The organism is Rhodovulum steppense, assembly GCF_004339675.1.
In the GTDB taxonomy this organism is placed as follows: domain Bacteria; phylum Pseudomonadota; class Alphaproteobacteria; order Rhodobacterales; family Rhodobacteraceae; genus Rhodovulum; species Rhodovulum steppense.
In genome coordinates this window covers 56,256-111,704 of sequence record NZ_SLVM01000008.1, presented here as the reverse complement: position 1 = coordinate 111,704, position 55,449 = coordinate 56,256, and the positions used below count along the sequence as shown (strand labels likewise).

Below are 55,449 nucleotides of genomic sequence, written 5' to 3'. Positions count from 1 at the left end.
CCCAGCCCTGTTCCACCGCGGCCTCGACACCGACGCGGGGCGCGCTGCCCAGCACGGCGGCCTTGTAGCCCGCGTCCTGCCCCGCGAAAAGCTCGAAACACGGCGCCGAGACGACGGCGGCCTTGATGCCCTCCTCGGCCAGCAGGTCGGCGGCCTTCATCGCGATCTCGACCTCGGAGCCGGTGGCGATCAGCGTCACGTCGCGCGCCCCGTCCGCCTCGCGCAGGACATAGGCGCCCTTCGCCACAAGGTTCTCGGCGGTATGCGCGGTGCGCAGGCAGGGCAGGTTCTGCCGCGACAGCGCCATCAGGCTGGGCGTCGTGCTGGCGGTCGCCGCGATTTCCCAGCATTCGGCGGTTTCCACCACATCGGCGGGCCGGAACACGTTGAGGTTGGGCATGGCGCGCAAGGACGCCAGATGCTCGACCGGCTGGTGCGTCGGGCCGTCCTCGCCCAGACCGATGGAATCATGCGTCATGACATAGGTCACCGGCAGCCCCATCAGCGCCGACAGCCGGATCGCGGGCCGCGCGTAATCGGCAAAGACAAGGAACGTGCCGCCATAGGCGACAAAGCCCTTGTGCAGCGCGATCCCGTTCATCACCGCCGACATGCCGAATTCGCGGATGCCGTAATGGATGTAGCTGCCGCCGTAATTGTCCTTCGACATCGGCTGCATGCCCGCGGTGACGGTCAGGTTCGACCCGGTCAGGTCGGCCGAGCCGCCCGCCGTGTTGGGCAGCGTCGCGTTCACGACTTCCAGCGCCATCTCGCTGGCCTTGCGGGTCGCGACCTTGGGCGCCTCGGCCGACAGCTTGGCCTTGTAGGCGTCGATGGCCGCGGCCAGCGCCGCCTTGTCCGGCGCCGCGATGGACCGCTCGAACGCCCCGGCCTGCTCGGACACCGACAGCCGCGCCTCCCAGCCCTCGCGGGCGGCACGGCCGCGGGCGGCCACCGCGCCCCAGGCGTCATAGACCGCCTTGGGCAGGGTGAAGGCTTCGTGCGGCCAGTCCAGCGCCGCGCGCGTCGCGGCGATTTCCTCGGCGCCCAGCGGCGCGCCATGGACCTTGTGGCTGCCCGCCTTGTTCGGCGCGCCCTGGCCGATCACCGTCCGGCACGCGATCAGCGAAGGGCGGGGATCATTGCGCGCGGCCTCGATGGCGGCGGCCACCGCCTCGCGGTCATGGCCGTCGACCGATTGCACATGCCATTGCGCGGCGGCAAAGCGCGCCAGTTGATCGACCGAGGTCGACAGCTCGGTCGAGCCGTCGATGGTGATCTTGTTGTCGTCCCACAGCACGATCATCCGGCCCAGACCCCAATGGCCCGCCATGTCGATCGCCTCGTGGGAAATGCCCTCCATCAGGCAGCCGTCGCCTGCGATGACATAGGTGTAATGGTCCACCAGATCGTCGCCGAAACGGGCATTGTGCATCCGCTCGGCCAGCGCCATGCCGACCGCGGTGGTGATGCCCTGGCCCAGCGGGCCGGTGGTGGTCTCGATCCCGTCGGCATGGCCGTATTCGGGGTGACCGGCGGTGCGATAGCCCCATTGGCGGAAGTTCTTCACCTGGTCCATGTCCATGTCGGCATAGCCCAGCATGTGGTTGATCGCGTAGATCAGCATGGACCCGTGTCCCGCCGACAGCACGAAGCGGTCGCGATCCTGCCAGGTCGGGCAGGAGGGGTCCACGTTCAGGAAGCGGTTGTAAAGCACGGCGGCCACATCGGCCATGCCCATCGGCATGCCCGGATGGCCGGAATTGGCGGCCTGCACCGCATCCATCGCCAGCACCCGGATGGCGGTGGCCATCAGCGCCTCGGCGCCGGTGTCGATCTTCGTGGGGGCGTTCATGTCGCTTGCCTCCTCAGGCGCGTTTCGATTCGGACACCAGACGCTCGATCATCGGCGTCAGGATCAGTTGCATCGCAAGGTCCAGCTTGCTGCCCGGCACGACGATCGAGTTCGCCCGGCTCATCCACGAGCCCTGGATCATCGAGACCAGGTAGGAAAAGTCGATGCCGCGCGGGTTCTTGAAGCGGATCACCACAAGGCTTTCGTCGGGCGTCGGGATCCAGCGCGCCACCAGCGGGTTGGAGGTGTCCACCACCGGCACGCGCTGGAAGTTGATGTCGGTCTGGGTGAATTGCGGGATGATGCAATGCACATAGGCATGCATCCGGCGCAGGATGACATCGGTCACGGCCTCGGTGGTGTAGCCGCGCTTTTCCTTGTCGCGGTGAATCTTCTGGATCCATTCAAGGTTGATGACCGGCACCACGCCGATCTTCAGATCCGCATGCTGGGGCAGGTTCACCTCGTCATTGACCACCGCGCCATGCAGCCCCTCGTAGAACAGCAGGTCCGAGCCCTCCTCGAAGGGTGCCCAGTCGGTGAACTCGCCCGGCGGCACGCCGTAAAGCTCGGCCTCGTCATTGTCGTGGACATAATGGCGCGTGCGCCCCGTGCCGGTCTCGCCATATTCACGGAACACGCGCTCCAGCTCCTTCAGCTCGTTGGCCTCATAGCTGAAATGGCTGAAGGTCGAATCACCCTCGGCATAGCGCCGGTCGAGTTCCGCCTTCATGTCCTTGCGGTTGAACTTGTGAAAGGCGTCGCCCTCGATCGACACGGCCTTCACGCCCTCGCGGCGAAAGATCTGGTCGAAGGTGTGCTTGACCGTCGAGGTGCCGGCGCCAGACGAACCGGTGACCGAGATGATCGGATGTTTCTTGCTCATGTCTATCCTCCCAGGGCTTCAGACGCGGAACAGGCCGCGATTGCCGAACAGTGCGTTGACCTCCTGTTCGGGAAGGTCGTGATAGGCGGCGACGCGGCTGACCTTGTCGGTCGAGCCGAAGACGAAGGGCGTGCGGGCATGCAGTTCGGGCGCGCTCTTGTCGAGGATGCGGTCCTGCGCATCCGTCGCCGACCCGCCCGCCTGCTCGATGACAAAGGCGATGGGCGCGCATTCATAGACCATGCGCAGTCGGCCCTTCTCATAGCCCTTGCGCGAGTCGCCGGGATACAGGAACACGCCGCCCCGGCTGATGATCCGATGTGTCTCGGCCACCAGCGAGGCCACCCAGCGCATGTTGAAATTCTGCGCGCGCGGCCCCTCGTCGCCCGCGATGCAATCGTCGATATAGGCGCGGATCGGCTTGGCCCAATGCCGGTAGTTCGAGGCGTTGATCGCGAATTCGCGCGCCGTCGTGGGCACCCTGACTGCCTCCTGCACCAGCACGAACTGCTTGCTGTCGGGGTCCAGCAGGTATTCCTGCGTGCCCTTGCCGAAGGTGACGACCAGCATGGTCTGCGGCCCGAAGATGATATAGCCGCCGCCGATCTGCTCATGCGCCGGGCGCAGGAAGCTGGCATCGCCGTCCTCCCTGGCCTCGAAGATCGAGAAGATCGTGCCGATCGACACGTTGACCTCGATATTCGAGGATCCGTCCAGCGGGTCGATCGCCAGCGCGAAACGGCCCTTGGGGTCAAGCTCGACCACGCTGTCCTGTTCCTCCGAGGCGTACCAGCGCACATCCGCCGTGGCCAGGCGCCGGGCAAAGGCCTCGTCGGCCAGCACGTCCAGCGCCTTCTGCGTGTCGCCGCCGGTATTCTCGCCGACCTCCGCGCCCAGCGCACCGCCCAGCGGCCCGCGCTGGATCGTGTTGGAAAGGTCGGCGCCGACCTCGCAAAGCGCGTTCATCAGCGGCTGAAGCGCGGCGGGGATATGCTGCAAATCCCGGATCGGATTCTTCGTCTGCATAGTTTTCTCCCGAATCTGGCGGCGGGATGCCGATGCCGGTTGCTAGATGAGAACGCGCCCTATACAGAATTTAAAAACTTCGAAGCTGCGTTAGAAAAAATTTAATGCCGAAACCCGAAGCCGTCACCCTCAAGCAACTCAGGGCCTTGCAGGCCGTGGCCGAGCATGGATCGCTGACCGCGGCGGCTGAGGCAATTCGCCTCACCCCGCCCGCGGTCCACAGCCAGCTGCGCCAGCTCGAAACCAGCTTCAACGCCCGCCTCCTGGAACGCGGGCCGCAGGGCGGCGCGCGGCTGACCCGCCAGGGCGAGGCGGTCCTGGTCGGCGCCCGTGCCATCGAGACCGCGCTGGAGGCCTGCGCCGACCATGTCCGCGCGATCAACGAGGGCATGGAGGGGATGGTCACCCTCGGTGTGGTCGCCACCGCCCGCTATTTCGCGCCCCGCCTCGTCGCCGAGTTGCAGCGCGCCTTCTCCACCGTCGATGTCATCCTGCGCGTGGGCAGCCGCGACGAGATCGTGAACGCCCTGGCCAGCGCCAGCGTGGATCTCGCGATCATGGGCCGCCCGCCGCGCCATCCCGAGGTGCAGGCCACCGTGCTCGGCCCGCATCCCTATATCCTGATCGCCCGGCCCGGCCATCCGCTGGCCGCGCAGGGGCGGGTGGCGCCCGAGGCGATCATGGCCCAGCCCGTCGTCACCCGCGAGGAGGGCTCCGGCACCCGCATCCTGCTGGAACGCTATCTCGAACGGCTGGGCCGCGGTCGCCCCGCCCGGGTGATCGAGGTCGATGGCGACGAGACGATGAAACAGGCGGTCATGGCGGGGCTGGGCATCGCGCTGATCTCGCGCCATACGGTGATCGAGGAATTGCGCGCGGGCCGCCTGGTCGAGCTTGAGGCCGAGGCGCTGCCGCTGGTGCGCCAATGGTTCCTCGTGCATCGCGCCGATACCGCCCTCAGCGCGGCGGGGCGGCGCGTGCATGGCCATATCGTCGGGCGGCAGGGCGGCTTCCTGCCGAAATGACGCCCGTTCCCCGCGACCGGCCCTTGACCTTCCTGTAACTGGAACCCCTATCTCGGGTGCATCCGGACCCGGGAGATCAGGATGGACGCGACCGTTTCCACCACGACCACCACGCGGCTGCGGCTCGAGGGGCTGCATTGCGCCGGCTGCGTGCGCCGGGTCGAACGCGCGCTGGCCGACCAGCCCGGCGTCGCAGCCGCCCGCGTCAACCTCGCCACCGCCACCGCCGAGGTGGATCATGGCGGCCCCGTCGCGCCGCTGGTCGCCGCCGTCGAATCCATCGGCTTCGGAATCGCCCGCACCGAGATCGCGCTGGCCGTCGAGGGCGCGACCTGCGCCTCCTGCGTCGCCCGGATCGAACGCGCGCTTCTCGCATTGCCGGGTGTCACCGCGGCCCGCATGAACCTCGCCACCGGCGAGGCCCGCGCGCAGGTGATCGCGGGGATGGCCGATGCCGCAACGCTCGCCCGCGCGCTGGCCGAGGCCGGTTATCCCGCCACCCCGCTGGCGGGCACCACCCGCGACCCCGGCGCCGCCCAGGCGGCCGAGGCCCGCGCGCTGGCCCGCCGCACGCTGCTGGCCGCGGCCCTTGCCCTGCCGGTCTTCGCCATCGAGATGGGCGGCCATGTCATCCCCGGCTTCCACGCCGCGCTGGCCGGGATCGCGGGCGACCAGCCGCTGCGCGTGCTCTCCTTCCTGCTGACCAGCGCGATCCTGGCCGGGCCGGGGCGCGTCTTCTTCGCCCGCGGCCTGCCGCTCCTGCTCAGGGGGGCGCCGGACATGAACGCGCTGGTGGCGCTGGGCACCGGCGCCGCCTGGGGGTTTTCCACCATCGCGACCTTCGCCCCCGGCCTGCTGCCTCCCGGCACCGCCCATGTCTATTTCGAGGCCGCGGCGGTGATCGTCACGCTGGTCCTGCTGGGCCGCATGCTGGAGGCCCGCGCCAAGGGCCGCACCGGGGCCGCGATCCGGCGGCTGATGGCCCTGCGCCCCGCCACCGCCCGCGTGGTCACCGCCGCGGGCATCGAGGACCGCCCGGTCGAGGCGCTGGTGCCCGGCGACCTGATCGAGGTGCTGCCCGGTGAACGCTTCGCCACCGATGGCGAACTGGTCGCGGGGCAGGGGCCGGTCGACGAATCCATGCTGACGGGCGAGCCGATGCCGGTGGACAAGTCCCCCGGCGATCCGGTCACCGGCGGCACCGTGAACGGCCCTGCTGCGCTGCGTTTCCGCGCGACGGCGGTGGGGGCGGACACCGCGCTTGCCCGGATCGTGGCCCTGGTCGAGACCGCGCAGGGCGCCAAGCTGCCGGTGCAGGCGCTGGCCGACCGGGTGACCGGCATCTTCGTGCCCGTCGTTCTGGCCGTCGCCGCCGTCACCGTCGCGCTGTGGCTGGCCCTTGGTCCTGCCCCCGCGCTGGGGCTGGCGCTGGTCGCGGGCGTGTCGGTCCTCATCATCGCCTGCCCCTGCGCGATGGGGCTGGCCACGCCCACCTCGGTCATGGTCGGCACGGGCCGCGCGGCCGAAATGGGCGTGCTGTTCCGCAAGGGTGCGGCGCTTCAGGCGCTGGCGGGCGTGACGACCGTGGCCTTCGACAAGACCGGCACGCTGACCGAGGGACATCCGGCGGTGACCGAGGTGGCACTTGCCCCCGGCGTCACGCGGGACGAGGCGCTGCGCCTTGCCGCCGCGCTGGAGTCCCGCTCCGAACACCCCATCGCCCGCGCGATCCTGAACGCCGCCCCCGTCCCTGCGCCCGAGGCCGAAGGGGTCGAGGCGCTGCCGGGCTTCGGTCTCAGGGGCCGGGTCGAGGGCGCCGAGATCCTTGTCGGCGCCGCCCGTCTGATGGACCAGCACGCCATCGCGCCCGGCGATCTGGCAGGCCCCGCCGCCCGCATCGCGGCCAGCGGCGCAACGCCGGTCCATGTCGCCCGCGACGGCCGCGCGATTGCGGTTCTCGCGCTGGCCGATCCGGTCCGGCCCACCGCCCGGGCCGCCATCGCCACGCTGCACGAAATGGGCGTCCGGACCGCGCTCATCACCGGCGATACCGAGGCGACCGCGCGCGCCGTCGCCGCCGAGCTGGGCATCGACCGGGTGACCGCGGGCGTGCTGCCCGGCGGCAAGGTGGCCGCGCTGGACGAGTTGCGCGCCGATGGCCCGCTGGCCTTTGTCGGCGACGGGCTGAACGATGCCCCCGCCCTGGCCGCCGCCGATATCGGCATCGCCATCGGCACCGGCACTGATGTCGCGATCGAGGCGGCCGACGTGGTGCTGATGGCGGGCGATCCGCAGGGCGTGGCCGAGGCGCTGAACCTCAGCCGCCGGACGATGCGCAACATCCGCCAGAACCTGTTCTGGGCCTTCGCCTACAACACCGCGCTGATCCCGGTGGCGGCGGGGCTGTTCTGGCCGCTCTGGGGGGTGCTTCTGTCGCCGATGCTGGCGGCGGGGGCGATGGCGGCCTCCAGCCTGTTCGTGCTGTCGAACGCGCTGCGGCTGCGCCGGCTTCGCCCCGTGACCGGGAGGGTCGCATGAATATCGGACAGGTGGCCGAGCGCACCGGGCTGCCGCCCAAGACCATCCGCTATTACGAGGAGATCGGCCTGATCCGCCCGATGCGGGGGGATAACGGCTATCGCCATTTCTCCGAACGCGACGCCCATAACCTCGCCTTCCTCGGCCGGGCGCGCAGCTTGGGCTTCACCATCGAGGAATGCCGAGTCCTTCTGGCGCTTTACGCCGACAAGGGCCGGGCCAGCGCCGATGTGAAGCGTCTGGCGCAGGACCACCTGGCCCAGATCGACGCCAAGATCGCCGAACTGCACGAGATGCGCGCGACGCTGTCCGACCTGGTCGAGGCCTGCGCGGGCGATCACCGGCCCGATTGCCCGATCCTGCGCGGTCTGGCGGGCGAGCAGGGCCGGGCGGGCGATGCCGACGAAAGTCCGATGAAAGTCCGATGAAAGTCCGATGGAATTCCGATTTCCGGATTCCCCTTCCGCCACCGCCCGACGGACGATCAGGGCCTTTCACATTTCCCGCCGATGCGCTAGGCATGACCCACTTCGGTTCCACCCCGCAAGGGGCGGATGAAAAGGGAACGCGGTGCGCCCGGCAACGGGCAATTCCGCGGCTGCCCCCGCAACTGTAGGCGGAGAGCGCGGCTGACAGGTGCCACTGGGCGCAATGCCCCGGGAAGGCCAGCCAAGCGATGACCCGCAAGCCAGGAGACCTGCCGAGGTAAGATCACCCTGTCCGGGCGCGGGGCGCGACCCGGAGGCGGCCAGACCGCAGAGGTGGCATCGTGCACCGTCTGCGTCAGGCCCCTGCGCCCGTCCGGACAGATGATGAAGGGCGAGGGGACCGCGGCCATGTGTGCCGAACGAATTGTCGAACCCGCAGGACGCGGGCATGGGTGGCGGCGATGAGCTTTCGGGCGCTGATCGCAGCGCTGTCCGCACTGGTCGCGGCGCTTTTCCTGGCCGCGCTGCTGGTCGGCCCGGCCGGGCTGGCCCCGGGCGAAAGCCTTGGTGCGCTGGTCACCGGACAGGGCGATGCCGCGGCGCTGGTGATGCGCGAGATCCGGCTGCCCCGCGCGATCCTTGCGGTGCTGGTGGGCGCAAGCCTCGGCCTGTCGGGGGCCGCATTGCAGGGCTATCTGCGCAATCCGCTGGCCGAACCGGGGCTGATCGGGGTGTCGGCCTCGGCCGCGCTGGGGGCGGTGATCGCGTTGCAGACCGGGCTGGCGGCGGCGCATGCGCTGGCGCTGCCGGGGCTGGCGCTGGCCGGTGCGCTGGTCGCGGTCCTGCTTCTGCTGGTGCTGGCAGGCCCGCGGGGCGGGGCCTTCACGCTGATCCTTGCGGGCATCGCGCTGTCCTCGCTGGCCGGCGCGCTGACGGCGCTGGTGCTGAACCTGTCGCCCAACCCCTATGCGGCCGCCGATATCGTGTTCTGGATGATGGGGTCGCTCGCGGACCGGTCCTTTGCCCATGTCTGGATGGCGCTGCCGCTGACGCTGGTGGGCTGGCTTCTGATCGCGGGGCTGGGCCGCGGCCTTGACGCGCTGACGCTGGGCGAGGACGCGGCCGAGGCGCTGGGCATCCGGCTTTCGCGCCTGCGGCTGGCGCTGGTGCTGGGGGTCGCGGCCTCGGTCGGTGCGGGCGTCGCGGTGGCGGGGGCCATCGGCTTCGTCGGGCTGATCGTGCCGCATCTGCTGCGCCCGCTGGTCGGCGCGCGGCCCGGGCGGCTTCTGCTGGCCTCGGCGCTGGGGGGGGCGGCGCTGCTGCTGGCGTCGGATCTTGCGGTGCGGCTGATCCTGCCGGATCGCGACCTGAAGCTCGGCGTGCTGACCGCCATCCTCGGTGCGCCGCTGTTCTTCCACCTGATCTACAAGACACGGCGCGAGGCGGGCGCATGACCGGGCTGATCCTGTCGCATCTGAGCGTCCATCGCGGCCCCTGTCCGGTGGTCGATGACGTTTCGGCCGACCTGCGCCCGGGCGAATTCGTCGGCCTGATCGGTCCGAACGGTGCGGGCAAGACCACGCTGATGCGCGCAGCCCTTGGCCTGATCCGTCACAAGGGCACATCCTCGCTGGCGCGGCTGTCGGCGGCGGACCGCGCCCGGACGGCCGCCTGGCTGCCGCAGATGCGCGAAATCGCCTGGCCGGTCAGCGTGGAAACGCTGGTGGGTCTTGGCCGCACGCCGCATCTGCGCCCCGGCCAGCGGATGGGCGCGGCCGACCGCGCCGCCATCGCGGATGCGCTGGGCCGGATGGATCTGGCGGGGTTCGAGCATCGCCGCGCCACCGCGCTGTCGGGCGGCGAACAGGCCCGCGTCCTGATCGCCCGCGCCGTCGCGCAGGAGGCCCCGGTGCTGATCGCCGACGAACCCATCGCCGGGCTGGACCCCGCCCACCAGATCACCACCATGCGCCTGTTCGCGGGGCTTGCGGCCGAGGGGCGTCTGGTCGTCGCGGCGCTGCACGATCTGGGCCTTGCCGCGCGGTTCTGCACCCGGCTTCTGGTGCTGCATCGCGGCCGGCTGGAAGAGGACGGCCCGCCCGGCGAGGTGCTGACCGCGCCAACGCTCGCCCGCGTCTTCGGGCTGCGCGCCTATCTGGCCGACACGCCCGAGGGGCCCATCGTCCAGCCGGTCGAGGTGGTGACATGACCCGCCGCTTCCCGCCCGAGCGCATCGTCTGCCTGACCGAGGAAACGGTCGAGACGCTTTATCTGCTGGGTCAGGATCACCGGATCGTGGGCGTCACCGGCTATGCCGTCCGCCCCGCGCGCGTGCGTCGGGAAAAGCCGCGGGTGGGGGCGTTCAGTTCCGCCGATCTGCCGAAAATCCTCGCGCTCGACCCCGATCTGGTGCTGACCTTCTCGGACATCCAGCACGAGATTGCGGCCGGGCTGATCCGGGCGGGGATCGCGGTGCATGCCTTCAACCAGCGCGATGTGGCGGGCATCCTTGCGATGATCCGCTTTCTCGGCGCGCTGACCGGCGTGCCCGACCGGGCCGAGGCGCTGGCAGCGGGCTATCAGGCGCGGCTCGACGCCCTGCGCGCCGCCCCGCGCCCCCACCGCCCGCGCGTCTATTTCGAGGAATGGGACGAGCCGCGCCTGTCCGGCGTAGGCTGGGTGTCCGACCTGATCGGGATCGCCGGGGGCGAGGATGTTTTCGCCCATCTCGCCGGGCGGCAGGCCGCGAAGGATCGGGTGGTCACGGATGCCGAGGTGATCGCCGCCGCGCCCGAAGTGATCCTCGGCTCGTGGTGCGGCAAGAAACTGCGCCCCGAGAAGATCGCCGCGCGACCCGGCTGGGACAGGGTCCCGGCGGTGCGTTCGGGCCGCATCCACGAGATCAAGGCGCCGCTGATCCTCTCGCCCGGCCCCGCGGCGCTGACCGAAGGGCTGGAGGCGATATGCACCGCGCTCCGGGGCGCGGAAGGAGGTCGATGATGGAGGCGATTGCCCTGTTCCTTGAACGCGGCGGCCCGGCGATCTGGGCCATCGCGGCGCTGTCGGTGGCGACGCTGGCGCTGATCCTGTGGAAGCTGTGGCGCCTTGCCCTGCTAGGCGCCTTTGCGGGCCAGCGCGCCGAACGCGCCGTCGCGCTCTGGCAACAGGGCGCGCGCGACGAGGCGGCGGCGACCGTCGCGGGCCGGGTGGGGCTGCGTGCCCGGCTGGTGCGCGCGGCGATCGGGGCGCTGGGCGCGGGCCTGCCCGAGGCCAAGGCCCGCGAGGAAACCACCCGCATCGCCCGCCGCTTGCTGGCCGAGGCGCGCGCGGGGATAAGGGCGCTGGAGCTTATCTCGGTGATCGCGCCGCTTCTGGGGCTTCTGGGCACGGTCATGGGCATGATCGAGGCGTTCCAGGCGCTGGAATCCTCTGGCGCCGCCGCGGACCCGTCCGATCTGGCCGGGGGCATCTGGGCGGCGCTGCTGACCACCGCCGCGGGCATGGCCGTCGCGATCCCCGCCGCCATGGCCGTCACCTGGTTCGAGGCCATCGCCGACAGCGCCCGGGCCGATATGGAGGATCTGGCGACGCGGCTGTTCCTGGCCGGGGGGGCGCGCTGATGTTCGCCTTCGGCACGCCCCGTCGCATCCGCCGCCCCAGCCTGACGCCGATGATCGACGTGGTCTTCCTGTTGCTGGTGTTCTTCATGATCGCCGCCCGCTTCGGCCCGTTTTCGGGGCTGGAGCTGATCCCGGCCACCGCTGCCCCGACCGAATGGCAGGGCCCGCCCCGGCTGGTCGAGGTGGCGCCCGGCGGGCTGCGGCTGAACGGTGTCGCGATGGACCTGCCCGCCCTGGCCGCGGCGCTGGGTCGGCTGACCGGCAGCCCCGCCGATCCGGTGCTGATCCGCCCGCGCGACGGGGTTGCCCTTCAGGCCCTTGTCGATGCGATGGAGGAGCTGGCGGGCGCGGGCTTCTCCGGTCTGGTGCTGGTGGAGTAGGGGCGATGTTCGACTTCGACACTCCCGCTCCGCGCGCCAGGGCCGAAAGCATCGTCCCGATGATCAACGTGGTCTTCCTGCTGCTGATCTTCTTCCTGATGAGCGCCCGGATCGCGCCCCCCGAACCCTTTGAAACCGCGCCGCCCCGCGCTGCGGCGCAGGATCCGCTTGCGGGCGACACGCTTTACCTGTCCGCCGACGGGGCGCTGGCCTATGGCCCGGCGCGGGGCGAGGCGGTCTTTGCCGCGCTTGCCGCCCGTGACCCGGCCCTGCCGCTGGTGATCCGCGCCGATGCAGGCGTCGAGGCCGCGGCGCTGGCAAGGCTGGCGGCGCGGCTTGCGGCCGAGGGGCAGGGCGCGCTGCGCCTGCAAACGGTGCCGCGATGAGACGGCTGGCCGAGTTGTCGGTCTTCCTGCCGCTGGCCGCGGGGCTGCATGTGGCGGCGTTCGGCCTTGCCGCCGGGCCGCAAGGCGCGCCCGGGGGCGGGGGTGGCGAGGGCGACACCGCGCTGGTAACGCTGGCGGCCGCCCCGCCCGCGCTGTCGCGCCTCGCCGAGGAATGGACCGCGCCGCCCGAGGTCCAGACCGCCGCGCCCGAGCCCGTCGCCCCGACGCATGTCACCGCGCCGCGCAGCCCCGACCCCGAGGCCAGCCCGGCCCCGCCCGTCGCCCTGCCGTCTCCCGAGGCCCCCGGCGCGGATGCCGCACCCGCCGCGCTTTCCCCGCCGCCCGCAATCGCGCCGCCCCCGGCCGAGACGGCCATCCTGGCCGTCCCGCCCGCACCGGGCCGGGCCGATGACGCACCGCTGCCGCCCGACATGCCCCCGCGTCCCGAGGGGCTGCGCGCGCCGGATGCGCCTTCGGTCGAGCCGCCAATGGCCGCCCCGCGCCCCGAACGCCGTCCCGACGCGGCACCGCCGCCCGCCCCGGCCCAGACCGCCCGGGGCACCGAGCGCGTGCCGCAGGCCGGCGCGCCTGCCCGCGCCGCGCCCGCCCTGTCAGAGGCCGCTGCCCGCGCGCTGCATGCCGAATGGGGCGGGCGGATCCTTGCCCGGGTCAGCCGGGTCCATCGCTACCCGCGCGAGACCCGCGCGACCGGCCGGGCGCTGGTCGAGCTGGTGGTGACGCGCGAGGGCGCGCTGGTCTCGGCGCGGCTGGTGCAAAGCGCGGGCGATCCCGCGCTGGACCGCGCGGCGCTGGCTGCTGTCCGCCGGGCCGGGCCGTTTCCCGCCGCGCCAAGGGGGCTGGACCGCGCCAGCTACAGCTTTACCCTGCCGCTCAAATTCGACGGAAGACGCTGATCCCCGCAGCGCGTCCGCTGTTTCTTCTTGGAAAAAATACCCGAACCGGCCCGGAACGGGCCGGCTACGCCGCCTGGGGCCGGCGAATCCGTTCGGCCGCGCGCAGCACCCGCGGCGAGATATCCGGCGCACCGGCTTCGGCCAGCGCCAGCAGTTGCGCCCGCATCCCCGGCCCCCAGAAGGCGTCGATATGTTCGGCGATGGCGGCCACCGCCTCGTCTTCGGGCCGCCGGGCAAAGGCGGTGGCGATCTGGTTGGCCATGTAGATCAGTTTCTCAGGCGTCATGGGGAACCTCTGTCAATGCGATCCGGTCGGGATGGGTGTGGATGTCGAAGCCCGCGCCACGGGCGCGCGCGATCAGGGTCAGCCCCGCCGCCTCGGCCGCCGCGGCGGCGCGGTCGGTGGGGGCGGAAACGGCGATCAGGATGGGGGCGCGGGCCAGAACCGCCTTCTGGACTAGTTCGATCGAAACGCGCGAGGTCATCACGATCGCGCCGCCCGAGGCATCCCGCCCGGCCCGCGCCAGCGCGCCGAGAAGCTTGTCGAGCGCGTTGTGCCGCCCCACATCCTCGCGCGCGAAGACCAGCCCTTCGCCGGGCGTCCAGAACCCCGCGGCATGCATCGCCCGCGTTTCGGCATGCAGCGGCTGGGCCAGCGCCAGCGCGGTGATCGCCCGGGCGATGTCGCCCTCGGCCAGCCGCACCCCGCCGGGCGGCAACGTGGGCAGGGGGCGGGTGGCCTCTTTCAGGCTGTCGATGCCGCACAATCCGCAGCCCACCGGCCCCGCCATCGCGCGCCGTCGCTCCAGCAGCCGCGCGCCCAGCCCCACGGCCAGCCAGATGCGCAGCTCGATCCCCTCGGGGTGATCCACCCACTCGATCCGCTCGATCTGGCCGGGTGCTGTGACGATGCCCTCGGACAGCGAAAAGCCCAGTGCGAAATCCTCCAGATCCCCGGGGCTGGCCAGCATCACCGCATGAGTGGTCCCGTCAAAGGACAGCGCCACCGGCACCTCGCGGGCAAGGCTGCGGCCCGCCCGTTCGGCGCCCGCGGGACCCACGGCCAGCGCCGTGGTTCTGGTGGCGCCCCCGCTCATTCCGCTGCCGGAAGGATGCGCCGGGCGGCGCGGGCGCGCTCGGCATAGGTCTGCTGCCAGTCCGAGGGGCCGTTGGTCTGCGCCACCTGCACCGCCGTCACCTTGTATTCCGGGCAGTTCGTGGCCCAGTCGGAATAGTCCGAGGTGACGACATTGGCCTGCGTCTCGGGGTGGTGGAAGGTGGTATAGACCACGCCCGGGCTGACGCGGTCGGACAGCGTCGCCCTCAGCGTCGTCTCGCCCGAGCGCGAGGCCAGCCGCACCCAGTCGCCCTCCTTGATGCCGCGGGTTTCGGCATCGTGGGGGTGGATTTCCAGAACGTCCGCCTCGTGCCAGATGGTGTTCGCCGTCCGCCGCGTCTGGGCGCCGACATTGTATTGCGACAGGATCCGCCCCGTGGTCAGCAGCAGCGGATAGCGCGGCCCGGTGCGCTCGTCGGTCGGCACATAGTCCGTGACGACGAACAGCCCCTTGCCCCGGACGAACCCGCCCTCATGCATGATCGGGGTGCCAAGCGGCGCCGCCGCGTTGCAGGGCCATTGCACCGAGCCCTCGCGTTCCAGCAGGTCGTAGGATACCCCCGCGAAGCTGGGCGTGGTCGCGGCGATCTCGGCCATGATCTCGGCGGGGTGGGCATAGGCCCAGCCCGCGCCCATGGCGTTGGCCAGCGCCTGCGTCACCTCCCAGTCGGCCAGCCCGTTCAGGGGCGCCATCACCCGGCGGACGCGGTTGATCCGGCGTTCGGCATTGGTGAAGGTCCCGTCCTTTTCCAGGAAGGTCGAGCCGGGCAGGAAGACATGCGCGTAATTCGCGGTCTCGTTCAGGAACAGGTCATGGACCACCACGCAGTCCATCGCCGCCAGCCCCGAGGCCACATGCTTCGTGTCCGGGTCCGATTGCAGGATGTCCTCGCCCTGGATGTAGATGCCCTTGAAGCTGCCCCCCACGGCCGCATCCAGCATGTTGGGGATCCTCAGCCCCGGCTCGTCCGAGATCGTGACGTTCCAGAGCCTTTCGTACATCCCGCGCGCGTCCGCGTCATGGACATGGCGGTAGCCCGGCAATTCATGCGGGAACGACCCCATGTCGCAGGACCCCTGCACGTTGTTCTGGCCCCTCAGCGGGTTCACGCCGACGCCGGGGCGGCCGATATTGCCGGTCGCCATCGCAAGGTTGGCAATCGCCATCACGGTGGTCGAGCCCTGGGAATGTTCGGTCACGCCCAGCCCGTAATAGATCGCCGCATTGCCGCCCGTGGCATAAAGCCGGGCGGCGGCGCGCAGCTCGGCGGCGGGCACGCCGGTCAGCTGTTCGGTCGCCTCGGGGCTGTGGCGGTCCTCGGCGACGAAGCCTGCCCAGTCCTGATAGGCGTCCAGCTCGCAGCGTTCACGGATGAAGGCCTCGTCGGTCAGCCCCTCGGTCACGATGACATGGGCCATGGCGGTCAGCAGCACGACATTGGTGCCCGGCCGCAGCGGAAGGTGATGGGCGGCACGGACATGCGGCCCGCGCACGAGGTCGATCCGGCGCGGATCGGCCACGATCAGCTGCGCGCCCTGCCGCAGCCGTTTCTTGAGACGACTTGCAAAGACCGGGTGCCCGTCGGTCGGGTTCGCGCCGATCACCAGCACCACATCGGCCTGTTCGACGCTGTCGAAATCCTGCGTCCCCGCCGAGGTGCCAAGCGTCGTCTTGAGCCCATAGCCCGTGGGCGAGTGGCAGACCCGCGCGCAGGTATCGACGTTGTTGTTGCCAAAGACCTGCCGGATCAGTTTCTGCACGAGGAAGGTTTCCTCGTTCGTGCAGCGCGACGAGGTGATGCCGCCGATGGCGCCGATCCCGTGTTGCTGCTGGATCGCGCGGAATTTCTGCGCGGAGAAGGCAAGGGCGTCCTGCCAGCTTACCTCGCGCCATGGCTCGTCGATCGAGTCGCGGATCATCGGGGTGAGGATCCGGTCCGGGTGCGTCGCATAGCCATAGGCGAAGCGGCCCTTGACGCAGCTATGCCCGCGGTTCGCCTTGCCGTCCTTGGCGGGCACCATGCGCACGACCTGATCGCCCTTCATCTCGGCGCGGAAATTGCAGCCGACGCCGCAATAGGCGCAGGTCGTGACCACCGCGCGGTCGGGCGTGCCCATCTCGATGACGGATTTCTCCTGCAAGGTCGCGGTCGGGCAGGCCTGCACGCAGGCGCCGCAACTGACGCAATTCGAGGACAGGAAATCGCTGCCGCCCGCCGAGATCCGCGCCTCGAACCCGCGGCCTTCGACGGTCAGGGCAAAGGTGCCCTGCACCTCTTCGCAGGCGCGCACGCAGCGGTAGCAGGCGATGCATTTCGCGGGGTCATAGGTGAAATAGGGGTTGGACTGGTCCTTGGGCGCGTAGCGCGGGTTTGCCTCGCCGTTCTGGCGCGTCTCGAAATGGTTGGCGCCCGCCTTGTAACGGACGTCGCGCAGGCCCACAGCGCCCGCCATGTCCTGTAACTGGCAATCGCCATTCGCCGCACAGGTCAGGCAGTCGAGCGGGTGATCCGAGATGTAAAGCTCCATCACGCCGCGGCGCAGTTTCGCGACCTTGGGCGTCTGGGTGTGGACCTTCATGCCCGGCGCAACGGGCGTGGTGCAGGAGGCGGGCGTGCCGCGCCGACCCTCGATCTCCACCAGGCACAGCCGGCAGGACCCGATGGGTTCCACGCTGTCGGTGGCGCAGAGCTTGGGGATCTCGATGCCCAGTTCGGCGGCGGCGCGCATGACCGAGGTGCCCTCGGGCACCGTCACCTCGAAACCGTCGATGCTCAGCGTCACGGTCTTGTCGGACCGGCGCGCGGGGGTGCCGAAATCGGCGTCGGGGAGGATGAAGTCCTTCATTCCGCGGCCTCTTTCTGGGGGATGAAATCCTCGGGGAAGTATTTCAGCGCGCTTTCGACGGGGTAGGGCGTGAAGCCCCCCAGCGCGCAGAGCGAGCCCTCGCGCATGGTTTCGCAGAGATCCGCCAGGATCGCGGGCGCCGCCGGGTCGCCCGCGCGGATCCGGTCGATGACCTCGACGCCGCGCACTGCGCCGATCCGGCAGGGCGTGCAGGTGCCGCAGCTTTCGACCGCGCAGAATTCCATCGCGAAGCGCGCCATCGCGCCCATGTCTGACGTGTCGTCGAAGACCACGATCCCGGCATGGCCGATCAGGCCCCCGGCAGCGTCGCATTCCTCGTAGCCTAGGGCGGTATCGAACATATGCGCCGGGAAATAGGCCCCCAGCGGGCCGCCGATCTGCACCGCCTTGACCGAGCGACCGCTGGAGGTGCCGCCGCAGATATCCTCGATCAGTTCGCGGATGGTCATGCCGAAGGCTGCCTCGAACAGCCCGCCATGTTTTACGTTGCCCGCGATCTGCAAGGGCACCGTTCCCAGCGAGCGGCCGAGGCCGAAGGATTTGTAATACGCGGCCCCCTCGGCGAGGATCACCGGCACCGAGGCCAGCGAGATCACGTTGTTGATCACCGTGGGGCGGCCCATGAAGCCCTTGTGGGCGGGCAGGGGCGGTTTCGCCCGCACCGTGCCGCGCTTGCCCTCCATCGAGTTCAAGAGCGCGGTTTCCTCGCCGCAGACATAGGATCCCGCGCCGACGCGCAGCTCGATATCGAAGCCATCGCCCAGCAGTCCGGCCCCGTGTGCAACTTCAAGTGCGGCGCCGAACGTCCGGATTGCATGGGGATATTCCGAGCGGCAATAGACATAGCCGCGGCTTGCGCCGACCGCCAGACCGGCAATTGACATGCCCTCGATCAGGCAGAACGGATCGCCCTCCATCAGCATCCGGTCGGCGAAGGTGCCGCTGTCGCCCTCGTCGGCATTGCAGACGATGTATTTCTGCGCGCCCTCGGCCTCCAGAACCGTCTTCCACTTGATCCCCGTCGGGAACCCCGCGCCGCCCCGGCCGCGCAGGCCGGACTCGATGACTTCGGCCACGATCTCGGCAGGCGCCATGGTCCGCGCGCGCGCCAGCCCCTTGAGCCCCCCATGGCTCCGGTAGGCGTCGAGATCCAGCGGGTCGATCACGCCGCAACGGGCAAAGGTCAGCCGCGTCTGGCGGGCAAGGAACGGGATCGCCTCGACCGGGCCGAGTGCCTTGGGGTGATCGCTGAAATCGCTTTCGAAAAGCGCCCCGGTGTCCGAAGCCTCAAGCGGGCCGAAACCGTGGCGCACGCCGTCGCGCTCGATCTCGAGCAGCGGTTCCAGCCAGACCATCCCGCGCGATCCGGTGCGGACCAGCCGCACCTCGATCCCGCGCGCCGCCGCCTCCGCCGACAGCGCCGCGGCGACCGCGTCGGCGCCAAGGGCCAGCGCGGCGGCGTCCTGCGGCAGGTATAGCGTAAGGCTCATCCAACCACCTCGCGGGCCATCCGCTCCAGCCGCTCGGCCGTCGCGAGGGCCACGGGCGTTTCATCGACCAGCGCGGCAGGGCCACAGGCGCACAGACCAAGGCAGTAGACCGGCTCCAGCGTCACGGCGCCATCGGCCGTGGTGCCATGCCAGTCGACGCCCAGCCGTGTGCGCAGGTCCTCGCCCAGCCGATCGGCACCCATCGCCTGACAGGCTTCGGCGCGGCAGACCTTGAGCATGCGCCGCCCGCCCGGCTCGGTGCGGAAATCGGGGTAGAAGCTGATGACCCCGTGGATCTCGGCCACGCTCAGGTCCAGTTCCTCGGCCATCGGGACCAGCGTCTCGCGCGGGATGTGGCCCAGCACATGCTGCACGGCATGCAGCACCGGCAAGAGCGGTCCGTCCATCCCGGCATGGGCGGCCGCGATCTCGCGCGCCCGCTGGGCGTTGGGGGTCTCCTCCCGGGTCATTCGCGCTCTCCTCTTCGCATGCGATAGTGTGCCAAAGCGGAGTGCGGCGGATCAATGCCGGGTATTCGTCGGTCGATAGGATTTTTCTATCAGAACTGTGCCCGTCGCGCGGCATCAAGCAGGGCAGCCAGAACCGGCGTGTGGGGTTCGCGATGCGGCGCGACAAGGCCCACCTGATGCTCGGCCTCGGGCTCGGTCAGCGGCAGCGCGACCAGCCCGCCGCCATCCAGAAAGGGCGCGACGCTGCGCCGGGGCAGGATCGTCGCCCAGCCGCCCGACTGGACATGGGCGATCAGCGTGATGATCGAGTTCGACTCGAGCCGCGGCCGCAGGGCGACCCCTGCCTCGGCCATGTGGCGGTCGACGATCCGGCGGTTCTGCATGTCGGGCGTCAGCAGGCACAGCGCCAGCCCCGCGGCCTCGGCCCATGTCAGCGCGCGGCGCGTGGCAAGCGGATCGTCGGCGCGGATCACGAGGTTGTAATGCTCGGTATACAGCGGCAGGGTCGTGACCCGGCCCAACGGCTCGTTGTCCAGATAGGTGATCCCGGCGTCGATCTGTAGATCGTCCAGCATCTGCAATATCTCGGCCGAATTGCGCGAAAGCACCGTCAGCCGCAACCCCGGATGGCGCGTGGTCAGCGGCTGGGTCAGGGCGCTGACGGCGGCCAGCGCGGTGGGGATCGCGGCAATGCGCAGATCGCCCGAGAGCCCCTGCTTGACCGCGCGCATTTCCTCGCGCAGCGCCCTGGTGTCGGCAACGATGGTCCGCGCGCGTTCAAGCACCCGCGCGCCTTCGGGCGTCAGCCCGCCATAGCGCGAGCCGCGCCAGACCAGCATCACGCCCAGTTGTTCCTCAAGCTGCTTGATCGCGGCCGACAGCGTGGGCTGGGTCACGCCGCAGCTTTCCGCCGCCCGGCCGAAATGCTTCTCGCGCGCCAGCGCGATGAACATTTCAAGCTTGTCGATCATGGGTGCCCTCTGGCCGCGCCGCTATGCCCGGGCTCAGCCGCCCGTATGGCTCATGTGCCGCGAGACCTGGCCATCGGGGCGCTGGCGGGAATAGTCGAAATCATGCCCCCTGGGCTTCAGGCCGATGGCGGCGCGGATGGCGGTGACCAGCGGCGCGTCGTCCTGGGGATGCGCCCGCAGCGGGGCGCGCAGATCGGCGCGATCCTCCTGGCCGAGGCACATGAACAACTCGCCCGTGCAGGTCAGCCGCACCCGGTTGCAGCTTTCGCAGAAATTATGGCTGAGCGGGGTGATGAAGCCGATCTTCTGGCCGGTCTCCTCGATCCGCACATAGCGGGCGGGTCCGCCCGAGCGTTCGGCAAGATCCAGCGTGGTGAAGCGTTCTTCCAGCCGCGCGCGGACATCGCGCACCGACCAGAATTGCCCGACCCGGTCCTCGTTGCCCAGATCGCCCATCGGCATCACCTCGATGAAGGTCAGGTCCATGTCGCGCGCGGCGCACCAGTCGACAAGCGGGAACAGCTCGTCCTCGTTGAACCCCTTCAGCGCCACGGTGTTGATCTTGACCCTCAGCCCCGCCGCCTGCGCCGCGTCGATCCCGCGCATCACCTGGGTCAGCTTGCCCCAGCGGGTGACGCGGGCGAACTTGTCCGCGTCCAGCGTGTCCAGGCTGACATTGATCCGCCGCACCCCCGCCGCGGCCAGATCGGCGGCAAAGCGTTCCAGTTGCGAGCCGTTGGTGGTCAGCGTCAACTCGTCCAGCGCGTCGGTTTCTAGATGTCGGCCCATCGCGCGGAAAAAGGTCAGGATATCGCGCCGCACCAGCGGTTCGCCCCCCGTGATGCGCAGCTTTCGCACGCCCAGCCCGACAAAGGCCGAACACAGCCGGTCCAGTTCCTCAAGCGTCAGCAGGTCCCGCTTGGGCAGGAAGGTCATGTTTTCAGCCATGCAATAGACACAGCGGAAATCGCAGCGGTCGGTGACCGACACGCGCAGATAGGTGATCGCGCGGGCGAAAGGATCAATAAGTTTCGGCTCTCCCATGAGTGTGAAGGTAAGCGCGGCCATGGCTTGCGGCAAGCGTCTTTCGGACGGGTCGGCAAGCGGCTAGGCTGGGGCGAAACGACAGGGGAGGCAGGCAGGATGAGAAGGACCGCGGGTCTGTGTCTGGTGCTGGCGCTGGGGGCCTGCGCGGCCGTTCCGAAGGGCGGGCCGGAGCCCGCCCCGGCCGAGCCTGCGGTGCCGGTTGCAGCCGTCCGCCCGCCGCCGCCGCAGGCGCGCACCGCCGAGGAATTCGACACGACGACGCCCGCCCAGCGCGAAGCGGCGCGCGCCGCCCCGCGCGGGGGCGATGCCCGGCTGGGGCTCAGCGTGGCCAGCCTTGGCGATCCGACCGATCCGGGGTTCTGGGCGGTGACGCCGCTGGTCACGCGGGTGCGGCCGGGTCGGCTGGTCGATCCGGTGACGGGGATCAGCGTGCAGGTGGAACTGCGCCCGCGCGATGCTGCCCCCGGCGCGGGTACGCTGGTGTCGCTGCCGACGATGCGGGCGCTGGGCGTGCCGTTGACCGCGCTGCGCGAGATCGCGATCCATGCCGCGCAATGATCCGATGAGCGAGCGCAGGCTTCTGCCCGACCAGCGCGACTGGGACGCGATGCGCGCGGGGTTCCGCTGGCCCGTGCCAGAGCGGTTCAACATCGCGCGCGCCTGTTGCGACGACTGGGCCGAACGCGATCCCGGCCGGGTGGCGGTGATCGACGCGTCGGATGGCGACCGGGAATGGAGCTATGGCGCGCTCAGGGATGCCTCGGACCGGTTGGCCAGCGTGATGGCGGCCTCGGGCGTGGGGCCGGGCGACCGGGTGGCGGTGCTGCTGGCGCAATCGCCTGCGGTGCTGGTCGCGCATTTCGCCGCGATGAAGCTGGGCGCCATCGTGCTGCCGCTGTTCACGCTGTTCGGGCCGGACGCGCTGGAATACCGTCTGGCCGATAGCGGCGCGCGGCTGGCCGTGACCGATGCCGAGGGCGCGGCCAAGCTGGCCGCCCTGCGCGACCGGCTGCCCGATCTGGCGCATGTGCTGTCCGTCGATGGCGGCCCGGCACGCGATCTGTGGGCCGAGATCGCCGCCGCCCCGCCGATCCCTGCGGCGCGTGACACGCTGGCCGAGGATCCGGCGGTGCTGATCTACACCTCGGGCACGACCGGCCCGCCCAAGGGCGCGCTGCATGCCCACCGCTTTCTCATCGGGCACCTGCCGTCGATCGAGCTGCACCATCGCGGCTTCCCGCAGCCCGGCGATTGCGGCTGGACGCCCGCGGACTGGGCCTGGATCGGCGGACTGATGGATATGGCGATGCCCTGCCTTTACTACGGCGTGCCGCTGGTGGCCTGCCGGATGCGCAAGTTCGACGCGGCCGAGGCATGGGCGCTGATCGACCGGCTGAAGGTGCGCAACCTGTTCCTGCCGCCCACCGCGCTGAAGCTGATGCGCCAGGCGCCGGTGCCGCCGGGGGTGCGCCTGCGCAGCGTCGGCTCGGGCGGCGAGAGCCTCGGGCCGGACCTTCTGGCCTGGGGGCGGCAGGCGCTGGGGCTGGAGATCTGCGAATTCTACGGCCAGACCGAGTGCAACCTTGTCGTGACCTGCGTGCCCGAATTGATGACCGCGCCGCCGGGCGCGATGGGCCGCGCGACACCCGGTTTCGATGTCGCGATCATCGGGGCGGACGGGGCGCCCTTGCCGCCTGGCGAGGTGGGCGAGATCGCGGTGCGCCGGGGGGCGGCCTCGATGTTCCTGGGCTATTGGGGGCTGTCCGACAAGACGGCGGCGAAATTCTCGGGCGAGTGGATGCGGACGGGCGATCTGGGGATCTGCGACGCGGGCGGCCATTTCACCTATGTCTCGCGCGACGATGACGTGATCACCTCGGCGGGCTACCGGATCGGGCCGACCGAGATCGAGACCTGCCTGACGGGCCATCCCGACGTGGTGATGGCCGCCGTGGTGGGCGAACCCGACCCGGTGCGCACCGAGATCGTCGTGGCCCATGTGGTGCTGCGAGCGGGCGCGGAATGGGAAGGGCTGGCCGAGGCGCTGATCCAGCGCGTCCGCGACCATGTCAGCCCCCATGTCGCGCCGCGCCGGGTGGTCCGGGCCGAAAGCCTGCCGATGACGGCGACGGGCAAGATCATGCGCCGGGCGCTGCGCAGCGTGTAGGGGGCCGTTTCGGCGCGGCCTGCGACCCGATCCGGCGTTTTCAATCCGGCCCATCTGGGCTAAGCAGAGCACCACCTTTCGAAACAGGGGATCCGATGTCCGTCTCGATGCTGTCCACCTTCGTCAAGCCCATGCATCCCGAGGGCCGGAAATTCGTCGCCATCGGCCTTGCGGTCACGCTGGTTGCCTTTCTGATCTGGGCGCCGCTGGGCTGGGTCTGTGCGGGGCTGACCCTTTGGGTCTATTACTTCTTCCGCGACCCGGTGCGCGTCGTGCCCGACCGGCCGGGCGTCATGGTCTCGCCCGCCGATGGGCTGGTCTCGCTGATGGGGCCCGCCATGCCGCCCGCCGAGCTTGATCTGGGCTCGGCGCCGATGATGCGGATCTGCGTCTTCATGTCGGTCTTCAACTGCCATGTTAACCGGCTGCCCGCGGCGGGGCGGATCACCAAGGTCGCCTATCGGCCGGGCAAGTTCCTGAATGCCTCGCTCGACAAGGCGTCCGAGGACAATGAACGCAACGGGCTGGCCGTGGAAATGGCCGATGGTCGGCGCTATGGCGTGGTGCAGATCGCTGGGCTGGTGGCGCGGCGCATCCTGTGCTGGAGCACGGCGGGCCAGACCCTTGCCACGGGCGAGCGGTTCGGGCTGATCCGCTTTGGCTCGCGGCTGGACATCTACCTGCCCGAGGGGGCTGTACCGCTGGTCTCGCTTGGCCAGACCATGGTGGCGGGCGAGACGGTGATCGCCGATCTGGGCAGCACGAACGCGACGGGGGCCCGGGGCGCATGAAACGCTTCAACACGCGCAGTTCCGACAATGGCGAGCGCGTGCCCTTCCTGCAACTCGTGCCCAACATGGTCACGCTGGCCGGGATGTGCCTTGGCCTGACCTCGATCCGCTTCGCGATGGACGAACGCTTTGCAACGGCGGTGTTCCTGATCCTGCTGGCCGCGGTGATCGACGGGCTGGACGGGCTGATCGCGCGGCGGCTTCAGGCGACATCGGAGATCGGGGCGCAGCTTGATTCCCTGTCGGATTTCCTTTGCTTCGGGATCGCGCCTGGGGTGCTGGTCTATCATTACCTGCTGACGCCCGCGGGCGGGATCGGCTGGATCTTCGTGCTGATCTTCGCCGCCGCGACCTGTCTCAGGCTGGCGCGGTTCAACGTGATGTCGGGCAAACCGCAGGAGGATGACAAGTCGAGCCCCTATTTCCTGGGTGTTCCGGCACCCGCGGGGGCGATGCTGGGGCTTCTGCCCGCCTTTGCCACGCTGGCGGGCGTGGTCGATTTCGGCCAGGCGCCCCTGGTCGTGGCACTCTGGCTGGGACTTGTCGGGCTCTTGATGATCTCCAAGCTCAAGACGCTGTCGCCCAAGGCGATCAAGGTGCCGCGCCGCCTGATCGGGCCGATGATGTTCGCCACCGTGATCGGCATCGGCCTTGGCTTCTCGCGGCCATGGCTGTTTTTCCTGGCGCTTGATCTGGTCTATCTGGGGCTTGTGATCCAGAGCCTCGTCAAGGCGCGCTGGCGGCTGTTCGGCTGAGACTGTCGGACAGGGCACCGCGCCCCATACCGGGGATCGAAGGCGCCCGAGGAGAAGGCGGCAAGACGAGTTCGTTCCCTCTGACCCCTGTCGCTTTACGGTTGCGGCCATTGCATCTCGTGACCTCAGCCGCGATATCTGCACGGCAGCAACGGGAACGTCATGCCGCATCGCGAGAATCGTCCCAGACGTCGGCCATCGCTGTCGATGCCGATCCTAAGAACCTCGCGTGCGCAGCATCGGGCGGGCAACCTGACGCTTGGCAATCTGCTTGCCGGGTTGGGCGAACGGTCTTTCGGCTGGGCAATCGTGGTATTTTCGCTTGTGACCATGCTGCCGCTTCCGCCGGGCTCGTCGGTGATCACGGCTTTGCCTGTGCTGGTGACGACCCTTCAGATGACATTCGGCTTTGCCCATGTGCGGCTGCCCGGCCCGCTGGCCAGGCTGCGCGTCGACCAGAACAGGCTGCGCCGGACCTTGTTGCGGCTGCGCCCGGTCACCCGACGGCTGGAACGCAGGCTTCGTCCGCGTCTGCCCGCGCTTTTCGCGCCCCGGCACGAACCCCTGCTTGGCTTGGGGTTGTTGGTGATCGCCTTCACGCTGTTCCTGCCGGTTCCGGGCAGCGGCTGGTTCCCGGCAATCTCGTTGTTCGTGGTGGGGGTAGGACTGGTCGAGCGCGACGGTGCAGTGGTGGTGCTTGGCCTTGTCCTGGGCGCCCTTTCGGCCCTGCTGACCGCGGCAATCGTGATTTCCCTGGCCGAGGGCGCCGAAGCGATCATGGGCTGATCGGCGAGCAGCCCTGTCATGTGCAGTGATTCCCGCTGCGCAAATTTGGTCGGGTAGCGAATTGCCAAAAAATGCGGCAGCGCAGCATGGACTGTCGGAAAACTGACGCAAGGTCAGTCGAGGAGCGGTGAAATTCGACGAAATTCGCGTCTTCCGCCGCGCCCGCCATGGACAGAGCGACCGCGCCGCCCGATGCTTTCCTGACAAGCGAGGACAACATGAACGCTTCCACCCTTGGGCCACGGTCCCGATGCCAAGAAGGGCGTCCGGCACTCGAGCGGTTTCCACTGGATACCGTTTGCGAGGCCGCCAAGATCCTGACCGGCGCCAGCGATCCGATCGCGGCGATGCCCTCGGTTCTGAACGTGCTGTCGTCGTTCATGGGGCTGAGGATGGGAGCGCTGGCGCTTCTGGATGACAAGGGTCGTACGGGCGGCGTCGGCAAGCCGGTGAATCCTTTCGTGATCGCCGCGACGACCCATGGCTCGACCTGTGCACCTCCCGAGATCCGCGCCCTGCCGATCCGCGCGACGCAACAGGTATTTCGTACCGGCGTCGCGCTGGTGTCGCGCAATGTCCGCGACGAACTGGGCGAGGCCGCGATCCCGCCCGGCGCGCCGCATGACCGGCTGGCGCTGATCGCGGTGCCGCTCCGAGAGCAGGTGCACTCGCCCTATGTGATCGGCGTGCTGGGGGGCTGGCGCGACCTTGACGAGGGGGGGCTGCGCTACCTCGAAGAGGATCAGCGTGTGCTGACCATGGTGGCCTCGATCCTGGAACAGTCGATCAAGTTCCGCCGCCTCGTCGCGAGGGACCGCGAGCGGTTGATGGAGGAGGCGCGCGCCGCGCTGCATGCCGCCTCCGAGACATCCGCCGACGATTGCCGACTGCGCGAACAGCCGATCAAGGGCATAATCGGCGACAGCCCGGCGATCAAGGCGGTGACCGCGCAGATCCACAAGGTCGCGCGCACCAACACGCCCGTTCTACTGCGCGGCGAAAGCGGCACCGGCAAGGAGCTGTTTGCCAAGGCGGTGCATGCGCTCTCGGAGCGTCGCGACAAACCCTTCGTCAAGGTCAATTGTGCGGCGCTGAGCCAGAGCCTGCTGGAATCGGAACTTTTCGGCCATGAGAAGGGATCGTTTACCGGTGCGCTTGCGCAGAAGAAGGGCCGGTTCGAACTGGCCGATACGGGGACGCTTTTTCTCGACGAAATCGGCGAGATCGGGCCCGAGTTCCAAGCGAAACTCCTGCGCATCCTGCAGGAGGGCGAGTTCGAGCGCGTGGGTGGCTCAAAGACCTTGAGGGTCGATGTTCGGCTTGTGACAGCGACGAACCGCGATCTCGAGGCGGCGGTGGCACGCGGCGATTTCCGGGCGGACCTCTATTTCCGCATCTGTGTGGTGCCGATCGTCCTGCCTCCCCTGCGCGAGCGTCTGGAGGATGTGCCCACGCTTGCCAAGGCCTTTCTGGATAGGTTCAACGCCCAGAACGGGATGGACAAGCGCATCACGCCGGGGGCGATGGCGGCGCTTGCGCGCTGCCAGTTTCCGGGCAATGTGCGTGAACTTGAAAACTGCATCAGCCGCGTGGCGGCGTTGTCCTCGGGCCGCGAAATCGACGAGCGCGAACTGGCCTGTATGCAGGGCAACTGCCTTTCGGCCGAACTCTGGCGCATGCAGTCGGGCGATCGCTCGCCCATTGGCGGACTGGCTGCCGTGCGCATGCCGTTGCCGGTGATCGACAGCGGCGCGGGCCAACGCCCGCCGACGCCACCCCCCACGGGCTTTGGCGAACCGGTCTCTTCCACCACCTTCGCCCCGGCGACGCCAATGCCCACGACGTCCGACGAAGGCCCGCTTGACGAACGTGAACGCCTGATCGACGCGATGGAGCGGGCAGGCTGGGTGCAGGCCAAGGCCGCTCGGCTGCTGGGCCTGACCCCGCGCCAGATCGGCTATGCGCTCAAGAAGCACGGCATCGAACTGCGCAGGTTCTGACAGGGCCCTGCCGCGCGGACGCGTCCGATCCTCGCGCGCTGGCGCAGTCCGCTCCTCCAGCCTGTTCTGGCCGGAATTATCCCGGGCCGTGACATCGCCCCGACCTTGCCCTCGCGCAGCAGGGGTGCGGGACAAGCGGCGCGCCAGTGCTCGCGCATTTTGAACCGGCCGTCACATCCTGTCCTGTCCATCCTGAATGTCGTTTTTCCGACGCACTGTCGCCGCCCCGACAGCGCGTCCGCGCCGATGCTGTGCGTTTCTGCCCGATGCCCCGGCAGAGCGTGCTTGGCACGCTTCCTGCTTGCATCCTTGCAAGCGCCCAGTCCCAAGGAGTCCGCCCCATGTCCGTCCCCCTCGTCCCGCTGTCCGATCTCCAGATCGCCACCCGCAAGGAGCTGCAGCAGACAGGCGGTTGCGCGGCCTCGTCCTGCGGCTCCAAGGCGGGGTCGGCGGACATGGACCCGGCCACTTGGGCCAAGGTCAAGGACCATCCCTGCTACTCGGAAGAGGCGCATCACTACTTCGCACGGATGCATGTCGCTGTGGCGCCCGCCTGCAACATCCAGTGCAACTACTGCAACCGGAAATATGATTGCGCCAATGAAAGCCGCCCCGGCGTCGTGTCCGAGCGCCTGACCCCCGAACAAGCCGCGCGCAAGGTGATGGCGGTCGCCTCCAAGGTGCCCCAGCTTTCGGTCCTCGGCATCGCGGGGCCGGGGGACGCTGCCTATGACTGGCGCCGGACCAGAGCCACCTTCGATCTGGTCGCCGCGCGGTTGCCGGACGTCAAGCTCTGCATGTCCTCGAACGGGCTCGCGCTGCCCGATCATGTGGACGAGATCGTGGCGATGAACATCGACCATGTCACAATCACGATCAACGCCATCGACCCGGAGATCGGTCAGCAGATCTATCCTTGGATCTTCTTTCAGGGCAGGCGCCGCACCGGACTCGAGGCCGCGACCATCCTGCGGGACCGGCAATTGCAGGGGCTGGAAATGCTGACGGCGCGGGGGGTGCTGGTCAAGGTCAACTCGGTGCTCATTCCCGGAATCAACGACGCCCACCTGACCGAGGTGAACCGGGCCGTGAAGGAGCGCGGTGCCTTCCTGCACAACATCATGCCGCTGATCTCGGATCCTGCGCATGGCACGCATTTCGGCCTGACCGGCCGACGCGGGCCGACCGCGGCTGAACTGAAAAAGGTGCAGGATTCTTGTGCGGGCGGTGTCAATCTGATGCGCCATTGCCGCCAGTGCCGCGCCGATGCGGTGGGTCTCCTGGGCGAGGATCGCGGTCAGGAATTCACCCTGGAAAAGCTGCCTGAAGTGGTCGAGGACGCCCCCGAGGCACGCGCGGCCTATCGCGACTGGGTGGCCGAAGAGAGGCGCGACCGCGCCGCCGCGGCGGCCAATGCCGAGGCTGCGGTGCCCGCCCCCGAAAAACCGGTTCTGTTCGCCGTCTGCACCCGCGGTTCCGGCAGGGTGAACCAGCATTTCGGCCATGCGACCGAGTTCCAGATCTACCAGGCCGACGTCGGCGGCATCCGTTTCGTCGGGCATCGCCGCGCGGACAATTACTGCCTCGGCGGCCAGGGCGATGCAGCACGCATGGACGAAATCCTGCGCGTGCTCGCCGATGTGCCGCATGTGCTCTGCGCCCGGATCGGCGATGGGCCCCGCAAGCGGCTGCTGGCAGCAGGGATCGAGGCGATCGAGACGCCACAGGATTATATCGAGACGGCGATCTCTGCCGTTCTTTCGACCCGGAACGCGCGAAACGGACGGGCCGCCCAGCGTGCCTGACCCCAGGATCAAACCAAGGAGAAGCCAATGGCCCTGAAGATCATCAAGTCGCAATGCACCGTCTGCGGCGCCTGCGAATTCGAGTGCCCGAACGCCGCGATCAAGTTCAAGGGGGAAACCTACATCATCGACGCAGGGCTCTGCACCGAATGCGAGGGCCAGTTCGACAGCCCGCAATGCGTCGCCGTCTGCCCCGTGCCCGACACCTGCGTGCCGGCCTGATGACATGCCGGGCGGTCCCGAGGCGGTGGACTGGCAGGGCCAGCCGCTTGACTGCGAGGCCTGTCGTTTCCGCGGGCATCTGGCCCGGCGCCAGTGCGGCCCGGGCTGGTCCTGTGCCTTCGACCGCTATGCGCCCCGGATCGTCCGGTTCTTCACCATGAATCCCGAGGCCGCCGATCTGTGCCTCGATGCGCCCGGGCCCGAAACCCGGGCGCATGCCGCTCGTGTGGCCAACGTGTTCCGCCTGCGCCCGCTGCTGGATGACCCCGATCCCGGGGTGCGGGCGGTTGCGGTGCTGCGGCTGCCTGCCACGCAGGCGCGTGCCGCGCTGAAGGATCCCGACCGCGAGGTGCGCCTCGCGCTGGCCTGGCGGTTGCCATTTTCAGATCTGGTGCCGCTCCTGAACGACGCCGACCCGCAGGTGCGGCTGATCGTTGCACGGCGGGTCGATCCGGGGGTGCTGCCGATCCTGCTGCGCGATCCCGATCCCGAGATCCGCAGGCTGGTGGCACAGCGCATCGGGTTGCGCTGGCTGGACCAGATGCTGGCCGATGCCGACCCCCTGGTGCGCCGCGTCGTGGCGCTGCGGCTGATCCCCGACCGGCTGCGCGTCTTCGTGACCGACCCTGACATAAGGGTACGCCATGCCGTAGCCGAAAGAGCCGAGGCCGAACTGGCCCGCCACCTGCTGGCCGATCCCGATGCCCCCGTCCGCGAGGCCGCCGCCGTGCGACTGGCCGAGCTTGCTGCCGAAAGGGAAACCGATGTCGACCGATGACCGCGAAATCGAGATCTACGGCCCCCCCGCCTTTGCCCCGGGCGAGAAGGTGCGCTGCCTGAAACACATCCGCAATGACGGCACGGTGCCCGGCCGCGAGATCGGCGAGTTCGTCGTCAGGAAGGGCGAGGAAGGCTATGTCCGCGACATCGGCACCTTCCTGAACCAGTTCTACATCTATGCCGTCGATTTCGTCGACAGTCGCAGCATCGTCGGCATGCGCCGCGATGAACTAGTCAGTCTCGAAAAGGAGAGCGCCCGATGAAGATCATGGTCCGCGAAACCCCCAAGGGAATGGAAGTCTATGTGCCCAAGAAGGATCTTGAGGAAGTGATCGTCGCCTCCGAGCATCCGGGCGTCTGGGGCGGCTGGGCCAGGCTTTCGAATGGCTGGACCTTCGAGATGCCCGCCTTCGAGGAGGCACCGAAACTTCCGGTGACGGTCGAGGCCCGCCGGTTGTCGGTGGAGTAGGGGCGATGGGTGCCGAAAGCCGTCTGGCAAAACTGCTCGACCAGGTCGCCGAAGGCGCGCGCGTGCCCTATCTGGGCGCGGGCGTCGCCGCGCTGGCCGAGGGGGGGGCGCCAGCCTCGCCGCGGGCGCTTTGCGCCGCAATCGAGACGAAGGTGCGGGCGCCGAAACGGGCCAGCGGCAATCTGTGGTCGGTGGCGCAATTCGTCGAAAGCCGCCGCTTCCGCAAGACGCTGGAGCAGATCGTGCGGGACGCCTTCAGCGTCCGGCCCGCGCCCAGTGCGCTGCACCGCTGGATCGTGCGCGCCCGCCCGCCCCTCGTTGTCGATGCCTGGTATGACGGCCAGATCCTTGATGCCGCCGTGGCCGAGGGCATGGGCGACTGGGGCTGGGTGCAGGGGATCAGCCGTAACGGCGAAAGCCGGGACATCTGGACGCTGGCCTATGATTGCACGGGCGCGCTGGCGTGCGAGGCGCCCGATCCGGGCTGGGAGATGCTGGTCTACAAGCCGCATGGGCTGATCCGGACCGGCCAATCCTTCCTTATCTCGGACAGTGACTATGTCGAGGTGCTGACGGAGATCGACATCCAGAGCCCGATCCCGGACGAGGTACAGGCCCGCCGCACCGGCCGACCCTTCCTCTTCCTGGGCTGCCGGTTCGACGACCAACTCTTGCGCATCTATGCCCGCCAGATCGCGAAACGGTCGGGCCAGGGGCATGCGGCGGTGATCGAAGGTCCGTTGACGCGGATGGAGGAACGGTTCCTCGACGAGATGGGTATCGAACGGCTGGATCTGCCGCTCGAGGCGGTGACCGAGGCGCTCGCCGCCCCGGCCTGAGTCCCTGCCAAGAGGAGCGCGCGGATGCGCGCACGCCCTTGTATTGCGGCCCCCATCCGGGGGCCGCATTCTTTTCGACCGGCCGCGCCCCTGTAGCTTGCCGAAAAAACCGGCACCGTGGCCCACATCGCGACGCAGCGGTCGGGATTGTTTCGGACCTGTCGGGTTCAACACATCTCGCCCCGTGCGACAGGAAATCGACAAGGCCATGTAAAACATGGGAAAACCGATTTTCTTAGGCTTGGCACGCTTGCTGCTTATAGGTGGGGGAGAGCGGCCGCGACGCCTTCTCGCGATACCGAACCTAGATAGCTGCAAAGGACGAAACCCATGAGCGCGCTGAGACAGATCGCCTTCTACGGCAAGGGTGGCATCGGCAAATCCACCACCTCGCAGAACACGCTGGCCGCCCTGGTCGAACTCGACCAGAAGATCCTGATCGTCGGCTGCGATCCCAAGGCGGACAGCACCCGCCTGATCCTGAACACCAAGCTGCAGGACACCGTGCTGCACCTGGCTGCCGAGGCCGGATCCGTCGAGGATCTCGAACTCGAGGACGTGATGAAGGTCGGCTACAAGGGCATCAAATGCACCGAGGCCGGCGGCCCCGAACCGGGCGTCGGCTGCGCCGGCCGCGGCGTCATCACTGCGATCAACTTCCTCGAAGAGAACGGCGCCTATGACGACGTGGACTATGTGTCCTACGACGTGCTGGGCGACGTGGTCTGCGGCGGCTTCGCCATGCCGATCCGCGAGAACAAGGCGCAGGAAATCTACATCGTCATGTCGGGCGAGATGATGGCGCTTTATGCCGCCAACAACATCGCCAAGGGCATCCTGAAATACGCCAATTCGGGCGGCGTGCGCCTGGGCGGGCTGATCTGCAACGAGCGCAAGACCGACCGTGAGTTGGAGTTGTCCGAGGCCCTGGCCGAGAAGCTGGGCTGCAAGATGATCCATTTCGTGCCGCGCGACAACATCGTGCAGCATGCCGAACTGCGCCGCGAGACGGTGATCCAGTATGCACCCGACAGCAAGCAGGCGAACGAGTACCGCGAGTTGGCGCGCAAGATCCACGGGAATTCGGGGCAGGGCGTGATCCCGACCCCGATCACGATGGAAGAACTTGAACAAATGCTGATGGATTTCGGCATCATGCAGTCCGAGGAAGACCGGCTGGCCGCCATCGCCGCGGCCGAGGCCTGAGACAAGCGGGCCGGCCTTCGTGCCGGCCCCTCCCATCCGCCTGCCCATCCCGAGCTAAGGAACCCATCCGATGGCCAAAGACATTCCCGATCCGATCGCGCCCGAGAAGCTGATCGAAGAGGTTCTCTCCGCCTATCCCGCCAAGGCGGCCAAGAAACGCGCCAAGCACCTGGGCGTGGCCGCCCCGGTGTCCGAAGGAGAGACCGAGATCGTGTCGAAATGCGACACGGTAAAATCCAACATCAAGTCCGTCCCCGGCGTGATGACGATCCGCGGCTGTGCCTATGCCGGCTCCAAGGGCGTGGTCTGGGGGCCGATCAAGGACATGGTCCATATCAGCCACGGCCCCGTCGGCTGCGGCCATTATTCCTGGTCGCAACGGCGCAACTACTATACCGGCACGACCGGCGTGGACAGCTTCGTCACCTTCCAGTTCACCACCGATTTCCAGGAAAAGGACATCGTCTTCGGCGGCGACAAGAAGCTGGAAAAGACGATCGACGAGATCAACACGCTGTTCCCGCTGGCCAAGGGCATCTCGGTGCAGTCCGAATGCCCGATCGGCCTGATCGGCGACGACATCGAGGCGGTGGCCAAGAAGAAGAAGAAGGACATCAACAAGACCATCGTGCCGGTGCGCTGCGAAGGCTTCCGCGGCGTGTCGCAATCGCTGGGCCACCACATCGCCAATGACTGCATCCGCGACTGGGTGCTCGAGGCGGGCGAGGGGGTGCATGAACCCGGTCCCTATGACGTCAACATCATCGGCGACTACAATATCGGCGGCGATGCCTGGTCCTCGCGCATCCTGCTCGAGGAAATCGGGCTGAACGTGATCGCCTCGTGGTCGGGCGATGCGACGCTGGCCGAGATCGAGAACGCGCCCAAGGCCCGGCTGAACCTCATCCATTGCTACCGCTCGATGAACTACATCTGCCGGCACATGGAAGAGAAGCACGGCGTCGCCTGGATGGAATACAACTTCTTCGGGCCGAGCCAGATCGCCGCCAGCCTGCGCGCCATCGCCGCGAAGTTCGACAAGTCGATCCAGGACAAGGCCGAGGCGGTGATCGCCAAATACCAGCCGCTGGTCGATGCGGTGCTGGCCAAGTACAAGCCCCGCCTCGAGGGCAAGTCGGTGATGCTCTATGTCGGCGGTCTGCGCCCGCGCCACGTCGTCACCGCCTATCACGACCTGGGCATGGAGATCGTCGGCACCGGCTACGAGTTCGCCCATGGCGACGATTACAAGCGCACCGGCGAATACATCAAGGAAGGCACGCTGATCTACGATGACGTCACGGGCTACGAGCTCGAGAAGTTCATCGAGCAGATCCGCCCCGACCTGGTCGGCTCCGGCATCAAGGAGAAATACCCGGTCCAGAAGATGGGCATCCCGTTCCGCCAGATGCACAGCTGGGACTATTCCGGCCCCTATCACGGCTATGACGGCTTCGCGATCTTCGCCCGCGACATGGATCTGGCGATCAACAACCCGGTCTGGGGCCTGTTCGACGCGCCCTGGAAGAAATCGGCCTGACGGCCTGCGGCGGGGGCCTGTGGCCCCTGCCTCTCCATCAACCCTTTCGGCTGGCGTCCCGGAATGCGGACGGGCCTGAAAAAGGACCAAAGAGATGCCCCAATCGGTAGACAAGGTGCTTGACCACAACAAGCTGTTCCATGAACCCGAATACAAGCAGATGCTCGAGAACAAGCGGGCCAAGTACGAGAACGCCACGCCCGCGCCGCAGGTGACGGAAATCCTCGACTGGACCAAGTCCTGGGAATACCGCGAGAAGAACCTCGCCCGCGAGGCGCTGGTCATCAACCCGGCCAAGGCCTGCCAGCCGCTGGGCGCCGTGTTCGCCGCCGCGGGCTACGAGGGCACGATGAGCTTCGTGCACGGCTCGCAGGGCTGCGTGGCCTATTACCGCTCGCATCTGTCGCGCCACTTCAAGGAGCCCTCCTCGGCGGTCTCCTCCTCGATGACCGAGGATGCGGCGGTGTTCGGCGGGCTGACCAACATGGTCGAGGGCCTGGCCAATACCTATGCGCTCTACCAGCCCAGGATGATCGCGGTCTCGACCACCTGCATGGCCGAGGTGATCGGCGACGACCTCAACTCCTTCATCATCCAGTCGCGCGACAAGGAATCCATCCCCCAGGACTTCCCCGTGCCCTTCGCCCACACCCCCGCCTTCGTCGGCAGCCATGTGGACGGTTATGACAACATGCAGAAGGGCATCCTGACCTATTTCTGGAAGGATGCCGAGCGTCAGGAAACCGACAGCATCAACATCATCCCCGGCTTCGACGGCTATGCCGTGGGCAATATCCGCGAGCTGAACCGCATCCTGGCCGCGATGGGCGTCGACTGCACCATCCTGTCGGATGTCTCGGATGTCTACGACACCCCCTCGGATGGCGAGTTCCGCATGTATGCCGGCGGCACCACGCTTGAAGATACCCGCGCCGCGCTGAACGCCAGGGCGACGATCTCGATGCAGGAATACTGCACCCGCAAGACGCTGGAATTCTGCGCCGACAAGGGCCAGAAGACCGCCGCCCTGCACTACCCGATGGGCGTGGCGGGCACCGACGAGCTGCTGATGACGCTCAGCGAGCTGTCGGGCAAGCCGATCCCCGACAGCCTGACGCTGGAGCGCGGCCGCCTGGTCGACGCGATGGCCGACAGCCAGGCCTATCTGCACGGCAAGACCTACGCGATCTACGGCGATCCCGACTTCGTCTACGCGATGGCCCGCTTCGTGATGGAAACCGGCGGCGAGCCCCGGCACTGCCTGGCCACCAACGGCACCAAGGAATGGGCCGCACAGATGCAGGCGCTGCTGGCCTCCTCGCCTTTCGGGCAGGGCTGCCAGGTCTGGGCCGGCAAGGACCTGTGGCACCTGCGCTCGATCCTCGCAACCGAGCCCACCGACATGCTGATCGGCAACAGCTACGGCAAGTACCTGCAACGCGATCTCGGCATCCCGCTGATCCGCCTGACCTTCCCGATCTTCGACCGCCACCACCACCACCGCTTCCCCACCTGGGGATACCAGGGCGGCCTGAACGTGCTGGTCAAGATCCTCGACACCGTCCTCGACAAGATCGACACCGACACCGGAACCCTGGGCGAAACCGACATCTCCTTCGACCTCACCCGGTAACCCACAAAAAAAGGCCCCGGCGCACCCCTGTCCCAGCGCCGGGACCCCCGCGAAGCAAAAAGCTTCGCAAGGCGCGGCAGGAGATATTGCAAACCTGCCGCGCCGCCCCCCGCGAATTCCCCGTGAACATGACTGAACGGCCGCAGGTTTCCGGGCAATGCGGGCTTGTCGCAGAACCGACATTCCCGACAGGATCGGCCCCCCGATATGGGCCTTGCGCGGCCATCCCCCGGAAACGCAGCCCCCGAAGGGCGCATTCCGCCGCTTGGCACGCTTTCTGCTTTACCCCTGGTAGCACAGCGGAGCACGCCCCATGTCCGACGCCCTCAAGTCCACCGTCCAGCAGGCTTTCGAAGAGCCCGCCTGCGCCACGAACCGCGCCAAATCCGCGGCCGAGCGCAAGAAGGGCTGTTCGAAGCCACTGACGCCAGGGGCCGCGGCGGGGGGCTGCGCGTTCGACGGGGCCAAGATCACGCTGCAACCGATCGTGGATGTGGCCCATCTGGTGCATGCGCCGCTGGCCTGCGAGGGCAATGGCTGGGACAATCGCGGCTCGGCCTCGTCGGGGCCGATGCTCTACAAGACCGGGTTCACCACCGACATGTCGGAACTCGACATCGTCATGGGCAAGGGGGAGTCGAAGCTTTACGCCGCGATCCGCGAGATCGTCGAGAAGCACCGGCCGCCCGCGGTTTTCGTCTATGCGACCTGCGTCACCGCGATGATCGGCGACGACATCGAGGCGGTGTGCAAGGCCGCCACCGAAGCCTTCGGCACGCCCGCGATCCCGGTGAACGTGCCGGGCTATGCCGGGTCCAAGAACCTTGGCTGCAAGCTCGCGGGCGAGATGATGTTCCGTCATGTGATCGGCACGGTCGAGCCCGAGCGGACCACCGAGTACGACATCAACCTGATCGGCGATTACAACCTGTCGGGCGAGTTGTGGCAGGTCAAGCCGCTGCTGGACCGGCTGGGCATCCGCATCCTCGGCTCGCTGGCGGCGGATGCGCGCTACAAGCAGGTGGCCGTGATGCACCGGGCGCGGGTCTCGATGCTGGTCTGTTCGCATGCGCTGATCGGGCTTGCGCGCAAGCTGGACGAAACCTGGGGCATCCCGTTCTTCGAAGGCTCGTTCTACGGCATTTCCGACACGTCCGAGAGCCTGCGGACCATGTGCCGGATGCTGGTCGAACGCGGCGCCGACGCGGGCCTGATCGACCGCTGCGAGGCGCTGATCACCGAAGAGGAGGCCAAGGTCCGCGCCGACCTGGAACCCTATCGCGCGCGCGTCGCGGGCAAGCGGGTGCTGCTTTACACCGGGGGCCACAAAAGCTGGTCTGTGGTCTCGGCGCTTCAGGAACTGGGCGTCGAGGTGGTCGGGACCAGCGTGCGCAAGGCCACCGACAACGACAAGGCCAAGGTGGTCGAGATCATGGGCACCGACGCGCACATGTATGACAACATGGCCCCGCGCGAGATGTATGCCACGCTGCGCGCCTCGGGTGCCGATATCCTGATGTCGGGCGCGCGCAGCCAGTTCGTGGCGCTCAAGGCCCGGGTGCCCTGGATCGACGTGAACCAGGAAAAGCACGAACCCTATGCGGGTTACATGGGCATGCTGGATCTGGTGCGCGCCATCGACCGCTCGGTGAACAACCCGATGTGGGCCGATGTCCGCCGCCCCGCGCCCTGGGACGAACCGCGCCCCTTTGCCGGTATCCGCCCCGCGCCGCGCGGCACATGCCCGGTATCGGGCCTGACGAACGACCCCCGCGATTTCGAGGATTGCTGAGATGGCCCGCCTGATCCGCCCGCGCCGGGCCCTGTCGACCAACCCGCTGAAATCCAGCGCCCCGCTTGGCGCCGCCATGGCCTATCTGGGCATCGAGCGCGGCATTCCGCTGTTCCACGGCGCGCAGGGCTGCACTGCCTTTGCCATGGTCCACATGGTCCGCCATTTCCGCGAGGCGATCCCGCTTCAGACCACCGCCATGAACGAGATCACCACGATCCTGGGCGGGGGCGAGCAGATCGAGGAGGCGATTGCCAACCTCGTCAAGCGGGCGGATCCGAAATTCATCGGCATCGCCTCGACCGCGCTGACCGAGACGCGGGGCGAGGATATCGCGGGCGAACTGGCCGAGATCATGGAGCGGCGCGGCGATTTCGCGGGGCTCAGGGTCGTCCACGCCTCGACCCCCGATTTCGAGGGCGCGCTGGAGGATGGCTGGGCCAAGGCGGTCACGGCCATCATCGACGCGCTGGTGCCCGAGATCGACCCGATGTTCTGCGACCGCGACATGCGGCAGGTCAATATCCTGCCCGCGGCCTATCTGACGCCCGCCGAGATCGAGGAAGTCACCCGGATGATCCGCGCCTTCGGGCTGAACCCCATCGTGCTGCCGGATCTGTCGGCCTCGCTTGACGGACATCTGGCCGAGGATTGGGCGGGCACATCGCTGGGCGGCACGCCGCTGGATGCGATCCCGGCAATGGCGCGCTCGGCGGTGACCTTCGCCATCGGCGAAAGCATGCGCGGCGCGGCCGAATTGCTGGCCGAGCGGGGCCACATGCCGGTTCAGGTCTTCCCGTCGCTGACCGGGCTCAAGGCGGTCGATGCCTTTGTCTCGGCGCTGATGGGGGTGGCGGGCGCGGCGGATGCGCCGCCCGCGATCAGGCGCGACAGGGCGCGGGCGCAGGACGCAATGCTGGATTCGCATTTCTTTATCGGCGGGCTGAAATACGCCATCGCCGCCGATCCCGACCTTGCCTATGCGCTGTCTTCTGCGCTGGCGGGGATGGGGGCCGAGCCGGTCTGCACCGTGACCAGCTCGACCGCCAACCCGATCCTTGCCCGGCTGCCCGGCGAAACCGCGATCCTGGGCGATCTGGGCGATCTGGAAGACGGCGCGCGGGCAGGGGGGGCGGCGCTGCTGATCGCGCATGCCCATGGCCGCCACGCCGCCGCCGCAACCGGCCTGCCGCTGATCCGCGCAGGTTTCCCGATGAATGACCGGCTGGGCGTGCAGGATGTCTGCCGCGTCGGCTATCGCGGCACCCGCGCCTTCCTGTTCGAGGTGGCCAATGCCGTTCTCGCCCATCCCCACGCGCCGCGCCCCGAGGATTTCGGCGCCGCCCCCATCGAGAGGGAATTCGAACATGACCGCCCGCAGACTGCGCCTCATTGAGCCGGAGAAAGACATGACCCAGGAAAAGGCGCTGAAGATCGCCATTGCCACCAACGACATGGACCATCTGGACGCGCATTTCGGCTCGTCCCGGAAATTCGCGCTGTACGAGGTCACGCCCGATACCGCCCGGCTGGTCGAGGTGCTGGAATTCGACAGCGCGACCGACCAGACCGGCCGCCACGACCCGCAGGACGACCGCATCACCCCCAAGGTCGAGGCGCTGACGGGCTGTGCGCTGCTGTTCGTGCTGGCCATCGGCGGGCCGTCCGCCGCCAAGGTGGTGCGCGCGGGCATCCACCCGATCAAGCGCAAGGACCCCGAGCCCATCGCCGAGGTGATCGCCCAGGTCCAGACCATGCTGAAGGGCAGCCCGCCGCCCTTCCTGCGCAAGGTGCTGGGCCGGCCCGCGCCCGATTTCGCATCCGACTACGCCGACGAGGTGATCGAATGAGTGCCGATCCCGACACGCTGCCGCGCGGCGGTGCGATGCCGACAAGCGAATTCCTGACCCAGCTGATCGCGGTCATCCGCGCCGAGGACAGCCATGGCAGCTGGGACGCCAAGCCCGATGCCGACCTGCTGGCCGACTACATCGTGACCAGGGAGGAACGCCGCGAGATCCCGATCATCGGCGACCCCGATCCCGACCTGCTGTGGCGGGTCGAACGCTTCTACGACGCGATCGCGCTGCTTCTGGAACGGCGCACCGGCGCGCAATCGGCGCAGATGTCGAAAATCCATCACGAAGGTTTCGGGCGGATCGTGCTGATCTCGGGGCGGCTGGTGGTGCTGTCGAAACATGTCCGCGACCTGCACCGCTTCGGCTTCGAAAGCTTCGCCGCGCTCGCCGAGGCGGGCGACAGTATGACCGCCGATGCCGCCGCCACGCTTGCCCGCTTTCCCGACGCCGCCCGGGCCTGACCCGGCGCCAGACCCAAGCCATGCCCGAGCCAGGAGAGATATGGAAATGAGCCTCGAAGACCTCGAAGCGCGCGTCAGGAAACTGTCGATGCGCGCCACGGATGCCAAGATGAACCTGCACGACCTTGCCGAGGAACTGCCCGTCGATTGGGAAAAGATCCCCGCCGTCGCCGCCGAGACCCACGAGATCTTTCGCGACCTCAGCGCCGCGCGCCAGGCGCTGAAGGCCGCGAAAAAAGCCGCAGAGGAGGCCTGAGCCATGCCCATCACCGGCCTGACCCGCGGCGGCACAAGCTATGTTCCGGAATTCCTCCTCGCCATCGACGCTGCGAAATGCATCGGCTGCGGGCGCTGCTACAAGGTCTGCGCCCGCGGCGTACTGACGCTCAAGGGCATCACCGACGAGGATGAACTGGTCGATCTCGAGGACGAGGATGACGAGGACGAGATCGAGCGCAAGGTGATGGTCATCGCCGATGGCGACGACTGCATCGGCTGCGGCGCCTGCGCGCGCGTCTGCCCCTCGGGCTGCCAGAGCCACGGCCCGGTCGAGGCGCTCTAGGCAGCGTTGGCGTGGACCCGCTGACCGCGCCTTTTTTCCGAAGGCTGCCGGTAGCACAGGCGTTCCCACGCCCCGCTCGATCTTCGGGCTGGACCTCGTCCGGCACGGCATGGGCGCTTCCGAAAGAAGCCCGATCGCGCCCCGCTGGGGCCTTGTCTGGCGCGCAATATCGCTGCTGCAGGCGTGCCTGCCCCATGCCCCCGCGCCGCGTCGCCCTGTCGCAAACCCGCCAAACCTGCACGGATGAATCCGACAGGGGTGCCGCAACGTCCCGAAAGCTGCGGTTCTCCGGTGTTGGCACGATCTTTGCTTACGATCTGTCAAGGGACATGCGACGACAGGAGACATCCGATGATCCAGATGACCGAAGCCGCGAGGGATGCAATCGCAAGCGCCATTGCGGGGGCCGGACAGCCCATCGCCGGGCTGCGCCTTATGGTTCAGGCCGGCGGCTGCGCGGGGTTGCAATACACCATGGCGCTGGAACTGACGCGCGAGGATGACGATGCGGTGGTTCAGGCGGACGGCGTGATCGTGCTGATCGACCCCGGCAGCCAGGGGTACCTGGTGGGGACCACCATTGACTTCGTCACCGGGCTTGAGGGGTCAGGCTTCGTATTCGACAACCCCAATGCCTCGGCCGGTTGCGGCTGCGGCAAGTCCTTCTGCTGAGGAGGGCGACCGATGTTCGATTATTCCCCGACCCTGACGGATCACTTCCTGAACCCCCGGAATCGCGGAGATCTGGAAGACGCGAATGCGCTGGGCGAGGCAGGGTCGCTGCGCACGGGCGACGCGTTCCGGCTCATGCTGAGGATCGAGCGGGGCGAGATCGCCGTGGCGCGGTTCCAGACCACCGGCGGGGGGCCGGAGGTGGCGGCGGGCTCGGCGCTGAGCGAATGCCTGGTCGGCAAGACGCTGGCCGAGGCCCGTTCGATCTCCTCCGATTACGTCGAAACCTTGCTCGGCGGCTTGCCTGACGCGGACCGCTCGGCCGCCCGCGTCGCCGCCGCGGCGCTGACCGCCGCCCTCGCCGATCATGCCCAGCCCCCGGCCTTTCGCGCCGCGCAAGTCGCGCGCGCCCCGGGCCCGGTCGCGATCCAGACGTTGCGCCCCAGCGTGCCCCGCACCCTCGGCACCACACCCGCCGACGAGACTGCCGCCGTCGCGGCCGTTCTCGACGAGATGCGGTCGCGCTTCCAGGCCGATGGTGGCGATGTGGAACTGGTCGACATCGTCGGACCCCGGGTGCGCGTGGCCCTCAAGGGGGCCTGTGCAGGCTGCCAGATTGCCGGGCTGACCTTGGGCGGGCTGCAACAGCGCATCGCCGATGTGCTGGGCCGAGCGGTTCTTGTGGTACCTGCGCCGACCCAGGGGAGAGTGGTCCGATGACCCTTGCCCCCGGTCCCGATAACTTTCGGCTCGATCCCGCGCCGCTGATCTGCGACACGACCCTGCGCGATGGCGAACAGGCGGCCGGGGTGGCCTTTTCGGCCGCCGAGAAGATAGAGATTGCCGTTGCCCTTGATGCCGCGGGCGTGGCCGAGATCGAACTGGGCGTGCCCGCTATGGGCAGCGCCGAGATCGTGGCGATGCGCGAGGCGGGCGCGCGGCTGACGCGCGCCGCGGGCGTCGTCTGGTGTCGGCTGCGCGAAACCGATCTGGAACTGGCCGCGCTGACTGGGCTGTCGCGGCTGCATCTGACCGTGCCCGCCTCGGACCGCCAGCTTCAGGGCAAGCTTGGCCGCTCGCGTGACTGGGCGCTTACCGAAACCGACCGGCTGGTGCGGCTGGCCACGGGCGCTGGCTTCGTTGTCTCGGTCGGCGCCGAGGATGCCTCGCGCGCCGATCCGGACTTCCTGTTGCAGATTTCCACGACCGCGGCGGCGGCGGGTGCGATCCGGTTGAGGCTGGCCGATACGCTGGGGCTGATGGACCCGTTCGCGGCCCATACGCTGGTCGCTGGCCTGGCTCAGGAATCGCTGCCGATCGAGTTTCACGCCCATGACGATCTTGGGCTTGCCAGCGCCAACACGCTGGCGGCCGCGCGCGGCGGGGCCACGCATCTGTCTGTCACGGTCAACGGGCTCGGCGAACGCGCGGGCAATGCCGCATTGGAACAGGTCGTCGCCGCGCTTGCGGTGCAGGGCCGTCCGACATCGGTCGCGCTCGATCAGCTTTGCGGGCTTTGCGAACTGGTCGCGCGCGCATCGAAACGGCCCCTTCCGCCCAGTCGTCCGATCGTCGGCGCGCATGTCTTCAGCCATGAATCGGGCATCCATGTCGACGGGCTGATAAAGGATCCCGCGACCTACGAGGCGCCTGACCTGGCTCCGGCACGGTTCGGGCGCGACCGTCAGATCGTGCTGGGCAAGCATTCGGGCCTGGCCGCGCTGACCGGCGGATTGGCCGCCGCGGGTCTGCCCTCGGACGAGGGCACCGCGCGGGCCGTCCTGCCTTTGCTGCGCGACTGGGCCAGTGCCGAAAAACGCGCCGCGACGCCCGCGGATCTCGCCATTCTCACCGCCCGCGCCCAGGCCATGATCTGCCTGCCCGCGGTCCCCGATCACACGGAAAGGAGCCTGCCATGAGCTGCAAACCCGACCGCGGCGTGCTCGACCAGATGCACGCGCTTTCCTCTGCCGAGGATCTCTTTACCTTCCTGCTCTTGCCCTACGACCAGTCGGTGCTGAACCGCGCGCGGCTGCATGTCATGAAGCGTATGGGCGATTATCTGTCACAGGTGGAGCTTTCCGCGCTCGACGAGGACGGTGTGTTCCTTGAAGCGCGCCGGGCGCTCAAGCGGGCCCATGCCGATTTCCAGACCTCTACCCCGCGCGCCCAGAAGGCGCTGAAAATCTTCAACCAACCCCGTGGCAACGTGGTTCCGATGGAGGGGCTTCGGCTGTCCGTACAATGAGCGAGAAACTGATCGAACCCGAGTTTCCTGGCGCCGAGGCGATGGACGCGCCCAAACCGGCCAGCAAGGCCGAAACCGGCCTGAACATCGTCGTTTGCATCAAGCAGGTGCCCGATTCCGCGCAGATCCGGGTTCATCCCGTGACGAACACGATCATGCGCCAGGGGGTTCCGACAATCATCAATCCCTATGACCTTTTCGCGCTGGAAGAGGCGATGCGCTTGCGCGACGAGTTCGGCGGCGCGGTAACGGTGCTGACGATGGGTCCGCCGATGGCCGAAGATGCGTTGCGCCGGGCTTTGGGGCTGGGGGCGGACAAGGCGGTGCTGATCACCGACCGGCGCTTTGCCGGGTCGGATACGCTGGCGACATCCTTTGCGCTGGCCTCGGCGCTGGACAAGATCGGCGAGGTGCGCCCCGTGGATATCGTGTTCACGGGCAAGCAGACGATCGACGGCGACACCGCACAGGTCGGCCCCGGCATTGCGCGGCGGATGGGGTTGAACCAGTTGACCTATGTCAGCGCGATCGACGCGCTCGATTGCGAGAGGGGCGAGATCACGGTGCGGCGCCGCTCCGAAGGCGGTGTGCAGGTGCTGCGCTCGAAACTGCCCTGCCTGATCACCATGCTCGAAGACACCAACGAGTTGCGCCGCGGTACCTTGCAGGACATGCTGCGTGCGGCACGCGCGCCGGTCACCATCTGGTCGGCCGAGGATGCGGGCATCGAGGATGCGCTGAAATGCGGGCTTAGAGGCTCGCCCACGGTGGTCAAGCGCGTCTTCGCGCCAAGCCCCCGCGCCGAGAAGGCCGAGATGGTCGCGGTCGAGGGCAAGACCCCGGCCCAGACCGCCGACGCGATGCTCGACCTGCTGTTCGCAAAGGCCCCAAAGCTCGAGGCGGATCTGACCGCCCGGTTCACTTGAGGAGACGCGCCATGGCTGACGCCCCGCAAAAACCCGCCCCCCAGCAGCCTGTCGGCGGCCGTGCCGCGATGCAGATGCAGCTGGCCGAGAAGTTCAAGAATTACAAACATGTATGGGTCTTCGTCGAGATCGAGCGCGGTCGCGTCCATCCCGTCTCGTGGGAACTGATGGGCGAGGGGCGCAAGCTCGCCGATGATCTGGGCGTTGATCTCTGCGCGGTGGTGCTGGGCCCGCGCAATGATGACACCAAGCGCGCGATCCGCGAGACATATCATTACGGCGCGGATGTCTGTTATATCTGCGAGGATCCGCTGCTTGCCGAGTATCGTAACGAGCCATTTACCAGGGCGCTGACCGATCTGGTCAACCGCCACCAGCCGGAGATCCTGCTGCTGGGTGCGACACCTCTGGGCCGCGATCTTGCCGGGTCTGTGGCCACGGTGTTGCAGACCGGGCTGACGGCGGATGCGACCGAGCTGAAGATCGCCGATGACAAGTCGCTGGCTGCGACCCGGCCGACCTTCGGCGGCACACTTCTGTGCACGATCCATACGCTGAACCACCGCCCGCAGATGGCCACGGTGCGCCCGCGGGTGATGGCGATGCCCGAACCCGACAGCAAGCGGTCGGGCCGGATGGTGTGGCATTCGCTGCGGATGCAGGAGGCGGATATCGTCACCAAGGTGCTGGAATTTGTCTCGGACGCGCAGGTGGAAAAGGCCAACCTGGCCTATGCCGATATCGTGGTGGCGGGTGGCATGGGGCTGCAGAACGCGGCCAATCTCAAGCATGTCCAGCGCCTGGCCGAGGTGTTGGGGGCCGAATGGGGTGTCTCGCGGCCGCTGGTGCAGAAGGGCTGGGCGCCGGCCGAACGCCAGATCGGCCAGACCGGCAACACGATCCGGCCCAAGCTTTACATCGCGGCCGGTATCTCGGGCGCGATCCAGCACCGGGTGGGCGTCGAGGGGGCCGATCTGATCATCGCGATCAACACCGATCCCGACGCCACGATCTTCGACTTCGCCCATCTGGGCGTGGTGGCCGATGCGCTGGCGGTCCTGCCAGCGCTGACCGATGCCTTTGCCCGCCGACTGTCCGGCCGGGCGCTGGCAAGCTGAGGAGGACGAGACAATGCCCGAACATTTCGACGCCATCGTCGTGGGGGCCGGACCGTCCGGCAACGCGGCGGCCTACACAATGGGCAAGGCGGGGCTGAACGTGTTGCAGATCGACCGGGGCGAATATCCCGGCTCGAAGAACGTGCAGGGTGCGATCCTCTATGCCGATGCGCTGGAGCGGATGATCCCCGATTTCCGTGAGACCGCACCGCTGGAGCGCCATGTGGTGGAACAGCGGTTCTGGATGCTCGACGAGACCTCGCATACCGGCACGCATCACCGCTCTGACAGTTTCAACGAGGAGAAACCCAACCGCTACACCATCCTTCGTGCGCAATTCGACAAGTGGTTCTCGAAACAGGTACGCGATGCGGGCGTCACGCTGATCACCGAGACCACGGTGACCGAACTGGTACGCAATGCCGAGGGCAAGGTGATCGGCGTGCTGACCGATCGCGAAGGCGGCCCGGTCTATGCAGATGTGGTGGTGCTGGGCGAAGGCGTGAACGGGCTGGTGGCGCAGCGCTCCGGGCTGCGCCCGGAACTGCGTCCGCAGCATGTCGCGCTCGCGGTGAAGGAAACCCATTTCCTGCCCGAGGACACGATCCGCGAACGCTTCAACCTGTCGGACGAGAACGAAGGCGTGGTGATCGAGGTGCTAGGCTCGGTCAGTTCGGGCATGGTCGGCACCGGGTTTCTCTATACCAACAAGGAATCGATCTCGATCGGGGTGGGCTGCCTGGTGTCGGATTTCGCCGAAAAGCAGATCCCGCCCTACGAACTGCTCGACCGGTTCAAGAGCCACCCTTCGGTCCGACCGCTGCTGAAGGGGTCCGAGATGAAGGAATATGTCGCCCATCTGATCCCCGAGGGCGGCTATGACGCGATCCCGAATCTGACCGGGGACGGCTGGTTGATCGTGGGCGATGCAGGGCAATTCGTGAATGCGGTGCATCGCGAGGGCTCGAACCTGGCGATGACCACCGGCCGGATCGCGGCCGAGTGCCTGGTGCGGCTCAAGGCCGAGGGGCTGCCTGCGACCGAGGAGAACCTCAAGATATACCGCGACGCGCTGGAAGAAAGCTTTGTGCTGAAGGATCTGAAGAAATACCGAAAGATCCCGAAACTGCTGGAGCGGAACCGCCAGCTTTTCACCACCTACCCGGCCTTCATCAACCGGTCGATGCAGGCCTTCCTGCGGGTGGACGGGCGCGACAAGAAAACAAAGGAAGCCGAGATCCTGCGAGGCCTGAAACGGGCGCGTGGCGGCTGGCTGCGTGTGGCGACCGACATGGTCAAGGTGGCGAGGGCGTGGAGATGACGGACAAGATGAACGGAACAAAACCCCCGAAGATGGAAGAGCGGCTCTACCAGAACCGCTACATGGTGGACGAAGGGCGGCCGCATGTGCGCATCGAACACCAGCGCGGCGGTGACAGCCCAGAATTGCGGGCGCTGGTCAATATCTGCCCCGCGGGATGCTACCGCCTGAACGAGGAGGGCCGGGTGGAGGTGGCGCCGGACGGCTGCATGGAATGCGGCACCTGTCGCATCGTCTGCCAGGCGACGGGTGAACTGGAATGGTCCTACCCCCGCGGCGGATACGGAATCCTGTTCAAGTTCGGCTGAGCCCGGCGGTTTGCGTAGGGGGACCGGCGCGCCGGTGTCGGGACCGCCCCGGCGGGCGGCCCTCGGGCGCGGCACCCTCCCCGGTCCGCGGCAAGACGGGTGAGGCGCGCTGTTGCGACTCGTGTTAGGTTGTCCGGATGGAAATGAATGTCGTCCAGCGCCAGACCCAGGGCCTGGCGATGAATGTCAAGATGCAGGCCGCGTTGCGGATCCTGCAGATGAGCCATCTTGACCTTGTTGCTCATTTGGCCGAGCAGGCGCTGGAGAATCCCTGTCTCGAGGTCAGCCTGCCCGAGGCGTTGCCATCCTTGCCTTCGGGCACGCCCGCGGCTCGGCATGATCCGGATTGGGACCCGGTCGCGGCTCTGCAGGGGGAGAAGCCCAGTCTTTTTGCCCATGTCGCGGGCCAGATCGCGCTGGCCTTTCCGCAGCCTGCGGCGCAGCGCGTGGCGCTGGCCTTTGTCGAGACGCTGGAGCCGACGGGCTGGCTGGGTGCCTCGGTCGAGACGGTGGCGCGCGATGTGGGCGTTCCGGTGGCGGTGGCAGAGGCGGTGCTGGGACGGCTTCAGCAGCTTGAGCCCGCCGGGCTGTTCGCGCGTAATCTGGCCGAGTGCCTGAAATTGCAGGCCGCCGACAAGGGGCTTCTGACCTGGGAATTGTCGGTGATCCTGGACAATCTGGGGATGCTGGCCGAGGGGCGGATCGAGGAACTGGCCGATCTGTGCGATGGCACGCCCGCGGATGTGCGCGCGGCGCTGGTGTCGATCCGGGGGCTCGATCCCAAGCCGGGGCTGGCCTTTTCGATGCAGGAACATCCCGTGCAGCCGCCCGATCTGCGGCTGGTTCGTGGCGAGGAGGGATGGCAGGTCGAGTTGAACCGGTCGATCCTGCCCACGCTGCGGGTGACCGCGGGGCCGGGGTCTGCGGGCGATGCGGCGGCGCGGGCTTGGCTGTCCTCGGCGCAGTCGCGGGCGCGCTGGCTGGTGCGCGCGGTCGAGCGGCGGCAGGCGACGCTGTTGCTGACCGCCGCCTTCCTGGTGCGTCACCAGGACGCCTTCATCGAGGCCGGTCCCGCGGCGCTGCGCCCGCTCTCGACCGAGGAGGCGGCGGCGGAACTGGGCCTGCATCCCTCGACGATCAGCCGCGCGGTGGCGCACCGGATGATCGAGACGCCGCGCGGCACGCTGCCGCTCAAGGCGTTCTTCAGCCGGGCCTTCACGCCGGGATCGGGGGCGGACGGGCCGTCGCAGGATGCGCTGATCGCGCTGGTGGGGCGGATCGTGGCTGCCGAGGATGCCGCCAATCCGCTCAGCGATGCCGAGATCGTCCGCCGGGCCGAGGCCGAGGGCGCGCGACTGGCCCGGCGCACGGTCGCCAAGTATCGAGATATGCTGGGAATTCCGTCCTCCTATGACCGCCGCAAGCGGTCGCCGGAACCGGCCTGACGGCGTTCAGCCCGCCGCCGCGCGTGCGGTGAACTCGGTCGGCCCGGCCGCAAAGGCATCGGCCCGGGCCTGCAACGCGGCGTGATGGGGCGACTTGATGCAGGTCGGATCGGTCGCCGAGGCATTGCCCACCAGCGCCATCGCCTGACAGCGGCAGCCGCCGAAATCGATGGTCTTGCGCTCGCACGAGGCGCAGGGCTCGGGCATCCAGTCGGTGCCGCGATAGGCGTTGAAGGCGCTGCCCTCATACCAGATCTCGCGCAGCGGCCGGTCCTGCGTCCGGTCGAAGACCAGCCCCGGAATGGTCTGCGCCGCGTGGCAGGGCAGCACCAGCCCGTCGGGGGCCACGTTGATGCCGGTCGAGCCCCAGCCGCCCATGCAGCGCTTGGGATAATCGTTGTGGTAATCGGCGCGCACATAGTCGATCACCAGCACCCCCTTGAGCCGGGCGCGGGCCTCGGCCACGATGGCATCGGCCTCGCGCGCCTGTTCGCGCGTGGGCATCAGCGCATCGCGGTTCATCAGCGCCCAGCCGTGGAACTGGACCGTCGCGACCTCGATCCGGCGGGCGCCCATCTCGACGGCCATCTCGATGGCGCGCGGCAACTGGTGCAGGTTCTGGCGATGCAGCACCGCGTTAAGCGTCAGCGGAAAGCCGATCTCGCCGATCCAGCGGGCAACATCCATCTTGCGCGCGAAACCGCCGCGATAGCCGCCGATCCGGTCGGCCATGTCGGCATCGGTGCCCTGAAGCGACAACTGGATATGGTCAAGCCCCGCTTCGTCCAGCTCCTTCAGCCGTTTCTCGGTCAGCCCGATCCCCGACGTGATCAGGTTTGTGTAAAGCCCCGCCTCGCGCGCGGCGATCACCAGATCGACAAGGTCACGCCGCGTCACCGGCTCGCCCCCCGACAGGTGCAGTTGCAGCACGCCCAGATCGGCGGCCTGCCGGAACACGTCGGCCCATTGCGCGGTGTCGAGTTCGGCGTCCCGGCGGGTCAGCTCCACCGGGTTCGAGCAATAGGGACAGGACAGCGGGCAGCGGTGGGTCAGTTCCGCCAGCATCGCGATGGGCGGGGTGACGGTCATTTCACCTCCAGGAACCGGCGCTCGATCAGGGTGCCGAGAAAGCCGCGGCTGTCCGCGGCGATCTGGTCCTCGGGCGCGGCGTATCTCGCGGCCAGTCCGGCCGTGATCTGGCCAAAGCTGCGCGCGCCGTCGATCTCCGAGAGGATCGCGCGGCCGATCTCGTCCAGCGCCACGGTGCGTTCGGGCGCGAGCAGCACCCAGCGGTCGCGCACGCGGTCGAACTGCATGCGCACGCCGCGGGGGATCACGGGAATGTCCTGCGCGCCGATCATGATGCCCGTGCCAGCGCCTGACCCTCGCCCGGCACCCAGGCACCGGGCGGGATGCGGGCCGGTTCGACATAGGCCGAATGCAGCGCGTCAAGCTGCGCCCACAGCACATCGGTCTTGAAGATCAGCGCGTTGGCGGCGGCGTCCTGCTTTTCCTGCGTGTCGGCATGGTCCAGCACCCAGGCCAGGCCAAAGGCCACATCCTTGGGCGCCTCGGTCAGGCGCTTGCGGAAATAGGACATGCTGACATCATTGGCGAAATCGTAGTTCTTCAACAGCCCCTCGATCCGCTCGGCATGGATTCTGGGCGCGAACAGCTCGGTCAGGGACGAGGCCACGGCTTCCAGCAGGGTCTTGTCACGCACGAAGCGGACATAGGCATCGACGGCGAATTTCGTGGCCGGAAGGATGCCGACCTCCGAGGCGACGTAATCGGGGTCCAGCCCCACCGCCTCGGCCAGTTTCAGCCAACGCGCGATGCCACCCTCGTTCTCGGCGGTGCCGTCGTGATCCTCGATCCGCGAGCGCCAGGCGCGGCGCAGTTTCGGATCCTCGACGCGCGACATGAACGCGGCGTCCTTCATCGGGATGCGGGACTGGTAGTAATAGCGGTTGATGACCCAGGCGCGGACCTGATCGGGCGTGCAGCGCCCGCCGTGCAGCAGGTGATGGAACGGGTGCTTGTCGTGATAGCGCTCGTCGCCGATGCGGCGCAGCCGCGCCTCGAATTCCTGGCGGGTCTGGGTCATGGCGTGATCTCCATTCCATCCTGTCCGATGATCCACCCGGCGGCCTCGGCCTCGGCCCGTTCGAGGCTTTCGGGGTTCAGCACCGGGTTGGTGTTGTTCATGTGAACGTAGATCTTCTTGCCCACGTTCAGGCTCGCAAAGGCCGCGATCGAGCCATCCGGCCCGCTCATCGAGATATGGCCCATCCGCTTGCCGGTCTTTTCACCCAGCCCCGCGCGCACCATCTCGTCGTCGCGCCAGAGCGTGCCGTCGAAGAACACCAGCGGCGCCCCGTTCAGACGCGCGCGCAGTTCGTCGTTCAGCATCGCGCAGCCGGGGATGTAAAGCGCCTCGCCACCTCCGCCGGTCAGGTGGACGCCCACGGTCTGCTCGCCGACCAGATCGGTCTCGACCGTCTCGCCCTCAAGGTAAAGCGGCACCTTGCCGGGCACCGGGAACAGGTCCGCCCAGAGGCCCGGTGCCAGCCGGAAGGGAACGCCGAGGGTCACGGTCCTGCGTGTCACGACCTTTTTGTTCAGCGCCGCGAAGATCGGGTTCTGCGCCAGAACGTCGTGGATGCCGGCGGTGGCGAACAGGTCAAAGGGCTGCATCTCGCGCAGTGTCAGCAGGCCAGCGACATGGTCGATATCGCCATTGGTCACGAGAACCGATTTCAGCGGCACCTCGCGCAGGCCGGAGGGGTGCAGCGCCGCGCAGTCCGTGAGTTGGTGTCTGATATCGGGCGAGGCGTTCAGGATCGTCCAGTCCTCGCCGTTGCCCGTAACCGCGAGGGAAGATTGAGTCTGGGCCGGTATCGACCCTTGCCTTGCAAGGCGACAATTCTCGCAGCCGCAATTCCATTGAGGCAATCCACCACCGGCAGCCGCCCCGAGGATATGCGCGCGGAATCCCAACGTGGCCTCCGCGCGCAGCCGATCAGAACAGGCCGCCCTGATCGTCGCCGCTGTCCGGGCCGTACATGTTGATTTCCATGCCGCACTCGATCTCGCGGAGGGTCGGTTTGGTCCAGGCCATGATGAGTTCTCCCTTAAGGTTCCCGAAGGATACGGGAATATTCGGCACTGGCGGCCTTCGCGTCAAAAGAATTGTTCTAAGAAATTATAAAAACCGTTCCAAGAAAGTGGCTTAGGTATCCAGCGCTGCCACAGGCTCCAGCATGAAGCCGCGGTTCCGCAGCGTGCGCAGCTCGAATCCGAACTCCCGCGTTGGCGCTAATTTGCGGCGCAGGTAGCCGATATAGACGTCGACCACATTCTCGGAACTGGTGCCCTCGCGCGCCCAGAGCCGGTCGAACAGGTCCGCGCGCGACAGCACCTCGCCGCGATGGGTCCAGAGCAGTTCGAACAGCGCGAATTCGCGCTCGGTCAGCGTGATGCTGGTCGCCGGGCCATGGACGGTGCGGATCGCGGGGTCGAGCCGCAGGGCAGGGGCGGGGTCCGAGCGGCGGGCGCGGCGTTCCTGCACCTTGAGACGGGTCACCAGCTCGTCAAAGGCAAAGGGCTTGGCGATGTAGTCATCCGCGCCCGCATCCAGCCCGGCGGTGCGGTCCTCGACCTCGGACAGCGCGCTCAGCATCAGGATCGGCGTGCGGATGCCCTCGGCGCGCAGCGCGCGCACCAGCTCGATCCCGCTGTCGGAGCCGATCATCACGTCGACGATGGCCGCCCCCGGCCGGTCCTCGCGGAACCGCATAAGTGCCTCTTCGACGCGATGTGCGCAGATCGTGCGATATCCATGCAGCCCGAGGCCCCGGGCCAGCGCCGAGGTGATCTCGGGGTCGTCGTCCACGATCAGTATGCTGTTGGCGTTTTCGGCCATCGCGGTGCATCACTCCTTGATCAAGGGCAGGCGCACCTCGACCAGCGTGCCGGGTTCATCGCCAAGGCGCTGCCCCTCGGGCACCGGGCTGATCAGCGCGATCTTGCCGCCCATCTGTTCCACAAGCCATTTCGCGAGCGCAAGCCCGATGCCGAAGCCCCCGGCGCGCGGACCGGTCTTGCCACGATGAAACCGAGTGAAGACGCGGCCGATCTCGTCCGTGGGCACGCCGGGGCCGTTATCGGTGACGCGCACGACGCCCGCGCCGTTGTCGGCGACGACGTCGATCGACAGGCGACCGCCCGACCCGGCATGGCGCACCGCGTTCTGGGCAAGACCGGCGATCACCTGGCGCAGCCAATCCGGATCGGACGTCACCTGCAGCCCCGATACGGCCGCGACCTCGACCGTCATGGCGGCGGCTTCGATCTCGACCCGGATATCGGCGACGGCGTCGGTGGCGATGCGTCCCAGGTCGCAAGGCTCGCGCGTGAGTTCAATGCGCCCGCTTTCCGAGCGCGCCACCCGCAACAGATCGTCGATCCGCTGCCCCAGACGGCGGGCCCGGGCGCGGATCGTCTCGAAACCCGCATGTGCATCGCCCACGCCCTTAAGGCCAAGTTCGGATTCAAGCAAGATCACGGTCAGGGGCGTGCGCAGTTCGTGGCCTATATCGGCGAAGAAGCGGCGCCGTTCCTCGTCGGTCCGCGCCAGCGCCTCGTTTGCCGCGCGCAGCTCTTCGGTGCGCGCGGAAATGGTTTCGTTCAGGCGGGCCCATTCGGCCTCCACCTCGTCGCGACGGCGGGCTAGCGCACGGGACGCGCGGTTCGTCTCGGCGAACAACCGGCCGATCTCGTCGCCGCGATCCTCGGGCAGCGTGACATCGAACTCGCCGCGCCCGATCCGTTGCGCGGCCTCCCGGGCAAGGTCGAGACGGCCCAGTTGCGGCCGCACAAGGCCGAAATAGAAGGCCCCGAACATCCCTACGACCAACGCCGAGATACCCAGGGCCATCAGCGTCAGTTGGCGGCGCAGGTCGCCGATTCCGGCGACGATCTGGTCGCGGACGCGCATCTCGTCTGCCACGGCGGCATTCAGCAGGGATTCCACCGCCTGCGCGAAACCCGCGAGATAGGCGCGCGCCTCGTCCGTGCCGGTCTGCCCCGACAGCAGCCCGTCGCGCGTGGACGTGAACAATGCCTCCATCCGTGCGATCGCGATGCTTTGCGTGGCACGGCGCGACTGTTCGTTCAGTCCCTGGCCGCGGGCCTGGGCGACCGCCGCCCCGAGATCCTGGCGCATCAGCGCGAAGGTGCCTTCCAGTCCCCGGATCGCGGTTTCCATCCGCGCGGCGCGTTCGTCGAGCGACAGGCCGGCCTGCATCGCCTCGGCCGAGATCGCGATGAAGGCAGAGATCTGCGTGGACAGCACCGAATAGCGCGCGATGCGTCGTTCGGCCTGCAGCGACTCGGCGATGCGTTGCGAGACCTGGCCCATGCCGTAAAGCGTCAGCGCGCCCGACAGGATCGCGACCAGTCCTATCATGCCCGCGCCCAGCGCAAGCCGCCCCTTGAGCGAGGCGAAGGGATGCCAGTTACCGCGCTGCCACCCAGCGTCGCGCGCTGTCCTGGACGGTCCGGTGCTGTCCCGCCGCTGTTCCAAGTCCTCTACTCCCGACCCCTTGTCGATCTTAGGGCGTATTGCGGGCAGGGGCTGCAAGACCAAAGACGGGATTGACAGCTCGGGCGGGGAATGGACGTCGGTCGAGGGACGTGCCACCAGGTGCGGCGCGACGTCCGCGCCCGTTCCCGGGGCGGTTCGGTTTCCGTCCATGCCCGCGGGGCCGAGATGCAGAAACGGGTTTTCTTTGGCGCGCCTATGGGGTTCATTGAGGCGCCGGGAGAGGACTCAGATGACGCCAGAGGCGCACCCCACCCCCCACGGCTCCGAAGGCGCCGCACGCCACCGGGGCAGCCCGATCCGCATGAACCGCCCGGCGGCCGTATGGGACCGGGCAGCGTTCCCGGCGCACGAATCGAACGCGCAGGACGGGCGGGCCCGGCCCTCTGGTGCAACTGGCGCAGACCCCGGCGGATCCATGTGGAACCCCACCGATGCAGCGCTCTGTTCGCCCGGGTCGGCCCCATGCGGTGGGGCTGTGGTCCGGCGCCTGCCATTGATACGATCGGGGCCGCGAGCGGCCACGAAAATGCACCCTCATCACGATCCGAAGGGAGAAGACGATGACACTGAAAAACCTCTTGGTAACGGTCGGCATGCTGGCGCTGATCGGCGTCGGGGCGTCCGCCCAGACGCTGGTCTATTGCTCCGAGGGCTCGCCCGAAGGTTTCGACCCGGCGCTTTACACCTCGGGCACGACCTTCGATGCCTCCTCGCACCCGGTCTATAACCGGCTTGTAGAATTCGAAACGGGCACCACCAATGTCGTGCCCGGCCTTGCCGAAAGCTACGAGGCATCCGAGGACGGGCTGGAATACACGTTCCACCTGCGCCAGGGGGTCCGGTTCCATTCCGTCGACGGCTTCACGCCGACCCGCGATTTCAATGCGGATGACGTGATCTTCAGCTTTGAACGTCAGCGGCTGGCCGATCATCCCATGCACAATGCCTCGGGCGGGACGTGGGAATATTTCGACGGCATGTCGATGGCCGATCTGATCGCCTCGATCGAGAAGGTCGACGACTACACGGTGAAATTCGTCCTCAACCGGCCCGAAGCGCCCTTCATCGCGAACCTCGCGATGGATTTCGCCTCGATCCTGTCGGCCGAATATGCC

58 protein-coding genes and 1 riboswitch (2 of these 59 running past the window's edge) are annotated in these 55,449 nt (G+C 68.0%); of the genes, 41 read left to right on the top strand and 17 right to left on the bottom strand.

All coding sequences use genetic code 11. The features are described from left to right. The 3 genes in view from tkt to EV216_RS07170 are tightly spaced (at most 18 nt apart) and all read right to left on the bottom strand, a layout consistent with a single transcriptional unit that may run on beyond the window. Positions 1–1,855: the 5' portion of a transketolase gene (gene tkt / locus EV216_RS07180; protein WP_132694377.1), read on the bottom strand. 137 nt of this gene lie to the left of the window's left edge; the window shows 1,855 of its 1,992 coding nt (coding positions 1–1,855); it begins with the start codon at positions 1,853–1,855; the stop codon falls past the left edge of the window. Positions 1,856–1,868: 13 nt separating this feature from the next. Beyond that, the gene (locus EV216_RS07175) at positions 1,869–2,741 is read right to left on the bottom strand and encodes a phosphoribulokinase (RefSeq protein ID WP_132694376.1); all 873 of its coding nucleotides are present in this window, start codon (positions 2,739–2,741) and stop codon (positions 1,869–1,871) included. 18 nt (positions 2,742–2,759) lie between these two features. Continuing rightward, complete coding sequence (locus EV216_RS07170; protein WP_132694375.1) at positions 2,760–3,767, bottom strand: class 1 fructose-bisphosphatase; 1,008 nt, start codon at positions 3,765–3,767, stop codon at positions 2,760–2,762. 104 nt (positions 3,768–3,871) lie between these two features. Between EV216_RS07170 and EV216_RS07165 the strand changes: the two genes are divergently transcribed. The 10 genes from EV216_RS07165 (at position 3,872) to EV216_RS07120 (ending at position 13,058) form a co-directional block, all read left to right on the top strand. Further along, positions 3,872–4,792 (top strand): LysR family transcriptional regulator, encoded by a 921-nt coding sequence (locus tag EV216_RS07165; RefSeq protein ID WP_132694374.1) that lies wholly within the window; start codon positions 3,872–3,874, stop codon positions 4,790–4,792. An 81-nt stretch (positions 4,793–4,873) separates the two neighbouring features. Next, entirely contained in the window at positions 4,874–7,330 is a 2,457-nt protein-coding gene (locus EV216_RS07160) for a heavy metal translocating P-type ATPase (protein ID WP_132694373.1), read from the top strand. Then, a complete protein-coding gene (gene cueR / locus EV216_RS07155) occupies positions 7,327–7,758 on the top strand; it encodes a Cu(I)-responsive transcriptional regulator (RefSeq protein ID WP_132694372.1) in 432 nt (143 codons plus the stop codon). The genes EV216_RS07160 and cueR overlap by 4 nt, the downstream gene beginning before the upstream one ends. Positions 7,759–7,844: 86 nt before the next feature. Beyond that, positions 7,845–8,049, top strand: a riboswitch (cobalamin riboswitch). 170 nt (positions 8,050–8,219) lie between these two features. Continuing rightward, positions 8,220–9,212 carry a FecCD family ABC transporter permease gene (locus tag EV216_RS07150; RefSeq protein ID WP_132694371.1) on the top strand — a complete coding sequence of 331 codons (993 nt, stop codon included), beginning with the start codon at positions 8,220–8,222 and terminating at the stop codon, positions 9,210–9,212. After that, on the top strand, positions 9,209–9,967 hold the full coding sequence (locus tag EV216_RS07145; protein ID WP_132694370.1) for an ABC transporter ATP-binding protein: 759 nt from the start codon (positions 9,209–9,211) through the stop codon (positions 9,965–9,967). The genes EV216_RS07150 and EV216_RS07145 overlap by 4 nt, the downstream gene beginning before the upstream one ends. Beyond that, the gene (locus tag EV216_RS07140; protein WP_132694369.1) at positions 9,964–10,758 is read left to right on the top strand and encodes a cobalamin-binding protein; all 795 of its coding nucleotides are present in this window, start codon (positions 9,964–9,966) and stop codon (positions 10,756–10,758) included. The genes EV216_RS07145 and EV216_RS07140 overlap by 4 nt, the downstream gene beginning before the upstream one ends. After that, entirely contained in the window at positions 10,758–11,378 is a 621-nt protein-coding gene (locus EV216_RS07135; protein ID WP_132694368.1) for a MotA/TolQ/ExbB proton channel family protein, read from the top strand. Before EV216_RS07140 ends, EV216_RS07135 begins: the two co-directional genes overlap by 1 nt. Next, positions 11,378–11,758 (top strand): ExbD/TolR family protein, encoded by a 381-nt coding sequence (locus EV216_RS07130; protein WP_132694367.1) that lies wholly within the window; start codon positions 11,378–11,380, stop codon positions 11,756–11,758. The genes EV216_RS07135 and EV216_RS07130 overlap by 1 nt, the downstream gene beginning before the upstream one ends. A gap of 5 nt (positions 11,759–11,763) precedes the next feature. Continuing rightward, on the top strand, positions 11,764–12,144 hold the full coding sequence (locus EV216_RS07125) for an ExbD/TolR family protein (protein ID WP_132694366.1): 381 nt from the start codon (positions 11,764–11,766) through the stop codon (positions 12,142–12,144). Beyond that, positions 12,141–13,058 (top strand): energy transducer TonB family protein, encoded by a 918-nt coding sequence (locus EV216_RS07120; RefSeq protein ID WP_132694365.1) that lies wholly within the window; start codon positions 12,141–12,143, stop codon positions 13,056–13,058. The genes EV216_RS07125 and EV216_RS07120 overlap by 4 nt, the downstream gene beginning before the upstream one ends. Before the next feature lie 64 nt (positions 13,059–13,122). Here the strand turns inward: EV216_RS07120 and EV216_RS07115 are convergent, their stop codons facing one another. The 7 genes from EV216_RS07115 to moaA form a co-directional block, all read right to left on the bottom strand. After that, positions 13,123–13,344, bottom strand: coding sequence for a formate dehydrogenase subunit delta (locus tag EV216_RS07115; RefSeq protein ID WP_132694364.1), 222 nt, complete (start codon positions 13,342–13,344; stop codon positions 13,123–13,125). Further along, entirely contained in the window at positions 13,334–14,155 is an 822-nt protein-coding gene (gene fdhD, locus EV216_RS07110) for a formate dehydrogenase accessory sulfurtransferase FdhD (RefSeq protein WP_132694363.1), read from the bottom strand. The genes EV216_RS07115 and fdhD overlap by 11 nt, the downstream gene beginning before the upstream one ends. Next, complete coding sequence (fdhF, locus tag EV216_RS07105) at positions 14,152–17,022, bottom strand: formate dehydrogenase subunit alpha (RefSeq protein WP_132694362.1); 2,871 nt, start codon at positions 17,020–17,022, stop codon at positions 14,152–14,154. Before fdhF ends, fdhD begins: the two co-directional genes overlap by 4 nt. Then, positions 17,019–18,533 (bottom strand): NADH-ubiquinone oxidoreductase-F iron-sulfur binding region domain-containing protein, encoded by a 1,515-nt coding sequence (locus EV216_RS07100; protein ID WP_132694361.1) that lies wholly within the window; start codon positions 18,531–18,533, stop codon positions 17,019–17,021. Before EV216_RS07100 ends, fdhF begins: the two co-directional genes overlap by 4 nt. Continuing rightward, positions 18,530–19,003, bottom strand: a complete 474-nt coding sequence (locus tag EV216_RS07095) for a formate dehydrogenase subunit gamma (RefSeq protein ID WP_132694360.1) — start codon at positions 19,001–19,003, stop codon at positions 18,530–18,532. The genes EV216_RS07100 and EV216_RS07095 overlap by 4 nt, the downstream gene beginning before the upstream one ends. A gap of 89 nt (positions 19,004–19,092) precedes the next feature. Next, the gene (locus EV216_RS07090; RefSeq protein WP_132694359.1) at positions 19,093–19,974 is read right to left on the bottom strand and encodes a LysR family transcriptional regulator; all 882 of its coding nucleotides are present in this window, start codon (positions 19,972–19,974) and stop codon (positions 19,093–19,095) included. Between the two features lie 33 nt (positions 19,975–20,007). Continuing rightward, positions 20,008–21,018, bottom strand: a complete 1,011-nt coding sequence (gene moaA / locus EV216_RS07085; RefSeq protein WP_132694422.1) for a GTP 3',8-cyclase MoaA — start codon at positions 21,016–21,018, stop codon at positions 20,008–20,010. A 99-nt stretch (positions 21,019–21,117) separates the two neighbouring features. Between moaA and EV216_RS07080 the strand changes: the two genes are divergently transcribed. From EV216_RS07080 to rpoN, 30 genes are all read left to right on the top strand, one after another. Next, a complete protein-coding gene (locus EV216_RS07080) occupies positions 21,118–21,579 on the top strand; it encodes a D-galactarate dehydratase (protein ID WP_132694358.1) in 462 nt (153 codons plus the stop codon). Positions 21,580–21,583: 4 nt separating this feature from the next. After that, a complete protein-coding gene (locus EV216_RS07075) occupies positions 21,584–23,188 on the top strand; it encodes an AMP-binding protein (RefSeq protein WP_243642006.1) in 1,605 nt (534 codons plus the stop codon). Between the two features lie 95 nt (positions 23,189–23,283). Beyond that, positions 23,284–23,979, top strand: coding sequence for a phosphatidylserine decarboxylase (locus EV216_RS07070; RefSeq protein ID WP_132694357.1), 696 nt, complete (start codon positions 23,284–23,286; stop codon positions 23,977–23,979). Then, entirely contained in the window at positions 23,976–24,734 is a 759-nt protein-coding gene (locus EV216_RS07065) for a CDP-alcohol phosphatidyltransferase family protein (protein WP_132694356.1), read from the top strand. The genes EV216_RS07070 and EV216_RS07065 overlap by 4 nt, the downstream gene beginning before the upstream one ends. A gap of 207 nt (positions 24,735–24,941) precedes the next feature. Then, positions 24,942–25,520: an exopolysaccharide biosynthesis protein gene (locus EV216_RS07060; protein WP_243642005.1), complete on the top strand. Its 579-nt coding sequence runs from the start codon at positions 24,942–24,944 to the stop codon at positions 25,518–25,520. Positions 25,521–25,738: 218 nt separating this feature from the next. After that, positions 25,739–27,520 (top strand): nif-specific transcriptional activator NifA, encoded by a 1,782-nt coding sequence (gene nifA, locus EV216_RS07055; RefSeq protein ID WP_132694420.1) that lies wholly within the window; start codon positions 25,739–25,741, stop codon positions 27,518–27,520. 341 nt (positions 27,521–27,861) lie between these two features. After that, on the top strand, positions 27,862–29,325 hold the full coding sequence (gene nifB / locus EV216_RS07050; protein WP_132694354.1) for a nitrogenase cofactor biosynthesis protein NifB: 1,464 nt from the start codon (positions 27,862–27,864) through the stop codon (positions 29,323–29,325). 27 nt (positions 29,326–29,352) lie between these two features. Then, on the top strand, positions 29,353–29,547 hold the full coding sequence (locus tag EV216_RS07045; protein WP_132694353.1) for a 4Fe-4S dicluster domain-containing protein: 195 nt from the start codon (positions 29,353–29,355) through the stop codon (positions 29,545–29,547). Positions 29,548–29,551: 4 nt separating this feature from the next. Then, positions 29,552–30,325 (top strand): 4Fe4S-binding leucine-rich repeat protein, encoded by a 774-nt coding sequence (locus EV216_RS07040; protein ID WP_132694352.1) that lies wholly within the window; start codon positions 29,552–29,554, stop codon positions 30,323–30,325. Further along, positions 30,312–30,590, top strand: coding sequence for a nitrogen fixation protein NifZ (locus EV216_RS07035; RefSeq protein WP_132694351.1), 279 nt, complete (start codon positions 30,312–30,314; stop codon positions 30,588–30,590). Before EV216_RS07040 ends, EV216_RS07035 begins: the two co-directional genes overlap by 14 nt. Beyond that, a complete protein-coding gene (gene nifT / locus EV216_RS07030) occupies positions 30,587–30,796 on the top strand; it encodes a putative nitrogen fixation protein NifT (protein ID WP_132694350.1) in 210 nt (69 codons plus the stop codon). Before EV216_RS07035 ends, nifT begins: the two co-directional genes overlap by 4 nt. A 5-nt stretch (positions 30,797–30,801) precedes the next feature. Then, positions 30,802–31,635, top strand: coding sequence for an SIR2 family NAD-dependent protein deacylase (locus EV216_RS07025; RefSeq protein WP_132694349.1), 834 nt, complete (start codon positions 30,802–30,804; stop codon positions 31,633–31,635). Positions 31,636–31,965: 330 nt separating this feature from the next. Continuing rightward, positions 31,966–32,841, top strand: a complete 876-nt coding sequence (gene nifH / locus EV216_RS07020) for a nitrogenase iron protein (protein ID WP_132694348.1) — start codon at positions 31,966–31,968, stop codon at positions 32,839–32,841. 70 nt (positions 32,842–32,911) lie between these two features. Continuing rightward, positions 32,912–34,381 carry a nitrogenase molybdenum-iron protein alpha chain gene (nifD, locus tag EV216_RS07015; protein ID WP_132694347.1) on the top strand — a complete coding sequence of 490 codons (1,470 nt, stop codon included), beginning with the start codon at positions 32,912–32,914 and terminating at the stop codon, positions 34,379–34,381. A gap of 94 nt (positions 34,382–34,475) precedes the next feature. Continuing rightward, positions 34,476–36,014 carry a nitrogenase molybdenum-iron protein subunit beta gene (gene nifK, locus EV216_RS07010; protein ID WP_132694346.1) on the top strand — a complete coding sequence of 513 codons (1,539 nt, stop codon included), beginning with the start codon at positions 34,476–34,478 and terminating at the stop codon, positions 36,012–36,014. Positions 36,015–36,327: 313 nt separating this feature from the next. Continuing rightward, positions 36,328–37,806, top strand: coding sequence for a nitrogenase iron-molybdenum cofactor biosynthesis protein NifE (gene nifE / locus EV216_RS07005; protein WP_132694345.1), 1,479 nt, complete (start codon positions 36,328–36,330; stop codon positions 37,804–37,806). Between the two features lies 1 nt (position 37,807). After that, on the top strand, positions 37,808–39,202 hold the full coding sequence (gene nifN / locus EV216_RS07000; RefSeq protein WP_132694344.1) for a nitrogenase iron-molybdenum cofactor biosynthesis protein NifN: 1,395 nt from the start codon (positions 37,808–37,810) through the stop codon (positions 39,200–39,202). Between the two features lie 13 nt (positions 39,203–39,215). Then, entirely contained in the window at positions 39,216–39,656 is a 441-nt protein-coding gene (nifX, locus tag EV216_RS06995; RefSeq protein WP_243642003.1) for a nitrogen fixation protein NifX, read from the top strand. Continuing rightward, the gene (locus tag EV216_RS06990) at positions 39,653–40,126 is read left to right on the top strand and encodes a NifX-associated nitrogen fixation protein (RefSeq protein WP_132694342.1); all 474 of its coding nucleotides are present in this window, start codon (positions 39,653–39,655) and stop codon (positions 40,124–40,126) included. The genes nifX and EV216_RS06990 overlap by 4 nt, the downstream gene beginning before the upstream one ends. Before the next feature lie 46 nt (positions 40,127–40,172). Then, on the top strand, positions 40,173–40,382 hold the full coding sequence (locus EV216_RS06985) for a CCE_0567 family metalloprotein (protein ID WP_132694341.1): 210 nt from the start codon (positions 40,173–40,175) through the stop codon (positions 40,380–40,382). A 3-nt stretch (positions 40,383–40,385) separates the two neighbouring features. Next, positions 40,386–40,688 (top strand): ferredoxin III, nif-specific, encoded by a 303-nt coding sequence (gene fdxB, locus EV216_RS06980; protein ID WP_132694340.1) that lies wholly within the window; start codon positions 40,386–40,388, stop codon positions 40,686–40,688. Positions 40,689–41,039: 351 nt separating this feature from the next. Then, entirely contained in the window at positions 41,040–41,360 is a 321-nt protein-coding gene (locus tag EV216_RS06975; RefSeq protein WP_132694339.1) for a HesB/IscA family protein, read from the top strand. Between the two features lie 12 nt (positions 41,361–41,372). Continuing rightward, positions 41,373–42,080: an iron-sulfur cluster assembly scaffold protein gene (locus tag EV216_RS06970; protein ID WP_132694338.1), complete on the top strand. Its 708-nt coding sequence runs from the start codon at positions 41,373–41,375 to the stop codon at positions 42,078–42,080. Then, positions 42,077–43,279 carry a homocitrate synthase gene (gene nifV, locus EV216_RS06965; protein ID WP_132694337.1) on the top strand — a complete coding sequence of 401 codons (1,203 nt, stop codon included), beginning with the start codon at positions 42,077–42,079 and terminating at the stop codon, positions 43,277–43,279. Before EV216_RS06970 ends, nifV begins: the two co-directional genes overlap by 4 nt. Further along, entirely contained in the window at positions 43,276–43,608 is a 333-nt protein-coding gene (gene nifW / locus EV216_RS06960) for a nitrogenase-stabilizing/protective protein NifW (RefSeq protein ID WP_132694336.1), read from the top strand. Before nifV ends, nifW begins: the two co-directional genes overlap by 4 nt. Continuing rightward, positions 43,605–44,534 carry an electron transfer flavoprotein subunit beta/FixA family protein gene (locus tag EV216_RS06955; protein ID WP_207893984.1) on the top strand — a complete coding sequence of 310 codons (930 nt, stop codon included), beginning with the start codon at positions 43,605–43,607 and terminating at the stop codon, positions 44,532–44,534. Before nifW ends, EV216_RS06955 begins: the two co-directional genes overlap by 4 nt. 11 nt (positions 44,535–44,545) lie before the next feature. After that, positions 44,546–45,652 (top strand): electron transfer flavoprotein subunit alpha/FixB family protein, encoded by a 1,107-nt coding sequence (locus EV216_RS06950; RefSeq protein ID WP_132694335.1) that lies wholly within the window; start codon positions 44,546–44,548, stop codon positions 45,650–45,652. 13 nt (positions 45,653–45,665) lie between these two features. Next, positions 45,666–46,973: an FAD-dependent oxidoreductase gene (locus tag EV216_RS06945; RefSeq protein WP_132694334.1), complete on the top strand. Its 1,308-nt coding sequence runs from the start codon at positions 45,666–45,668 to the stop codon at positions 46,971–46,973. After that, positions 46,970–47,281 (top strand): ferredoxin family protein, encoded by a 312-nt coding sequence (locus tag EV216_RS06940; protein ID WP_132694418.1) that lies wholly within the window; start codon positions 46,970–46,972, stop codon positions 47,279–47,281. The genes EV216_RS06945 and EV216_RS06940 overlap by 4 nt, the downstream gene beginning before the upstream one ends. Before the next feature lie 137 nt (positions 47,282–47,418). Next, positions 47,419–48,726 (top strand): RNA polymerase factor sigma-54, encoded by a 1,308-nt coding sequence (gene rpoN / locus EV216_RS06935; protein WP_132694333.1) that lies wholly within the window; start codon positions 47,419–47,421, stop codon positions 48,724–48,726. Positions 48,727–48,732: 6 nt separating this feature from the next. Here the strand turns inward: rpoN and pqqE are convergent, their stop codons facing one another. From pqqE to EV216_RS06900, 7 genes are all read right to left on the bottom strand, one after another. Then, positions 48,733–49,815 (bottom strand): pyrroloquinoline quinone biosynthesis protein PqqE, encoded by a 1,083-nt coding sequence (gene pqqE / locus EV216_RS06930; protein ID WP_132694332.1) that lies wholly within the window; start codon positions 49,813–49,815, stop codon positions 48,733–48,735. Continuing rightward, on the bottom strand, positions 49,812–50,087 hold the full coding sequence (gene pqqD, locus EV216_RS06925) for a pyrroloquinoline quinone biosynthesis peptide chaperone PqqD (RefSeq protein WP_132694331.1): 276 nt from the start codon (positions 50,085–50,087) through the stop codon (positions 49,812–49,814). Before pqqD ends, pqqE begins: the two co-directional genes overlap by 4 nt. Continuing rightward, positions 50,084–50,833, bottom strand: coding sequence for a pyrroloquinoline-quinone synthase PqqC (pqqC, locus tag EV216_RS06920; RefSeq protein WP_132694330.1), 750 nt, complete (start codon positions 50,831–50,833; stop codon positions 50,084–50,086). The genes pqqD and pqqC overlap by 4 nt, the downstream gene beginning before the upstream one ends. Beyond that, positions 50,830–51,726, bottom strand: coding sequence for a pyrroloquinoline quinone biosynthesis protein PqqB (gene pqqB / locus EV216_RS06915; protein ID WP_132694329.1), 897 nt, complete (start codon positions 51,724–51,726; stop codon positions 50,830–50,832). Before pqqB ends, pqqC begins: the two co-directional genes overlap by 4 nt. 22 nt (positions 51,727–51,748) lie before the next feature. Beyond that, complete coding sequence (pqqA, locus tag EV216_RS06910) at positions 51,749–51,847, bottom strand: pyrroloquinoline quinone precursor peptide PqqA (protein WP_132694328.1); 99 nt, start codon at positions 51,845–51,847, stop codon at positions 51,749–51,751. Between the two features lie 111 nt (positions 51,848–51,958). Further along, positions 51,959–52,651 carry a response regulator transcription factor gene (locus tag EV216_RS06905; RefSeq protein ID WP_132694327.1) on the bottom strand — a complete coding sequence of 231 codons (693 nt, stop codon included), beginning with the start codon at positions 52,649–52,651 and terminating at the stop codon, positions 51,959–51,961. 9 nt (positions 52,652–52,660) lie between these two features. Next, positions 52,661–54,313, bottom strand: coding sequence for a sensor histidine kinase (locus EV216_RS06900; protein WP_243642002.1), 1,653 nt, complete (start codon positions 54,311–54,313; stop codon positions 52,661–52,663). Between the two features lie 581 nt (positions 54,314–54,894). On the opposite strand from EV216_RS06900, the gene EV216_RS06895 reads away from it, so the two are divergent. Next, on the top strand, positions 54,895–55,449 hold the 5' end (the start) of the coding sequence (locus EV216_RS06895) for an ABC transporter substrate-binding protein (RefSeq protein ID WP_132694326.1). The gene runs 1,038 nt beyond the window's last position; the window shows 555 of its 1,593 coding nt (coding positions 1–555); the start codon lies at positions 54,895–54,897; the stop codon falls past the right edge of the window.

Bases quoted from the DNA above. Each gene is read 5' to 3' on its own strand.
- EV216_RS07175 (WP_132694376.1), bottom strand. From the start codon at position 2,741: ATGAGCAAGAAACATCCGATCATCTCGGTCACCGGTTCGTCTGGCGCC.
- EV216_RS07170 (WP_132694375.1), bottom strand. From the start codon at position 3,767: ATGCAGACGAAGAATCCGATCCGGGATTTGCAGCATATCCCCGCCGCG.
- EV216_RS07165 (WP_132694374.1), top strand. From the start codon at position 3,872: ATGCCGAAACCCGAAGCCGTCACCCTCAAGCAACTCAGGGCCTTGCAG.
- EV216_RS07160 (WP_132694373.1), top strand. From the start codon at position 4,874: ATGGACGCGACCGTTTCCACCACGACCACCACGCGGCTGCGGCTCGAG.
- cueR (WP_132694372.1), top strand. From the start codon at position 7,327: ATGAATATCGGACAGGTGGCCGAGCGCACCGGGCTGCCGCCCAAGACC.
- EV216_RS07150 (WP_132694371.1), top strand. From the start codon at position 8,220: ATGAGCTTTCGGGCGCTGATCGCAGCGCTGTCCGCACTGGTCGCGGCG.
- EV216_RS07145 (WP_132694370.1), top strand. From the start codon at position 9,209: ATGACCGGGCTGATCCTGTCGCATCTGAGCGTCCATCGCGGCCCCTGT.
- EV216_RS07140 (WP_132694369.1), top strand. From the start codon at position 9,964: ATGACCCGCCGCTTCCCGCCCGAGCGCATCGTCTGCCTGACCGAGGAA.
- EV216_RS07135 (WP_132694368.1), top strand. From the start codon at position 10,758: ATGGAGGCGATTGCCCTGTTCCTTGAACGCGGCGGCCCGGCGATCTGG.
- EV216_RS07130 (WP_132694367.1), top strand. From the start codon at position 11,378: ATGTTCGCCTTCGGCACGCCCCGTCGCATCCGCCGCCCCAGCCTGACG.
- EV216_RS07125 (WP_132694366.1), top strand. From the start codon at position 11,764: ATGTTCGACTTCGACACTCCCGCTCCGCGCGCCAGGGCCGAAAGCATC.
- EV216_RS07120 (WP_132694365.1), top strand. From the start codon at position 12,141: ATGAGACGGCTGGCCGAGTTGTCGGTCTTCCTGCCGCTGGCCGCGGGG.
- EV216_RS07115 (WP_132694364.1), bottom strand. From the start codon at position 13,344: ATGACGCCTGAGAAACTGATCTACATGGCCAACCAGATCGCCACCGCC.
- fdhD (WP_132694363.1), bottom strand. From the start codon at position 14,155: ATGAGCGGGGGCGCCACCAGAACCACGGCGCTGGCCGTGGGTCCCGCG.
- fdhF (WP_132694362.1), bottom strand. From the start codon at position 17,022: ATGAAGGACTTCATCCTCCCCGACGCCGATTTCGGCACCCCCGCGCGC.
- EV216_RS07100 (WP_132694361.1), bottom strand. From the start codon at position 18,533: ATGAGCCTTACGCTATACCTGCCGCAGGACGCCGCCGCGCTGGCCCTT.
- EV216_RS07095 (WP_132694360.1), bottom strand. From the start codon at position 19,003: ATGACCCGGGAGGAGACCCCCAACGCCCAGCGGGCGCGCGAGATCGCG.
- EV216_RS07090 (WP_132694359.1), bottom strand. From the start codon at position 19,974: ATGATCGACAAGCTTGAAATGTTCATCGCGCTGGCGCGCGAGAAGCAT.
- moaA (WP_132694422.1), bottom strand. From the start codon at position 21,018: ATGGGAGAGCCGAAACTTATTGATCCTTTCGCCCGCGCGATCACCTAT.
- EV216_RS07080 (WP_132694358.1), top strand. From the start codon at position 21,118: ATGAGAAGGACCGCGGGTCTGTGTCTGGTGCTGGCGCTGGGGGCCTGC.
- EV216_RS07075 (WP_243642006.1), top strand. From the start codon at position 21,584: ATGAGCGAGCGCAGGCTTCTGCCCGACCAGCGCGACTGGGACGCGATG.
- EV216_RS07070 (WP_132694357.1), top strand. From the start codon at position 23,284: ATGTCCGTCTCGATGCTGTCCACCTTCGTCAAGCCCATGCATCCCGAG.
- EV216_RS07065 (WP_132694356.1), top strand. From the start codon at position 23,976: ATGAAACGCTTCAACACGCGCAGTTCCGACAATGGCGAGCGCGTGCCC.
- EV216_RS07060 (WP_243642005.1), top strand. From the start codon at position 24,942: ATGCCGATCCTAAGAACCTCGCGTGCGCAGCATCGGGCGGGCAACCTG.
- nifA (WP_132694420.1), top strand. From the start codon at position 25,739: ATGAACGCTTCCACCCTTGGGCCACGGTCCCGATGCCAAGAAGGGCGT.
- nifB (WP_132694354.1), top strand. From the start codon at position 27,862: ATGTCCGTCCCCCTCGTCCCGCTGTCCGATCTCCAGATCGCCACCCGC.
- EV216_RS07045 (WP_132694353.1), top strand. From the start codon at position 29,353: ATGGCCCTGAAGATCATCAAGTCGCAATGCACCGTCTGCGGCGCCTGC.
- EV216_RS07040 (WP_132694352.1), top strand. From the start codon at position 29,552: ATGCCGGGCGGTCCCGAGGCGGTGGACTGGCAGGGCCAGCCGCTTGAC.
- EV216_RS07035 (WP_132694351.1), top strand. From the start codon at position 30,312: ATGTCGACCGATGACCGCGAAATCGAGATCTACGGCCCCCCCGCCTTT.
- nifT (WP_132694350.1), top strand. From the start codon at position 30,587: ATGAAGATCATGGTCCGCGAAACCCCCAAGGGAATGGAAGTCTATGTG.
- EV216_RS07025 (WP_132694349.1), top strand. From the start codon at position 30,802: ATGGGTGCCGAAAGCCGTCTGGCAAAACTGCTCGACCAGGTCGCCGAA.
- nifH (WP_132694348.1), top strand. From the start codon at position 31,966: ATGAGCGCGCTGAGACAGATCGCCTTCTACGGCAAGGGTGGCATCGGC.
- nifD (WP_132694347.1), top strand. From the start codon at position 32,912: ATGGCCAAAGACATTCCCGATCCGATCGCGCCCGAGAAGCTGATCGAA.
- nifK (WP_132694346.1), top strand. From the start codon at position 34,476: ATGCCCCAATCGGTAGACAAGGTGCTTGACCACAACAAGCTGTTCCAT.
- nifE (WP_132694345.1), top strand. From the start codon at position 36,328: ATGTCCGACGCCCTCAAGTCCACCGTCCAGCAGGCTTTCGAAGAGCCC.
- nifN (WP_132694344.1), top strand. From the start codon at position 37,808: ATGGCCCGCCTGATCCGCCCGCGCCGGGCCCTGTCGACCAACCCGCTG.
- nifX (WP_243642003.1), top strand. From the start codon at position 39,216: ATGACCCAGGAAAAGGCGCTGAAGATCGCCATTGCCACCAACGACATG.
- EV216_RS06990 (WP_132694342.1), top strand. From the start codon at position 39,653: ATGAGTGCCGATCCCGACACGCTGCCGCGCGGCGGTGCGATGCCGACA.
- EV216_RS06985 (WP_132694341.1), top strand. From the start codon at position 40,173: ATGAGCCTCGAAGACCTCGAAGCGCGCGTCAGGAAACTGTCGATGCGC.
- fdxB (WP_132694340.1), top strand. From the start codon at position 40,386: ATGCCCATCACCGGCCTGACCCGCGGCGGCACAAGCTATGTTCCGGAA.
- EV216_RS06975 (WP_132694339.1), top strand. From the start codon at position 41,040: ATGATCCAGATGACCGAAGCCGCGAGGGATGCAATCGCAAGCGCCATT.
- EV216_RS06970 (WP_132694338.1), top strand. From the start codon at position 41,373: ATGTTCGATTATTCCCCGACCCTGACGGATCACTTCCTGAACCCCCGG.
- nifV (WP_132694337.1), top strand. From the start codon at position 42,077: ATGACCCTTGCCCCCGGTCCCGATAACTTTCGGCTCGATCCCGCGCCG.
- nifW (WP_132694336.1), top strand. From the start codon at position 43,276: ATGAGCTGCAAACCCGACCGCGGCGTGCTCGACCAGATGCACGCGCTT.
- EV216_RS06955 (WP_207893984.1), top strand. From the start codon at position 43,605: ATGAGCGAGAAACTGATCGAACCCGAGTTTCCTGGCGCCGAGGCGATG.
- EV216_RS06950 (WP_132694335.1), top strand. From the start codon at position 44,546: ATGGCTGACGCCCCGCAAAAACCCGCCCCCCAGCAGCCTGTCGGCGGC.
- EV216_RS06945 (WP_132694334.1), top strand. From the start codon at position 45,666: ATGCCCGAACATTTCGACGCCATCGTCGTGGGGGCCGGACCGTCCGGC.
- EV216_RS06940 (WP_132694418.1), top strand. From the start codon at position 46,970: ATGACGGACAAGATGAACGGAACAAAACCCCCGAAGATGGAAGAGCGG.
- rpoN (WP_132694333.1), top strand. From the start codon at position 47,419: ATGGAAATGAATGTCGTCCAGCGCCAGACCCAGGGCCTGGCGATGAAT.
- pqqE (WP_132694332.1), bottom strand. From the start codon at position 49,815: ATGACCGTCACCCCGCCCATCGCGATGCTGGCGGAACTGACCCACCGC.
- pqqD (WP_132694331.1), bottom strand. From the start codon at position 50,087: ATGATCGGCGCGCAGGACATTCCCGTGATCCCCCGCGGCGTGCGCATG.
- pqqC (WP_132694330.1), bottom strand. From the start codon at position 50,833: ATGACCCAGACCCGCCAGGAATTCGAGGCGCGGCTGCGCCGCATCGGC.
- pqqA (WP_132694328.1), bottom strand. From the start codon at position 51,847: ATGGCCTGGACCAAACCGACCCTCCGCGAGATCGAGTGCGGCATGGAA.
- EV216_RS06905 (WP_132694327.1), bottom strand. From the start codon at position 52,651: ATGGCCGAAAACGCCAACAGCATACTGATCGTGGACGACGACCCCGAG.